The sequence below is a fragment of the Serratia sp. FDAARGOS_506 genome (assembly GCF_003812745.1).
Classification (GTDB): domain Bacteria; phylum Pseudomonadota; class Gammaproteobacteria; order Enterobacterales; family Enterobacteriaceae; genus Serratia.
The window spans coordinates 1,946,073-2,003,743 of sequence record NZ_CP033831.1 but is presented as its reverse complement, the minus strand read 5'-3'; the positions used below and the strand labels follow the sequence as shown (position 1 = coordinate 2,003,743).

Here is a 57,671-nt window from a genome sequence, read left to right as displayed (position 1 = left end):
TTTGTACTGGACTATTGGAGGCAAGATCAGCTAAAGAAACTTTATTTTGCGTGTTGGCGTACTCTGAAATTCGCGGAACGACATCAGCCAAACGCATTTCATCAACTACCGATAACTTCACCTGAACATAAACATGGTCAAGCTTATTACCTAAACCATCACGAGCATAGAGAAGTGATGCGGTGGTTTGCCCACCATTCACGATCTGGAAGTTCTTGATATGGTATATAGCCAATGCACCATTAGAAAGCCTTCGTGTTAGCACAGAAGATGCCGTTGCAGTAACGCCATTATTGTAGGCAAAGAACATACTTGGATCCTCTGCAATTGTGCGCAGAATACCTTTGTTGACACCAGTCTTTGCCTGAAGGTAAGTTCTGACGTTCTGCTCAAGTAAACGATTTCCAAATGCTGCAAAAACTGCTGCCAACACCGAACCAGGGATCGCAAAGAGGTAGCTCTGATAGCTATCTGCACCAACCGAGGCTGATAAACACTCGATAGCACCATCGAAATTTTCATCAAAATCAATCTCAACAGGTTCCCCGCCAGTTGAAGAAATCCTTGAATAGCGTTCTAAGTCAAGAACATTGATATGCATGGTAATGCCATCAAGATCTTTCGTTTCAAAGATGCTTTTGCGGATACGCAAATGACCGTTAGTAAAAATGATGACGCGAAGTCGCTTAATTCTCGTGCTGTATTGCTGAATAAGTAAAGCAAGTTGATAAGCTGGACTAGCCTCTTCTAGGCTATCAAGAAATTTCCGACTTGTTGCAGCCTTGAAGAATCGCTCAACACCATCGACTACACGCTCGATATCCCGGCTGTTGATTGCTGGTAGTTCTTCTACTTGGCGGTAGTCACAAACAGCCAAGTAGAGATCACCAGACTCACTGGCTTCACTTTCTAGTATATCTAGTGCGTAACCATCAACACGGTATCCCCCCAATCCCTCCCTAAGAACCGGGCAATACTCCATATCTGGTGTATCTCCATTCTCTGCAGCAAGCGACGAGTAGATTCGAAAAAACTCCGTAATCAGAAGCTCGTGGTTCGCAATGCTGCCAACGCGAACCTCTTCATGTAGATACAAGTATTCATCTTGAAGTTCAACCATTTATCAGGGCCTCTAATTCCGATGACGCTATCAGAAAATCTTTTATCGTTTCACAGGAAATTTCATACCTAGCCTTGATAATTCCAAGCGGGACATTGCTTGGAATCAAGCGCGGGAACCCCTCTGAAACCCTATAAACACTTAATTCTTCAAGCTTGAATGCATCGTGAATATAATCAGCATCTGGATCGTAACCTGCAACGATCAATTTGCGCTGAAACTCCATAAACCCATGACTGTTGATTGCTAACATTGAGGACACAGCTAAGGACAAAGACGATAGACTCACACCATCATCGGAAGGGCTGAAACGGTTTACTGCGATGAAGAGATTGCGGTTATCCCAGTCCAATTGATCAAGCGAAGATATTTTCAGCGATTGCCGTTGGGTCGAAAGCTGCGCTTTAACTTCTATACGTACATTGTTCAAACCGATATCATTGGTATCGTCATCTGGCCCTCGCCACCCACGGACGGCCAGTGGGGCATCAACACCACAGACTTTAATAACCCAAACCAACATACTCAGTTCCCCCAGAAGACCCAGTCTCTCCTTGAAAGAAAGTTCACGAGTACGTCGACGACGCAGCAATTCCGCCCAGCGATTAAGTCTGTTCACAAAAATCTGAATAGCACTGCCCGCATTTTCCGCCACTGATGAAGCTTCTACAAGATCGCTGCAAATAATTGAGAATAGATCAGTTAAAGCACGCTCTATCAATCTTAAAGTAAGGCAATAAATACCGTTTTCATATTCAATTTGGACAGCCATATTCTCGAATATGGGGAGTTCGTTCACATCAAAGTCCACTGTAGAAGATTCCAACGTAAACTCTCGTTCTCCGGCTAATGAAAAACCTATAAAAAGATCAAGTTGGTGATCAGGGCAAACACGAAAACGTCCTGCACTGTGTCCACGCCCAGCTATTTCATCCCACTTCCCCGTAAATTCACTACTCATCGAATATATCCTCATCGGTTTGGGCTTCCTCCAGCTGCTGCTTCAAGAGCTGGCGCATTCTGACAGAAATAGCATATTCACGTTGTATCGGTTGAACGCTAGTTTCAGGAAAAGCCAAACTCAATGTCACTACAGGCAAGTTCTTCTCGAATTTTAGTGACTTATCCTTACCTCTCTCAAGATCAAATTCGAAATCAAACAAATGAATTACAAGCAAAGGGCGCTCTCTAGAAAGTAAACAGGCTTTCTCAGCACGAATTTTTGAGTCCCCCTCTTTAATTTTTTTTATTTTCCCCTCCAGACTTTCCCCTCTTTCACCATACTTGAGATCAGTGGGGGCTTTATCTGCTACTATATTTTTCTCTGTAACTTTTACAACATCAGGGTCATCTGACTTTGGAATCCCGCTGTGGCGCTCACGACAAAAAACACTCTCAGCCCCCTCAATACCGAGGTCCAATGGGAATTTTAACGAGCTTTTTTTTCTAAAAGGAATCGCTATATCCCAACTAGCTAGCTCACCTGCAGCACGATCTGAGATATAGTCCAAAGCCAAGCTTCTTTCTTCGTTACCTAAAGCAAACTCCAGTTGCGGTAATTTAAATTTTTGAAGAAACTCTTTCACGACGGTAACGTTGATACGAGACCAGACAAACGCAGATTCATCACTCACTCTCTTATTAGGAATTTCTGAGTTAAGGATTTTGACTAAAGAAGTGACAGCATCGAGATGTTTGCGGTTAATTTCGGAGCTATTAAACAATTCGTATGCTTGAAGATGGCGAACGGACAGATCCAAGGCAATCAGAAGTGGTTTTGCAGCCCTCATTTTGTTCGCCGCAGTGATAGCAATACCTGTTGAACTCTGACGAACTTTGAGGCCAAACTGATCTGGTGTAAGCCCCATTTTTTCCATTCGCACAAGGTCACCTCGCAGCTCTTCAACTGAGCCACTGACCTCACGAAAATCTCCAAGCATATCCGTCGTTGCATGGATACGACAGAGTTTTTCGTATCCAGGGCGATAACCAAACCATCGTCCCATTTGGAGTAAAGTATCGGCGGCCCCGACATTACGAAGTACATATGAGACAGCAAGCCCTTCCAAGGTGAGACCACGTGAAAGTGCCAACCCACCGACAGTGATTACATGAAGGCCAAATTCAGGTGCCTTGTCATAGTCCAATCCGCCACCACGCATATTAACTAGACGAACCTCAATAGATGAAACTGCCTGTTTTAGAACCTCTCTAACGTCATCCCAATTAAATTCTGAATACATCTCGTATTCATCACACCAAACCTTGTACATACGACTCAGAATCTCGGAACGTTCCCAAGTTGGGTTCACAGCCCATACATCTATAGCAGCTTTCATTTCTTGAACAAGGCGATAAATTTCATTGTGTACCTGTTGTTGAATTGCATTAAACCTGCTGACATTCACAAGCATTGACGAATGTCGCCCTCCTTCACCGGCTAGCGTTCGAAGGCATCTGAAAAGTGCATATTCGAAAACCGCATCTTTGAGGCTTTGAGGCAATGCTGTAACTATGTATCCTGACTTATGCTTAAGTGGCAGAAGATCCTTGTAGTCATCAGGGATAGGTCTTACACAAATCTTATAGAACTTACCATTTTCAGAAAACAATTTATCAGCACCAATATAGTTTTCTGGTGGTTCCAGTGACTTGATAAAATGCTCAGGAAAAAGATCATTCTTGAGCATTTCGTCATTTGTGTCAGGGTCAATAAAAATATTAGCAAATGGCGTTGCAGTGTATCCAACATATGATGAACGTCGGGAACAATCTAATAACTCACGGATACGAGCATTGATTGTTGATGTAGCATTAGGGTTTTTTTCGGTATTTATCGATGCATTATCAGCTTCATCATCAATTAACAACATCGGCCCTTCAAGTTGTCCACCTTGACGTAACCCTCTAAGCCAAATAGCAAGCTGCTCAAGTACTTTATTGTGTTTTTTCGTCACAAACAATATAGGATCAGCAAAGTTTTCTTCTGTAGCGCCTATTCCTGTCGCCTTCCCAACATTAAAATCTGAAACTTGCGTTGTTCCACAATATGGATGTCGAATGTCAGAGTTTTCGTCTTCGATCCCCTTAAAAACATGCGATACAGGGTAAATAACCGATGCCACTGTATCACCAAGTGAAGATTTACCCACAAAGCTCTGATCTAGCCTTACCTGAGTTTGATATCTAAGTGAATTAGTAAGCCCTGCCAACACAATAATGACTCGGTAACCGGCGTCTGCAGCCTTGGCAATGAGTGCTGAATAATTTGTAGTCTTACCTGACTGCACATGCCCCATAACAAGGCCACGACGGCACCATGACTTATTCTCCTGAGGATCACCTAGGTAGCCAACAATTTCGTCTGTTACCTTATCAACGGTTTTAACAACCTGAACTGGGAGTATAGAGTGATCCAACCAGTATTTTTGCAATCGACGCCAGAAATAGGAGTTTATCTCTCCTTGACGTTTTCTGTACCACTCTTCGAAGTCGGTTTTTAGTACATGACCTTTATCTTGGCTCGTTCCATACACCGTCTCAAGATGCCGAATAAGTCGGTCAGCCAATCCTTTTTCGAGAATCTTTGAAATACCTGATTTTTCTTTAACATGATTTTCAAGGAATCCTTTAGGAACAGGAAACCGTCCTTTTATAGATTTATCGATCTCCGTACGAAGAAAACTAAGAGCAGCTTCAAAATCCACTTTTCATACCCCACTTTTCGGCTGTATTTTTTCGAACATAACTCTCCGTGTATGTCCATTGACTGGAAAAAGGTTCTACATCTCTTATAAAATCTAAAAATGTATCAACTTCAAAGGATCCATCATTGCTTTGAAGGAAATTTATAACACATTGGTCGACAATAGATTCAAACGCTTCAGTTGATGTCGAACATTGACTGACACCAGAACCGTTAGCATCAGCAATAAATCTGTCTGTTGGAAAATAAGACTCCAGTAACCGAAGCACGGCATCAGCATTATTTGTGACACACTCCATATCTAATAGGCTCGCTACGATAGGATGCTCTCGATTTACTCTATAATAGATCTGACCATGCTTTATATGGCGGAGCCATACAGAATGGATTTTCGGGACATCTAGAGAAATTCCTTTTTTACGATGTACCGAGAATGAACGCAGATTGAAACGTTTGACAACGTCTTGAAGACGGCGTTTAAGAGCAACCGGGAGTTGTGCATCCGATTTATCTACAGTGATTCTCCATTCAGCATCAGCACTATTTGGAATATCGACTCTGATCCTAGTCAACTGAGAAAGTTCACCATGCGGAATCAACCGGAACCAGGTCCCATAAATGATTAATCGCTTGTTTCGATATACATAAAACCCTTGATTACGGACCATCCCTTCAGAACCACCAAGTACTTTCTGTTCCTCAACAGTTAATTTTGAAAAATGCGGCAGAATATAGGGCTGAATACTAATTACAGCTCCATTCGCTGTCTTAATAAGTTCAGCATCTAAGGTCTGTGTAGCATTATGAGATATCATGAATGGATCGATTGGACGTAACTGGCGACTATTAACCGCGATTGTCAAACGCCTATCTGCTTCCCCAGCAAGATATCGGTGAAATATCAATGAAAGCTGTTGATTTGAGTGTGCAATAGCAAATGTAAGGGTATCATCGAAAGAGGAGTTGATTTCACTATCAAGTACACGATCGCAACGAGTCCATATTACTTCAGTTCCCGATTGAGATTTGCAGGGAGCAGACAGAAGACTTTCTGCTTCTGCACCCTCCATGACTTCCATTCCCCAATCATCAATATCATCGATATCCCATCTCGCAGCACTAATAACCCCATCACGCCAAGAAACAACAGTGAGTATTCGAGCTTGCGAAAGAGACGCTGATTTTAACCCCCAACCAAATCTTCCAAGATCGTCCGGTTCCCTGTCATCTTCTGGATTGGTGCTTGCGGGACGCATAGCCACTCTTAGAGCATCCAGAGTCATCCCCAGCCCATTATCCCGAATCCTAACAACCACTTCTCTACCGGTTTTCTCTAGTTCAAAATTGATATCTACCCGAGTAGCCTTAGCCTTGATACTGTTATCAATCAGATCAGCAAGAGCTGCTGCAAGATCATAGTTGCCAAAACTCCGAGCAGTTACCATCAGGTCTCTTGCTTGGGGGGGATTTGAAACCCTCATTTTCCTCTCCTAAGCCCACTCTATACAAAAATATCCATAAAATTCGCGAATTAATAATTTCACACGTGGATTATTTTCTTGCCATTAATAATGAGAAATATTTAAGTATCTATTACTTTATAAATGCGTTGACAACAGTAACTAATTACGCATATTACAAAGAAAAACTCTCTATCTAGCCTCCACCAAAGATGATGAGCTATAATAATTTCTATACCAAAAAGCAAATAGAAGCACTCCATCATATGAGCGCATTCTGTACACATTTGACTTAAGCAACCACCGAGGTACAAATAGGATAAGTTTTTATATAAAATTATCAATTAAAAACCACACTAGCAAGAACCTATACATGTTTTTGCTACTGGCTACAACAGAGGTTACCGCCATGAATAGTCATTTACAATAAAATTTGGGAGATTAACAGCGAATCACATACCTATGAAACATCCCCATATAAGGCAATTCTACACATACAAATTTCATTTTTTATGCGATCTTAGTCACATCCCTAACCACAGCCCCCTGTAAATTTATCCAGCCCATTCCATGTAGGCGGTAGCCAGAATATATTTTCCGTGCTGCGGAAAGATCCTCAGTCAGGATTGGAACCCCGACTCCTTCAATACGAATAAGGCATGTGTTTTTCGGCGCCTACGTGCACACTCAGTTCGGTGGCTCAGGCAGGACAACCGCGAGGCTGATCGGTAATTGCGTAAGTACACTTGTTTTAGTTCTGCGCATTTTTGATATTTCCGGGGGGAGATAACAGGATACTTATAACGGGAATGAAGAATACGTCAATCTGATGGGCAGGTAGTGGCGGCGGGCAGATCCCAGGCACAAAAAAACCACCTTTCGGTGGCTTCTTGTTCGCGCGGTACTTAATGGTGCCGAAGGCCGGACTCGAACCGGCACGTATCTCTACGGTTGATTTTGAATCAACTGCGTCTACCGATTTCGCCACTTCGGCACTGAAGTAGTATGCGGAAAACGGGTGAATTATACCTTCCCGCGACCAGCACGCAACACTTATCCGTTGTTCAATGAGTTAAGTGTCGAAAAAACCGCCGCAACGTGCGTTTGCCCGCCCCGCCTTCTCTCTGCGCGCCCTTCACAACCCCGTTGATGATGAGCAGGCTGTTGCAACGAGCATCTGGGGATGAGGTACACCACACTCACACGATACCGTCCGATTCCATATTCCAGCATCGTTGCACAGAGCAATGATGACTCCTGTGCCGAACGTCACTCCCTCCCACTAGCCAGAACCGCTCGCCCAGCTAGCGAAACAGGTTCAGGAACCCGTCAAACTGAAGGACGCACCAGCCTCCCCCATCACCGCTGTCTAACCCAGCGCCTATCAAAACCAAAATAATCCCCAGCCGCAATGACAACGCTGCAAATAATTACACATTCATGTGTCAGCCAATAAAGAATGAGGTTGCGCAACATTTCGAGAACACTATTTTTTCATTGCTGAATGTCAGGTGAAAATTAAAAAATAGAAATCTAGGCTATCAAACGGTAGAGGTTATTCACGTTGGATGGGCTTTATCTGAAATCACCAGATAATAACGTGTATACATAACAAAATGGCTAGTTAATGCCTAAAAACCAGCTGAGATCGCTTGCCTCTGCGGAGTTAATAGCTTTAAGATGGTGCAAGAAAATTTTCCCTGGTGTTGGCCAATATTGGCAACCTGGCCCTACGCGGTCAGGTTTTTTTTTGTATTTTTATCAAAAAATTACCGGGGAAGTGTATCGCCTTAAGGGGCGAGAAACTAGTTAGACTAAAGTACAGTCCCTTACTAGACCTTTATCAGTTCAACCTGGTGATTATTTCAAATTGCAGAGTTCGGAGCCGCCGATACGCTATTGCGGCCTTCACGTTAATCGCCACGGCGCCAAATCAATACCGGTTAACGCTCGCTATTTCCCGAATCGAAAGACGCTGCTCGCCAGCCGATATTTTCTCCCTTTAGACGTATCCCGCTGATGAGTTCTGCGCAGCCGTTGCCTCAGTATTCCACGGGCTAACTAGCCCGTCACTCCACCGGCTTAATCAGCCGCAGCTCCATCCCCAGGCGCACGGCATGTCGGGCATTCGTGACCCCCAGCTTTTTGACAATGTTGGACATATGAAACTTGATGGTGCCGGTCTTTATGCCCAGGATCATCGCCGTTTCCTGGTAGGTTTTGCCCACGCTGGCCCAATAGAGGATTTCGTTTTCCCTGTCGGTAAAGCGGGCGTTTCTCTCCAGGGCTGCGGCGTTTTTTGCTGTCAGTGGGGACAGCGCCAGATAGGACTCATGGATTGAGGCCAGCAATACCGAAATATCGCCTTTACGATCGGTGAGCGCCTGGATGGTTTCCGCTCTTTGCTCAAGGTTGAAGGCAAAGGAAAGCGTGACGAGATTGTCGTTGTAATCGTGCAGCACGAAGGTATAGCCGTGCGTTACGCCAAACTCGCGGGCCTGTTCGAACAGTTCGGGAAAGTGCAGCCCCGCGTCGGCCATGATTTGCTCGTCCCAGGCGAAGGGGGTCAGGCGGTTGCGGGCGGTAAGCACCACCGGATCAATGTACTGCAACCCCTGCTCTTGATACTTTTTTACCCATTCACTCGGGTAGTTGGTGACGCCAAAGATGCAGGCAATGTCTTTTTTGGATAACACCACATACGCCCACAGGAGATCGCCTAACTCTCCTAATGCCGCTTCCAGGCGCTTGCCGATGATATTGCTGAGATTATATTCGTCTTCCATTGGCTACCTGCTCCCTCCCCTGCATTGCCGCTGAAGTGACTATAACACGACAAAAACCGCGGGCGGGGGGATGCCGCACCCACAAAAAAGGCGCGGCCCCGCGGCCACGCCTTTCTTCACTACCTTTCGCCCTGCTACTTGCGTTTGAGCAGCATATACACGCTGATCAGCAGGAACAGCATGCTCGGCAGCAGCGCGCCCAGCACCGGCGGCATGCTGTACACCAGGCTCAGCGGGCCGAAGATCTGATCCAGCACGTAGAACAGGAAGCCGAAGCTGATGCCGGTCACCACGCGGATGCCCATCGGCACGCTGCGCAGCGGGCCAAAGATGAACGACAGCGCCATCAGCATCATCACCGCCACCGACAGCGGCGAGAAGATTTTGCTCCACATGTTGAGCTGGTAACGGCTGGCCTCCTGGCCGCTTTGCTTCAGGTACTTCACGTAGTTATGCAGCCCGCTGATGGAGAGCGAATCCGGGTCCAGCGCCACCACGCCCAGCTTGTCCGGGGTCAGGTTGGTTTTCCATTCGCCGGTCAGCGTCTGGGTGCCGGTCACCTGTTTCGGGTTGGTCAGATCCGAGGTATCCACCTGCGAAAGCTGCCACAGGCCGTTCTCGAAGCTGGCGGTAGCGGCATAGCGCACCGTTTCGAGACGGCGCTGATCGTTGAAGTGGTAAATGTTCACGCCGGAGAGCTCTTTATCGCCGGAGACGCGCTCGATGTAGATGAAGTCGTTGCCGTCCTTCGCCCACAGCCCGCTCTTGGTAGAGAGCAGTGAGCCGCCGTACATCTGCTGGGCGCGGTAGTTACGCGCCATCTGCTCACCCTGCGGCGCCACCCACTCACCGATCGCCATGGTCAACAGCACCAGCGGAATGGCGGTTTTCATCACCGAGCCGGCGATCTGCAGGCGGGTGAAGCCGGAAGCCTGCATCACCACCAGTTCGCTGCGCGTCGCCAGCTGGCCCAGGCCGAGCAGCGCGCCGAGCAGCGCCGCCATCGGGAAGAAGATCTCGATGTCTTTCGGCACGCTCAGCAGGGTATACATGCCGGCGCTCAGCGCGGTGTAGTCGCCCTGGCCCACCTTGCGCAGCTGATCGACGAACTTGATGATGCCGGACAGCGACACCAGCATGAACAGCGTCATGATGATGGTGTTGAAAATCGTTTTACCGATATACCGGTCTAATACGCCAAACATCAGGCCGCTCCTCTCAGGCGTGCGCGCAGCTTGCGCATCGGCACGGTATCCCACAGGTTCAGCGCCAGCGCAATCGCGAAGTAAACGCCGTTAACCAGCCACAGCCACAGCATCGGATCCAGCTTGCCCTTGCCGGCGTTGGAGCGCAGCGAGGTCTGCAGCAGGAAGAAGATCAGATACAGCAGGATGGCCGGCAGCATGCTCAACACGCGGCCCTGGCGCGGGTTCACCACGCTGAGCGGCACCACCAGCAGCGCCATCAGCGCCACCGACACCACCAGCGTCAGGCGCCAGTGCAGCTCGGCGCGCGCATCCGGATCGTCGGATTTCCACAGCGTCTGCATCGACATCTGCTCGGATTCGGTGTTGTCCGCCGCCACGGTGCGGTGGCCAATCACCGCCTTGTAGTCGGTGAAGTCGGTAATGCGGAAGTCGCGCAGCAGCGCGGTGCCTTCAAAGCGGGTGCCCTTGTCGAGCGTCACCACCTGCGAGCCGTCTTTCTGCTGCACGATGTTGCCGTGCTCGGCCACCACCACCGACGGGCGCTGGTTGCCGTTCGGCCGCAGCTGCGCCAGGAACACGTCGTTGAAGGTGCTGCCCTTCACGTTGCCGATAAACAGCACCGCGTTGCCGTCCTGCGAGGGTTTGAACTGCCCTTCCGCCAGCCCGGCGATGCTCGGGTTGGCCTTGGCTTCGTTCACTACCACGTCCTGATAGCGCGAAGCCCAGGGGCCGGCCCAAAACACGTTCACCGCCGCGACCGCAGAGGTGAGCAGCGCCAGGATCATGGCGGCGATAATCAGGGTGCGTTTACCCAGGCCGCAGGCGTGCATGACGGTGATTTCGCTCTCGGTATACAACCGCCCAAGCGTCATCAGCAAGCCGAGAAACAGGCTCAAAGGCAGGATGAGCTGCGCCATTTTCGGCACGCCCAACGCGAGCAGGGAGAGTACTAAGTTTGTCGGGATATTGCCGTCCACCGCGTCGCCCAACACCCTGACCAGGTTCTGACAAAAGAAGATCAGAAGCAGGATGAACAGGATGGCGATTTGGCTCTTGAGCGTTTCCCGTACCAGATATCTTATGATGATCACGCTTATTACGCCTGTGAAAACTTGTCTTTTTGCAGGAAAATCGATAATTTCATCGCTAATCCGCCATTTATTCTCATCATATGGCAACCTTCACAGCTAAAATAGTATTACAACATCAAGCCGTTTGGGTGTCCTATAGGAACTTGCTTATAGTCGCCAAAACAGAGCAATTTACGCCGTTCAGGTTAACATAATCCGTTAACTCAAATGGCGGGAGATCGTTACGGAGTCGATTATTCTAGCCGTAGCGTCCGCCTTTGTCTTTAAGATTCAGGAGAGTGCATGGAGTTCAGTGTAAAAAGCGGTAGCCCGGAAAAACAGCGCAGTGCCTGTATTGTAGTCGGCGTTTTCGAACCGCGCCGCCTGTCCCCTATCGCAGAACAACTCGACAAAATCAGTGATGGTTATATCAGCGCATTGCTGCGCCGTGGCGAACTGGAAGGCAAGGTCGGGCAGACGCTGCTACTGCACCATGTGCCCAACATTCTCTCCGAGCGCATCCTGCTGATCGGCTGCGGCAAAGAGCGCGAGCTCGATGAGCGCCAATACAAGCAGGTGATCCAGAAAACCATCAATACCCTCAACGACACCGGCTCGATGGAGGCGGTCTGCTTCCTGACCGAGCTGCACGTGAAAGGCCGCAATACCTACTGGAAAGTGCGTCAGGCGGTGGAAACTGCCAAAGAGACGCTCTACACCTTCGATCAGCTGAAAAGCAACAAGGTGGAACCGCGTCGCCCGCTGCGCAAAATGGTGTTCAACGTGCCGACCCGCCGTGAGCTCACCAGCGGCGAGCGCGCCATTCAGCACGGTCTGGCGGTGGCTTCCGGCATCAAGGCGGCCAAAGATCTCGGCAACATGCCGCCGAACATCTGTAACGCCGGCTACCTGGCCTCGCAGGCCCGTCAGCTAGCGGACGCCTTCAGCACCAATATCACCACCCGCGTCATCGGCGAACAGCAGATGAAAGAGCTGGGCATGAACGCCTATCTGGCGGTCGGCGCCGGTTCGCAGAACGAATCATTGATGTCGGTGATGGAATATAAGGGCAACCCAAATCCGGACGCTAAGCCGATCGTGCTGGTAGGCAAAGGGCTGACCTTCGACTCCGGCGGCATCTCGATCAAACCGGCCGACGGCATGGACGAGATGAAATACGACATGTGCGGCGCGGCCACCGTGTACGGCGTGATGCGCGTGGTGGCGGAACTGAACCTGCCGCTGAACGTGATCGGCGTGCTGGCCGGCTGTGAAAACATGCCGGGCGGCCGGGCGTACCGTCCGGGCGACGTGCTGACCACCATGTCCGGCCAGACCGTCGAGGTGCTGAACACCGACGCCGAAGGCCGCCTGGTGCTGTGCGACACCCTGACCTACGTCGAGCGCTTCGAGCCGGAGCTGGTGATCGACATCGCCACCCTGACCGGCGCCTGCGTGATCGCCTTGGGCCACCACATCACCGGCCTGATGTCGAACCACAACCCGCTGGCGCACGAGCTGCTGGGTGCTTCCGAGCAGGCCGGCGACCGCGCCTGGCGCCTGCCGATGGCCGACGAGTACTACGAGCAGCTGGACTCCAACTTCGCCGATATGGCGAACATCGGTGGCCGCCCTGGCGGCGCCATCACCGCTGCCTGCTTCCTGTCGCGCTTCACCCGCAAGTACACCTGGGCGCACCTGGACATCGCCGGCACCGCCTGGCGCTCCGGTAAAGCCAAGGGCGCGACCGGCCGCCCAGTGGCGCTGCTGTCACAGTTCTTGCTCAACCGTGCAGGCCTGAACGGCGACGATTAAATCTGAGCGGTAATTCAGGTATAATCCCAAGGGGCACAGCATGCTGTGCCCCTACATTTTTTATCGGCAGCGGTGGATCCTTAATGAAACAGGCGACGTTTTATTTGCTCGACAACGCGGAACCGTCAGGCGCGCTCAGCGCCCATGAGGCCGTGGCCTGCGCCGTTGCCGCCAGCGGCTTCCGTGCCGGCAAACGGGTGCTGATCGCCTGCGAGAGCCAGGAGCAGGCCCAGCGGCTGGACGAAGCGCTGTGGCAGCGCGAGCCGCATGAATTTGTGCCGCACAATCTGGCCGGCGAAGGGCCGCACTACGGCGCGCCGGTGGAACTGTGCTGGCCCGGCAAGCGCGGCAATGCCCCGCGCGATCTGCTGATCGCCCTGCTGCCGCAGTTTGCCGATTTTGCTACCGCTTTCCATGAAGTGGTAGACTTCGTTCCTTACGAAGACACTCTGAAACAGTTGGCGCGCGACCGTTACAAGGCCTATCGCAGCGTCGGCTTCCATTTGACCACGGCTACGCCGCCAACTCACTGAATACGATAAAGAATGGAAAAGACAAACAGTCAGCTCGACACCGCATACGACCCAAAACAGATCGAACAGAAGCTGTACGATCACTGGGAGAATCAGGGTTACTTCAAGCCGAACGGCGACACCAGCCAGGAAAGCTTCTGCATCATGATCCCGCCGCCGAACGTCACCGGCAGCCTGCACATGGGCCACGCGTTCCAGCAGACCATCATGGATACCATGATTCGCTATCAGCGCATGCAGGGTAAAAACACTCTGTGGCAGGCGGGCACCGACCACGCCGGCATCGCCACCCAGATGGTGGTGGAGCGCAAGATCGCCGCGGAAGAAGGCAAAACCCGCCACGACTACGGCCGTGACGCGTTCATCGACAAAATCTGGCAGTGGAAGGCGGAGTCCGGCGGCACCATCACCCGCCAGATGCGCCGTCTGGGCAACTCCGTGGACTGGGAGCGCGAGCGCTTCACCATGGATGAAGGCCTGTCGAACGCGGTGCGCGAAGTGTTTGTCCGTCTGCACAAAGAAGACCTGATCTACCGCGGCAAGCGCCTGGTGAACTGGGATCCGAAACTACGCACCGCCATCTCCGATCTGGAAGTGGAAAACCGCGAATCCAAAGGCTCCATGTGGCACCTGCGCTACCCGCTGGCCGACGGCGCGAAAACCGCCGAGGGCAAAGACTACCTGGTGGTCGCCACCACCCGTCCGGAAACCGTGCTGGGCGATACCGGCGTGGCGGTCAACCCGGAAGATCCGCGCTATAAAGACCTGATCGGCAAAGAAATCATTCTGCCGCTGGTCGGCCGCCGCATCCGCATCGTCGGCGACGAACACGCCGATATGGAAAAAGGCACCGGTTGCGTGAAGATCACCCCGGCGCACGATTTCAACGACTACGAAGTCGGCAAACGCCACGGCCTGCCGATGATCAACATTCTGACCTTCGACGGCGACATCCGCCAGGAAGCGGAAGTGTTCAACACCCTGGGCGAAGTCTGCTCCGACTACTGCAACGAGATCCCGGCCGAGTTCCGTGGCCTGGAGCGCTTCGCGGCGCGTAAAGCGGTGGTTGCCGCCTTCGAAAATCTGGGCCTGCTGGACGAGATCAAACCGCACGACCTGACGGTGCCTTACGGCGACCGCGGCGGCGTGGTGATTGAGCCAATGCTGACCGACCAATGGTACGTGCGCACCGCGCCGCTGGCCAAAGTGGCGGTGGAAGCGGTCGAACAGGGCCAAATCGAGTTCGTGCCAAAGCAGTACGAAAACATGTACTTCAGCTGGATGCGCGACATTCAGGACTGGTGCATCTCGCGTCAGCTGTGGTGGGGCCACCGTATCCCGGCCTGGTACGACGTGAACGGCAAAGTCTACGTGGGCCGCAGCGAAGAAGAAGTACGCAGCGAGAACAACCTGGGCGCCGACGTGGTGCTGACGCAGGACGAAGACGTGCTGGACACCTGGTTCTCGTCCGGCCTGTGGACCTTCTCTACCCTGGGCTGGCCGGAGCAGACCGAAGCGCTGAAAACCTTCCACCCGACCAGCGTGATGGTCAGCGGCTTCGACATCATCTTCTTCTGGATCGCGCGCATGATCATGCTGACCATGCACTTCATCAAGGATGAAAATGGCAAGCCGCAGGTGCCGTTCAAGACCGTCTACATGACCGGTCTTATCCGCGACGACGAAGGCCAGAAGATGTCCAAGTCGAAAGGCAACGTGATCGATCCGCTGGACATGGTCGACGGCATCTCGCTGGAAGATCTGCTGGAAAAACGCACCGGCAACATGATGCAGCCGCAGCTGGCGGAGAAAATCCGCAAGCGCACCGAGAAGCAGTTCCCGAACGGCATCGAGCCGCACGGCACCGACGCCCTGCGCTTCACCCTGGCGGCGCTGGCCTCGACCGGCCGCGACATCAACTGGGACATGAAGCGCCTGGAAGGCTACCGCAACTTCTGTAACAAGCTGTGGAACGCCAGCCGCTTCGTGCTAATGAACACCGAAGCGCACGACTGCGGCTTCAACGGCGGCGAGAAAGTGCTGTCGCTGGCGGATCGCTGGATCCTGGCCGAATTCAACCGCACGGTGAAAGCCTACCGCGAAGCGCTGGACACCTACCGCTTCGATCTGGCGGCCAACATCCTGTACGAATTCACCTGGAACCAGTTCTGCGACTGGTATCTGGAGCTGACCAAGCCTGTCGTGAGCAACGGCAGCGAAGCGGAACAGCGCGGCACCCGCCACACGCTGATCACCGTGCTGGAAGCGCTGCTGCGCCTGGCGCACCCGATCATTCCATTCATCACCGAAACCATCTGGCAGCGCGTGAAGCCGCTGACCGGCACGACCGCAGACACCATCATGCTGCAGCCGTTCCCGGCCTACGACGCCGCGCTGGAAGACGAGCAGGCGCTGAACGATCTGGAGTGGATCAAGCAAACCATCATCGCCGTGCGCAACATCCGCGCTGAGATGAACATCGCGCCAAGCAAAGCGCTCGACGTGCTGCTGCGCAACTGCAGCGCCGACGCCCAGCGCCGCGTGCAGGAGAACCAAAGCTTTATCGCCCGTCTGGCGCGCCTGGAATCCATCGCGCTGCTGCCGGCCGGTGATAAAGGCCCGGTTTCCGTCACCAAGCTGGTGGACGGCGCCGAGCTGCTGATCCCGATGGCCGGTTTCATCGACAAGGACGCCGAGATCGCGCGTCTGGCGAAAGAGATGGGTAAACTGGATGCGGAAATCGCCTCGATCGAAGGCAAGCTGGCGAACGAAGGCTTCGTGGCGCGCGCGCCGGAAGCGGTAGTCGCCAAAGAGCGCGATCGTCTGGCGGCCTGCAAAGAAGGCAAAGTGAAGCTGCAGGAACAGCAGGCGACCATCGCCGCGCTGTAATCCACCGGCTCACGCCAACGCCTGAAAAACAGCGGGGTCTTCCCCGCTGTTTTTTTATCGCCGTTGCATCCGGGCCGGGTTAGATGTTATTACAAGATATTACTGCTGCAGGGACGCCGCCGGGAAATAATCCCCGGCGCGTTTCGTGCTGCGATAAAAACGAAAACGAACGTGGTCTCTTTCAATGGCGAGTATAAACATGACAACAGCAACCCCGGCGCGCCTGCTGGTGCGCCCCATCACGGCGGAAGACAATGCCGCCATTGCTCACGTCATTCGCGAAGTCTCCGCCGAGCACGGCCTGACGGCGGATAAAGGCTATACCGTCTCCGATCCCAATCTGGACGCCCTGTATCAGCTCTACAGCCTGCCGCGCAGCGCTTACTGGGTGATCGAGGTGGACGGCCAGGTCGCCGGCGGCGGCGGCATCGCGCCGCTGCAGGGTGGCGCAGACGATATTTGCGAATTGCAGAAGATGTATTTCCTGCCGGTGTTGCGCGGCAAGGGATTGGCAAAACGCCTGGCGCTGCAGGCGCTGGATTTCGCCCGCCAACACGGCTTCCGCTGTTGTTACCTCGAGACCACCGCCAGCCTGACGCAGGCCGTCGCGCTGTACGAACATTTGGGCTTCGAACACATCGACCACGCGATGGGCGCCACCGGTCACGTCGACTGCGAAGTCACCATGCTGAAAACGCTGTAATCCCCCCCCGCCTCCCCATCAGGGCGCAGCTTGCTGCGCCTTTTTATTAATATCGCAATCAATCAGTAAAACTCGCTATAACTCCTTTTTTCAAGCAGATAAACTGACGTAAAAAACCACGATGTAAATTTAATGTGAAGTTCGTTAATAAATTAACGATCATAAATTGACCGCCTTTTCCCCCGCGTTACTCTGCCAGTATCCCAATCGCGCACGGAGAGCTGTCATGTCGGAAAATACCTTTGATTACATCATCGTCGGCGCCGGTTCCGCCGGCTGCGTGCTGGCGGCGCAGCTGATCCGCCGCACCCAGGCACGGGTGCTGCTGCTGGAAGCCGGCGGCGACGACAATAATCTGTTCATCAAGATGCCGGCCGGGGTGGCCAAGATCATCGCCAAAAAGAGCTGGCCCTACGAGACGGAACCGGAACCGCACGCCAACAACCGCCGCATGCAGATCGCACAGGGCAAGGTGCTGGGCGGCAGCAGTTCGGTCAACGGCATGATCTACCTGCGCGGCCAGCCGCAGGACTACGACGACTGGGCCGACCGCTACGGCTGCACCGGCTGGAGCTACCGCGAGGTGCTGCCCTATTTCAAACGCGCCGAGGCCAACGAAAGCCTGTCCGACGACTACCACGGCGCCGACGGGCTGCTGCCGGTCAGCGAAAACCGCTACCGCCACCCGCTCAGCATGGCGTTTATCCGCGCCGGCCAGGAGCTGAACCTGCCCTATCGCAACGACTTCAACGGCGACAGCCAGCACGGCGTCGGTTTCTACCAAACCACCACCCACAACGGCGAACGCGCCAGCACCGCCCGTACCTACCTGAAGGCGGTGCGCGACGAACAGCGGCTGGTGGTGAAACTGAATGCCCTGGCGCATCGGCTGACCTTCGAGGGCAACGTCGCCACTGGCGTGGTCTACAGCCAGAACGGCGGCGCGGAAGTCACCGCGCGCGCCACCAAAGAGGTGATTGTCAGCGCCGGCGCGGTCGGTTCGCCGAAGCTGCTGATGCTCTCCGGCATCGGCCCGCGCGACCACCTGCAGCAGCTGGGCATCGAGGTGCGGGCGGATCTGCCGGTGGGCAAAAACTTCCACGACCACCTGCACATGTCGATCAACGTCAGCACCCGCGAGCCGATCAGCCTGTTCGGTGCCGATCGCGGCCTGCAGGCGCTGAGCCACGGCGCGCAGTGGCTGGCGTTTCGCAGCGGCGTGCTCTCGTCCAACGTGCTGGAAGGCGCCGCCTTCACCGACAGCCAAGGCGACGGCCGGCCGGACGTGCAGATCCACTTCCTGCCGCTGCTGGACAGCTGGGACGACGTGCCCGGCGAGCCGCTGCCGAACATTCACGGCTTCACGCTCAAGGTCGGCTACCTGCAGCCGAAGGCGCGCGGCGAAGTGCTGCTGCGCAGCAGCAACCCGCGCGATCCGGTCAAGCTGCACGCCAACTACCTCGGCCACCCGGACGATCTGGCCGGCAGCGTGCGCGCGGTGAAGTTCGGCCTGGGCTTCCTGCAAACCGCGGCGCTGAAGCCGCTGATCAAAGATCTGCTGATGCCGCAGCCGGAGTGGACGCGCGACGAGGCGCAGCTGGAAGAGTTCGTGCGCAACTTCTGCAAGACGGTGTATCACCCGGTGGGCAGCTGCCGTATGGGGCCGTCGCCGCAGGACGCGGTGACCGATCCGCAGCTGCGGGTGCACGGTTTTGAACAGCTGCGGGTGATCGACTGCTCGGTGATGCCGCAGCTTACCAGCGGCAACACCAATGCGCCGACCATCATGCTGGCGGAAAAGGCAGTGGATCTGCTGCTGGGCGCGCCGCAGTAAGGGCGCGCCTCAACCTCAGGCGGCGGTGGGCACGCCGCTGTGAAAGCGCAGTTCGCTGTCCGGCGACAGGATCAGCTCAGCCTCGAGCCGGCCAAAATGCGCCACCCGTTCGCTGATGTCGCCGCCGGCGATCTGCTCGGCCAGCGTCAGGTAGTCCTGATAGTGCCGCGCTTCGGATCGCAGCAGCGAGACGTAAAAGCGGTTCAGCTCGTCGTCCAGGTGCGGCGCCAGTTTGGCGAAGCGTTCGCAGGATCGCGCTTCGATGTAGGCGCCGCAGATCAGTTTGTCGATCAGCGTCGCCGGATCGTGGGTGCGGATCTCTCGGATCATGCCCTTGGCGTAGCGGCTGGCGGTGATCTTGCGATACGGGATCCCGCGCGCCTGCATGATCTCCAGCACCTGCGAGAAGTGATGCAACTCTTCCTTGATCAACAGCACCATGCGATCCGCCAGATCCTGGCCGTAGGCCGAGCCGTTTTTCGGCAGGATCTTGCGGGTGAACTGGCCCTGGCGGAACAGCGTATCCGGCGCGCCCTGCGCTTCGTGCAGAAACGCCTCGTAGGGCCGCAGCAGCGCCAACAGCGCGTCGCCGCTCTCTTTGTCCGCCACATAGCGGCGGATTAGCCACATGCCGGTCTGCGCGGCCTTCAGCTCGCACACCAGGTGGTCAGTCAGCAACAGCTGCAGGTTTTCCGGACGGCGCGCGGCGTCGATCCAGGCATCGGGAGTTTCACAGTGCAGGAAGCTTAAAATCGGGGCTAACAGGGATTGGTATGTCATGGCGTCATTGCCCTATGTATTTCAAGTTGCAGCTAGGCGGCCAGCTCACTCATCCCCAGGAGCTTACTCAGGTAAGTGACTGGGGTGAGAGAGTGCAGCCAACAACGCTGCAGCTTGAAAGACGACGGGGATATCAGGGGCCGGCGAGAGCCGGCCCATGTGAATAAGCGGGGTTAATCAGTGGCGTTTGCCGTCGTCGTCTTCGTCGATGTAGTCGCCGTCTTCGTCATCCTCACCGTCTTCACCGTTCGGATCTTCGAAGTAAGTGCCCCAGCCGTCGTAATTGACGCCGCAGCGTTCCGCCAGCGCCACCAGCTGCTCGACCTGAGCGTCGATCAGCTCGGCGTTCAGGCCGACTTCGCTGATCACGTCGCAGCACATCACCATCGAACCGTCTTCCACTTCCAGCTCTTCGGCGTCGGTCACTTCGTAGCCCAGCTTGAAGGCTTCAACGGCGGCCTGCTCCAGAACCTCAAATTTCTCGGCGGACAGATGGTGCTCGATGGTGTAGAGCGCGTCCGGATCGCTGCCGTCTTCCAGCAGTTCTTCGATGATCAGGCGGGTCTCTTCACGTTGTTCTTCCAGCAATTCACGGTTTGCCATGCCTATATCCTCAAGTCAAATGGCCTTCATTCCTTCTATTTTCACACACCGCCGACATTGCTTCCACGATAAACGTGAAAGATTTCCTCGCCGGGGTTGAAATTGAATATTCATACATATAAAGTGAATTTTAATTCAATTACACAATCAGGGAATCGGACTATGAGCACCGGCAATGCGTTCTACCAACGTCACTTTCTGAGGTTAATGGATTTCACCCCCGACGAGCTGCAGGCGCTGCTGCGGCTGTCGGCCGATCTGAAGCAGGCCAAGAAGCAGGGGCAGGAACAGCGCCGGCTGCAGGGCAAAAACATTGCGCTCATCTTCGAAAAAGACTCGACCCGCACGCGATGCTCTTTCGAAGTTGCCGCATTCGATCAGGGCGCGCAGGTGACCTATCTCGGCCCGAGCGGCAGCCAGATCGGCCATAAAGAGTCGATGAAAGACACCGCCAGGGTGCTGGGCCGCCTGTACGACGGTATTCAGTATCGCGGCTACGGCCAGGCGCTGGTGGAAACCCTGGCGGAACACGCCGGCGTGCCGGTATGGAACGGCCTGACCGACGAGTTCCACCCCACCCAACTGCTGGCGGATCTGCTCACCGTGCAGGAGCACCTGCCGGGCAAGGCACTGAACGAAGTGAAACTGGCGTACGTCGGCGACGCGCGCAACAACATGGGCAACACGCTGCTGGAAGCCGCCGCGCTGGCGGGCATGGATCTGCGGCTGGTGGCGCCGAAGGCCTGCTGGCCGCAGCCGGAGCTGGTGGCCGAGTGCCAGGCGCTGGCGCAGCAAACCGGCGCGAAACTCACCCTGACCGAAGACATCGCCGAAGGGGTACAAGACGCCGACTTCCTCTACACCGACGTCTGGGTGTCGATGGGTGAACCGAAAGAGACCTGGCACGAGCGTATCGCGCTGCTGCGGCCGTATCAGGTCAACATGGCGATGCTGAAGCTGACCGGCAACCCGAACGTGAAGTTCCTGCACTGCCTGCCGGCGTTCCACGACGATCAAACCACGCTCGGCAAGCAGATGGCGCAGCAGTACGATCTGCACGGCGGCATGGAAGTGACCGACGAAGTGTTCGAATCGGCGCACAGCGTGGTGTTCGATCAGGCGGAAAACCGACTGCACACCATCAAGGCGGTGCTGGTCGCCACGCTGAGCGAAACCCTCTGATTGTCCTCCTCTCCGCCCTGGCGACCCCGGCCAGGGCGGCTAATATATTCCTGGAATATCAAATAGCGGATTGACCTTTGCCCGCCGCCGGCAAAGGTTCTACCGTGACAGGCCGACGGCACCCGCGCCGTAAAAACCAACGATAACAAACCGTTCTCAGCGCCGCCTTGCGGCGCCTTCAGGGGATATACATCGATGAAAGCCAAACTCTTGCCGCTGTTCCTGCTCGCCGCCCTGCCCGCCGCCGCGTTAGCCGCCACGCCGCCGAATACGCTGGTGGTGGTGCAATCGCTGGATGACATCGTCAGCCTCGATCCGGCGGAAGCCAACGAACTCTCCAGCATCCAGACGGTGCCCAGCCTGTATCAACGATTGGTGCAGGCTGATCGCGACGATCCGGCCAAGGTGGCGCCGGTGCTGGCGGAAAGCTGGCAGGGCGATGCGGCGGCCAAAACGCTGACGGTGAAACTGCGGCCGCAGGCAGCGTTCGCCTCCGGCAACCCGCTGAACGCCGACGACGTGATCTTCTCCTACAGCCGCGCGGTCAAAATGAACAAATCGCCGGCGTTCATCCTCAACGTGCTCGGCTGGCAGCCGGACAACATCGACGCGCAGCTGAAGAAGATCGACGAACATACCGTGCAGCTGCGCTGGACGGCGGACGTCAGCCCGGCAGTGGCGCTGAATATCCTCTCGACGCCGATCGCCTCGATCATCGACAGCAAGGCGGCGCTGGCCAACGTCAAAGACGGCGACTTCGGCAACGCCTGGCTGAAAATGCACTCCGCCGGCAGCGGCCCGTTCAAGATGCGCGTCTATCAGCCGCATCAGGCGATCGTGCTGGACGCCAACCCCACCACGCCGGGCGATAAGCCACAGCTGAAAAACATCATCATTAAAAACGTGCCGGATCCGGCCACCCGCCGCCTGCTAATCCAACAGGGCGACGCCGATATCGCCCGCGAACTGGGCGCCGATCAGACCGACACGCTGAAAAACCAGCCGGGCGTCAAGGTGCTGGAGATCCCGTCCGCCGAGCAAAACTACCTGGTATTCAACACCGGCAACGGCGCCAATCCGCTGCTGAACAACCCGGCCTTCTGGGAAGCGGCGCGCTACCTGGTGGATTATCAGGGCATCACCAAGGATCTGCTGAAGGGCCAATACTTCGTGCACCAGAGCTTCCTGCCGGTCGGGCTGCCGGGCGCGCTGGAGACCAATCCGTTCAGCTACGATCCGGTCAAGGCGAAAGCCATCCTGGCCAAGGCGGGCATCACCCATGCCGCCTTTACGCTGGACGTAGAGAACAAACCGCCGTTCATCACCATCGCGCAGGCGCTGCAGGGCAGCTTCGCCGCCGCCGGCGTGAAGGTCGAGCTGCTGCCGGCCGCGGGCAGCCAGGTTTACTCCCGCGTGCGCGCCAGACAGCATCAGGCGGCGATCCGCCTGTGGATCCCGGATTACTTCGACGCCCACTCCAACGCCAGCGCCTTCGCCTACAACGACGGCAAGAGCAGCACGGTGGCCGGGCTGAACGGCTGGCAGATCCCGCAGTTGAACCAGCAGACGCTGGCGGCGCTGGCCGAAGCCGATCCGGCCAAGCGGCGCGCGCTGTACACCGCCATGCAGCAGGAGCTGCAGCGTAGTTCGCCGTATGTGTTTATCGATCAGGCCAAAACCGAAGTGGTGCTGCGCGACAACGTCAAGGGCTACCAGCAGGGGCTGAACGCCGACATGGTCTACTACGATCGCGTCAGCAAATAGCCGGCGGGCGGCCATCGCCGGCCAATCGATTGCGGGGCGGCCAAAAACGGCGTTTTAACGCTTGCAGTGGCGAAAAGCGCGAGTATAATGCGCCACAATTTGCCAGGAGAAAGCATGAAAAACGACGTTTGTTTTGTTAGCCGCAATCGACAAAACCGACTGCCTATCGGCGGCCAGCTGCCGTTGTTTCTCCTGTTGCTAAACCGATCGTTTCAAGCCCCTCATTGAGGGGCTTTTTTTTGCCTTAAAAAGTCCCGCGCCACGGGCACGCGTCGAGGAGGAGTGAAAAATGGCCAACCCGCTGTATCACAAACACATCATCTCTATTAACGATCTCAGCCGCGAGGATCTGGAGCTGGTGCTGCGCACCGCCGCCGGTCTGAAAGCCAACCCGCAGCCGGAACTGTTGAAACACAAGGTGATCGCCAGCTGCTTCTTCGAAGCCTCGACCCGTACCCGCCTGTCGTTCGAAACCTCGATGCACCGCCTTGGCGCCTCGGTGGTCGGTTTCGCCGACGGCAGCAACACCTCGCTCGGCAAAAAAGGCGAAACCCTGGCCGACACCATCTCGGTGATCAGCACCTACGTAGACGCCATCGTGATGCGTCATCCGCAGGAAGGTGCGGCGCGCATGGCCTCAGAGTTCTCTGGCAACGTGCCGGTGCTCAACGCCGGCGACGGCGCCAACCAGCACCCGACCCAGACCCTGCTGGATCTGTTCACCATCCAGGAAACCCAGGGGCGCCTGAGCAACCTCAGCATCGCCATGGTCGGCGACCTGAAGTACGGCCGCACCGTGCACTCGCTCACCCAGGCGCTGGCCAAGTTCGAAGGCAACCGCTTCTACTTCATCGCCCCGGACGCGCTGGCGATGCCGGCTTACATCCTGAAAATGCTAGAAGAGAAAGGCATCGAGTACAGCCTGCACAGCAGCATTGAAGAAGTGGTGCCGGAGCTGGATATTCTCTACATGACCCGGGTGCAGAAAGAGCGTCTCGATCCTTCCGAATACGCCAATGTGAAGGCGCAGTTCGTGCTGCGCGCCGCGGATCTGGCCGGCGCGCGCGCCAACCTCAAGGTGCTGCACCCGCTGCCGCGCATCGACGAGATCGCCACCGACGTGGATAAAACACCGTACGCTTACTACTTCCAGCAGGCGGGCAACGGCATCTTCGCCCGCCAGGCGCTGCTGGCGCTGGTGCTCAACGCAGATTTGGCTCTTTAAGGGGGAACCGCCATGACTCACGACAACAAACTGCAGGTCGAAGCGATCAAATGCGGCACGGTGATCGACCACATTCCGGCGCAGATCGGTTTCAAACTGTTGACGCTGTTCAAGCTGACCGCCACCGATCAGCGCATCACCATCGGCCTGAACCTGCCTTCCAATGAGCTGGGCCGCAAGGATCTTATCAAGATCGAGAACACCTTCCTGACCGAGCAGCAGGCCAACCAGCTGGCGATGTACGCGCCGAAGGCCACGGTGAACCGTATCGACAATTATGAAGTGGTGCGCAAGCTGACCCTTAGCCTGCCGGATCACATCGACGGCGTACTGACCTGCCCGAACGGCAACTGCATCAGCCGCAGCGAGCCGGTGGCGTCGAGCTTCAGCGTGAAGCCGCGTGACGGCGAAGTGCACCTGAAGTGCCGCTACTGCGAAAAAGAGTTCGAGCATCAGGTGGTGCTGCAGGCGGACTAAACCCGGCATCGGCGCGGGAGATGGCGCTGTTATTCTCCCGGTGACGCCCTATAATGGGTCCTCTGAAAATTACTCTACCCACGTTGCTACCCACCGGATTTCAAGCTGCGGCCGATCGCGCGGCGGCGTGAAAGACAACGGGTCTATCAGGAGAAAACATGTCACGTAACATCAGCACTGAACTCGCCCCGGCAGCCATTGGTCCTTACGTGCAGGGCGTTGATCTGGGCAGCATGATCATCACTTCCGGCCAGATCCCGGTCGATCCGAAAACCGGCGCCGTCGCCGACGACGTGGCCGCTCAGGCGCGCCAGTCGCTGGAAAACGTCAAAGCGATCGTCGAAGCCGCCGGTCTGATCGTTGCCGACATCGTGAAAACCACCGTGTTCGTGAAAGACCTGAACGACTTCGCCACCGTCAACGCCGCGTACGAAGCCTTCTTCACCGAGCACAGCGCGCCGTTCCCGGCCCGCTCCTGCGTGGAAGTGGCGCGTCTGCCGAAAGACGTGAAGATCGAAATCGAAGCCATCGCCGTGCGTCGTTAATCGACACGCAAGCGAATCACGGCCAGTGCAGACTGGCCGTTTTTATTTGTCCCCTCACTCCGTTTTAAGCCCGCGCAGCAGCGCCTCCAGCGGGTACACCGCCGCAATCACCACTTCGTCACGCGTCTGCGCCGCCGCATCCAGCCGGCGCTGCGCTTGCTCGGCCTCGGCCCGGCTCAGCGGTTTGCCCTGCTGATGGCGATCCAGCAGCGTTAAACCCAGCGTGGCCAAAGCCTCGACGTCCTGCGCCACCGGCGCCAGATCGCGCAGCGTGCGGTTGCCCGCGATCGCCGTCTGCAGTGCCGCGCCGTTCGCCTGCCAGCGCTGCAGCCGTTCGCGCAGCGCCTGCGCCGCCGCCTTATCGCGCTTATCCTTCAACAAGGCCGTGACCTGGGAATTCATTTCGCGCACCGCGCCGCTCTCCGGCGGCAGCGCATCGGCAAAGCGGTTCAGCGGTTCGAACTGGTGATAGTTGCCGGCCTGGAACTTCAGGTGCTGGCGGGTGTAATACTGCGCCGGTTCCACCGCCTCGGCCAGGATCTGCAGCGGCAGGATCTGCACGCTGTTGCTCAGCCGGGTGAATTCGTGCGCCGTTTCCGCGTGCTGCTGCAGGCCGACCGACACCACCGACCAGGCGTCGATCGCCGCCAGCCGCCGGGACATGTTGTTCTCATCGGTGACGTCCTGCGCCGACCACAGCCGCTCCGCCACCGCGAAGGCGCGCGGCCACAGCTTGAGATCGAGAAGCGGCGCGCGCACGTTTTCCGCCCACAGCGCCGCTTCGCCGCCGAGAATGTTGGCCTGCCCTTTCTCGTCCGGCACCACCGGCATCTTGCCCGCCGGCACCGCCGCCAGTTTCTCGCCCTGGGTGGGGTAACGCACGTTGCCGACCAGCGTATAGCCGCTGAGCTTGTCCTGCTGCAGCGTGAACACCGGCCGCGTGTCGCCCATCCAGGTATCGACGCGGAACGTCACCTGCTGCGGCGTGCGCCAGACGATGTCGTGTACCGCGCGGCGCGATTTGCCGTTGAAATCGATAAAGCCGCGCCAGCCCTGCTTGCCCTCGATCAGCGTGAAGCTGCCCTCCACCGCGCTGCCCTTCAGGCGCGGCATGCTGAAACGCCAGCTTTGCGCCTGCTCGCCGGGTTGCACCGCCGTCTCGACCCCCAGCGGCTGCGGCAGAATTTCATTGCGGTAGTGATAGGCGGTGCTTTGCGGCTGATCGAGGTAGAAACCGGTGGAGAGGATGCCCTGATAGCCGTCCTGCGCGCTGGCACCCAGCGAGTCTTGCCCCTGCCAGGATTGAATGACGATCGAGCGCGGCAGCGACGGATGATAGATCTCGTCCCAGCCGACCATCTGCCGCTGGTGCTTCTCGAGGATCTTTTCCAGCTTCTGGTTGAAGTAGGCCTGCAGCGCATGGGTATCCGCCAGCCCGTTCTGCTGCATAAACGCCTGAATCGACGGCGACGCCCGCCACTGGCTGGCGTCCACTTCGTCGCCGCCGATATGCAAATAAGGATCGGGGAAGATCGCCGCCAGCTCGCCGACGATCGTATCGACAAACTGATACACCTCGTCACGGGTCGGATCGAGCGTCGGCTTGTGCACACCCCACTCGCGCTCCATGCGATACGGCCCCGGCGCGCTCATCAGTTCGGGATAGGCCACCGCGATGCTGGAGGCGTGTCCCGGCATGTCGATCTCCGGCACCACGCGAATGCCGCGCGCCGTGGCGTAAGCCACCACCTGCCGCATCTGCTCGCGGGTGTAGAACTGGCCGTCGCTGGCCTGCTGTTGCAGTTTTGGGTAATGCTCGGAGGCAAAGCGCCAGCCCTGATCGTCGCTCAGGTGCCAGTGGAACACGTTAAGCTTGGCCGCCGCCATGCCGTCGAGCTGGCGGAGAATGTCCGGCAGCGGCAGGAAATGGCGCGCCGAATCCAACAAGACGCCGCGCCACGGGAAGCGTGGCACATCGCGGATATCCACCAGCGGCAGGAAGGTGTTTTGCCCATCGGTCTGCAGCAGCTGCAGCAGGGTCTCCATGCCGCGCAGCGCGCCGAAGCGGGTGTTGGCAGTCAGCGTGGCGCCCTGCGGCGTGACCGCCAGCCGGTAACTTTCGTCGCTGCCCGGCAGCGGCTGCGCCGCCACCCGGTCCTTGATCACCACCTTGATCGCCGCGCCGCCCTTCGCTTCACCCGCCGGTGCCAGCGTCCAGCCGGTCTGCAGTTCGATGCGCTGGCGCCAGCGCGGCAGCGCGTCGCCCAAGTCGTCACCCTGCAGCGTCAGAGACAAGCGGTGATCCAGCACCAGCTTGCCCGCCGGTTGCGTCACCTCCACCTGCTGCGGCCAGGGCATCAGCGGCAGATCGCCGGCCGGCTGCGCCAGCGCGCCATAAGAAAACCATAGCGATGAAGCCAGTAGCGTATAACGGAAAGGTCTGTGCATCGGAAATTCCTCAGAGGAAAAACATCAATAAAAACAGCCAACGCTGTAGATAAAGACGCAGCACAGAACAGATGTCCAACCCTTGCGGTGAAAAAGCGGACGGGATCACAGTTGCCCCCTCCCGGCCGGAGGGGGCGAGCGGGTTATTGCCAGCCGTAGCGGCGCACGAACCAGCCTTTCACGCACTGGGTCAGCACCATGTAACCGGCGAGGATCAGCACCAGCCACGGGAAGTAGTCGAGCGGCAGCGCCTGTAGCTGCAGGAAGCCGGCCAGCGGCGAGAACACCAGGCCGATGCCGGTGGCGATCACCGCCAGCGTCATGATGCACAGTGGCCAGGACGGGCGGCTCTGGATAAACGGAATTTTGCGCGTGCGGATCATGTGCACGATCAGCGTTTGCGACAGCAGCCCTTCCACGAACCAGCCGGACTGGAACAGCGTCTGCATTTCCGGCGTATTGGCCTTGAATACCCACCACATCAGGCTGAAGGTCAGCACGTCGAAGATCGAGCTGATCGGCCCAAAGAACACCATAAACCGCCCCAGATCGCCGGAGTTCCAGCGCTGCGGTTGGGTAATCTGATCGTCGTCGACGTTATCGAACGGGATGGCGATCTGCGAGATATCGTACATCAGGTTCTGAATCAACAGGTGCAGCGGCAGCATCGGCAGGAATGGCAGGAAGGCGCTGGCGATCAGCACGCTGAACACGTTACCGAAGTTGGAGCTGGCGGTCATCTTGATGTATTTCAGCATGTTGGCGAAGGTGCGGCGCCCTTCGATCACCCCCTGCTCCAGCACCATCAGGCTTTTTTCCAGCAGGATGATGTCCGCCGCTTCCTTGGCGATGTCCACCGCCGAATCGACGGAGATGCCGATATCGGCCGCGCGCAGCGCCGGCGCGTCGTTGATGCCGTCGCCCATAAAGCCCACCACGTGCCCCTGGCGGCGCAGCAGTTTGACGATGCGCTCCTTGTGCAGCGGCGTCAGCTTGGCGAACACCGTGGTGCGCGCCGCCGCCTGCGCCAGCTGCTCGTCGTCCATCTGCTCGATCTCGCTGCCGCGCAGCAGGTGCTCGGCCGCCAGCCCGACGTCCCGGCACACTTTGGCAGCCACCAGCTCGTTGTCGCCGGTGAGGATCTTCACCGTGACGCCGTTCTGTTTCAGCGCCGCCAGCGCCGGTGCGGTGCTCTCCTTCGGCGGATCGAGGAAGGCGACGTAGCCTTCGAGGATCAGATCCGACTCGTCCGCCACGCCGTATTCGTGGGTTTGCGCCGGCAAGACCTTGTTGGCCACCGCCACCACCCGCAGCCCCTGCTGGTTGAGATCGTCGGTGATGCGGCGAATGCGCGCCAGCAGCGCCTCGCTGAGCGGGATCACCTCGTCTTCGTGGCGCACGTGGCTGCAAATCGCCAGCATCTCTTCCAGCGCGCCCTTGCACACCAGCTCGTGATACTCGTTGTCCTTGGCCACCACCACCGACATGCGGCGGCGCACAAAGTCGAACGGGATCTCATCCACCTTGCGGTAGTGCTGCAGCGCCTCCGGCTGCTGATTTTGCTCCGCGCAGCTCAGCACCGCCACGTCGAGCAGGTTTTTCAGCCCGGTCTGGTAGAAGCTGTTCAGCCAGGCGTAGCGCAGCACCCGCTCGCTGCTGGCGCCGAACACGTCGGTGTGGCGCTCCAGCACGATCTTGTCCTGGGTCAGGGTGCCGGTCTTGTCGGTGCACAGAATATCCATGGCGCCGAAGTTCTGGATGGCGTCCAGGCGTTTGACGATCACCTTCTGGCGCGACAGTTTCACCGCCCCTTTGGCCAGCGTCGAGGTGACGATCATCGGCAGCATTTCCGGCGTCAGCCCGACCGCCACCGACAGCGCAAACAGCGCCGCCTCCCACCAGTCGCCCTTGGTGTAGCCGTTGATCAGCAGCACGATCGGCGTCATCACCAGCATAAAGCGGATCAGCAACCAGCTGACCTTGCTGATACCGCTTTGGAAGGCGTTCGGCTGCTCATCCTGGCTGGTGACGCGCTGCGCCAGCTGGCCGAAATAGGTGCCGCCGCCGGTGCCGATCACCATCGCCAGCGCGGTGCCGCTGACCACGTTGGTGCCCATGAAGCACAGGTTCTGGCAGTCGAGCGGATCGGCCGCCAATGCCTGCGGCGCCGCGGATTTTTCTACCGGCAGCGATTCGCCGGTCAGCGCCGCCTGGCTGATGAACAGATCCTTGGCCGACAGCACGCGCAGATCCGCCGGGATCATGTCACCGGCCGCCAGCTTGATGATATCGCCCGGCACCAGCTGCGCGATCGGCAGCTCCACGTGCTCGCTCTTGCCGGTGAGCGCATCGCTGCGGATCACCGTGGCGGTGTTGCTCACCATGGCCTTCAGCGCATCGGCCGCCCGGTTGGAGCGCGCCTCCTGGATGAAGTTCAGCAGCGTGGAGATCAGCACCATCAGCGCGATCACCAAGGCGCCGGTCAGATCCTCGGTGGCGTAAGAGATCATGCCGAGCGCGGTCAGCAGCAGGTTGAACGGGTTGCGGTAACAGTGCCAGAGGTGTTGCCACCAGGCCTCTTTCTGCTGATCGTCGATGACGTTCTCGCCGCAGCGCTGGCGCACCTGTTCCGCCTCATGAGCAGTGATGCCTTCCGGGTGGCTGTGGAAACGCTCAAACAGCTGCATCGTCTCTGCGGCGGCGCATTCCAGCCGCTGCTGTGCCAGGCCGGCCGGCATATCGCGCACGGCGCCGCCGACGCTGTCCAGCAGGCTGTCGCGGTGCACCAAACGGCGCGGAAGGCCGCGGGCGAACAGACCCAGCAGCTGACGGGGGAGTTTTTTCAGTTTCATGGTTCGCACCTCGTCGCCCGGTGCCTCACGGCAGCGGGTAAACGGGGATCGTCATCGGCCGGGCGGATGGCGGGCACGCCAAACAGCCTCTGCCAACGCAGATCCTTATTCTTTTTTTCAGCAGCAGGAGCGAACGACGAAGCGCGCGCCACCGGTTACCGTGATGTACTTCACCGGTAAAACAGCAGCGCCAGGCGGAGAGGTTTTACCGGTGAACCGAGTGAGTGTCTAAAGCAGTCGGGTCGGGGTCCATATGGGGTATAACCTCCGGTAAAGGGAAAAACAGAGCGGCAGGAGCGGCCGTTCATCGCAATGTCACAATCCCGTTTTGCATCAAGATCCGCGTCGGAAAATGAGCTATGCTGACGGGCATTCATTATTGGCCGTCAATTTACGCCTTACAACCTAAACGACAAGTAAACCATGCAAAACCGGCTGACCATCAAGGACATCGCACGCCTGAGCGGCGTAGGCAAATCCACCGTCTCACGCGTGCTGAACAATGAAGGCAGCGTGAGCCCGCAAACCCGCGAACGGGTGGAAGCGGTGATCCGTCAGCAGGGGTTTACCCCCTCCAAGTCGGCGCGCGCCATGCGCGGCCAGAGCGACAAGGTGGTGGGCATCATCGTTTCCCGTCTCGATTCGCCGTCGGAAAACCAGGCGGTGCGCACCATGCTGCCGCTGCTGTATCAGCAAGGCTTCGACCCGATCGTGATGGAGAGCCAGTTCGAAACCCGCCTGGTACAGGAGCACCTGCACGTGCTGCGCCAGCGCAACGTCGACGGGGTGATACTGTTCGGCTTCACCGGCCTGACCGCGGCGATGCTCAAACCGTGGCAGGAAAAAATGGTGGTAATGGTGCGCGAATACGACGGCTTCTCGTCCGTCTGCTACGACGACGCCGGCGCGGTGAACCTGCTGATGGATCGCCTGTACCGGCAGGGGCACCGGCATATCGGCTATCTGGGGGTGCAGCTCAGCGACGCCACCACCGGCCAGCGCCGCTATCAGGCCTACCTCGACGCCTGTGAACGCCTCAAGCTCACGCCGCGCGCCACGCTGGGCGAGCTGAGCTACCAGAGCGGTTTCCAGCACGCCGCCGAGGTGATCGACTCGCACACCAGCGCGCTGATCTGCGCCTCCGACAGCATCGCCCTGGGGGCGATCAAATACCTGCAGCAGCAGCCGGCGCGCGCCATTCAGGTGTGCGCCATCGGCAACACCCCGCTGCTCAGCTTCCTGTTCCCCGATACCCTGTCGGTCGAGTTCGGCTACGGCAGCGCCGGCCTGCTGGCGGCACAGCAGCTGCTGGCGCAGCTCAGCGGAGAACAGGGGATCCGCCGCCTGGTGGTGCCCAGCAAACTTTCCTGACGATCTGCTTGGAATTTGACCATTTTTTGTCATTTTGTGATCCTCGCCCCAAACCGGGAACGTTCCCATTTCATTCAAAAAGCCGAGTGGCTAAGCTTTGATCATTACTCAGTCAACACCTCTGCAGGTATCCCATAATGAGCAAAGTAAAACAGCAGGATATTGATCGCCTGATTGTTTTGGTCGGCGGCCGCGAGAACATCGCCACCGTCAGCCATTGCATTACCCGGCTGCGTTTCGTCCTCAATGACCCCAGCAAGGCCAGCCCCAAAGAAATCGAAGAGCTGCCGATGGTCAAAGGTTGCTTCACCAACGCCGGGCAGTTCCAGGTGGTGATCGGCACCGACGTCGGCGACTACTATCAGGCGCTGATCGCCAGCACCGGCGTCAACGAAGCCGACAAGGAACAGGCCAAGGTCGCCGCGCGCCAGAACATGACCTGGACCGAGCGCACCATCTCCCACTTCGCCGAGATCTTCTTCCCGCTGCTGCCGGCGCTGATCAGCGGCGGTCTGATCCTCGGCTTCCGCAACGTGATCGGCGACATCCCGATGTCCGGCGGCCAAACGCTGGCGCAGATGCACCCGGCGTGGAAAACCGTTTACGACTTCCTGTGGCTTCTCGGTGAAGCGATCTTCATGTTCCTGCCGGTGGCCATCTGCTGGTCGACGGTGAAAAAGATGGGCGGCACGCCGGTGCTCGGCATCGTGCTGGGCGTCACCCTGGTGTCGCCGCAGCTGATGAACTCCTACCTGCTCGGCCAGCAAACGCCGGAAGTGTGGAACTTCGGCTGGTTCGTGATCCAGAAAGTCGGCTATCAGGCGCAGGTGATCCCGTCGATCCTGGCAGGCATGGCGCTGGGCTGGATCGAAACCCGTCTGAAAAAGATCGTTCCCGACTATCTCTATCTGGTGGTGGTGCCGGTGGTTTCGCTGCTGCTGGCGGTGTTCCTGGCGCACGCGCTGATCGGGCCGTTCGGCCGCATGATCGGCGATGGGGTTGCCTGGGCGGTGAAAGCGGTGATGACCGGCAGCTTCGCCCCGGTGGGCGCCGCGCTGTTCGGCTTCCTGTATGCGCCGCTGGTGATCACCGGCGTGCACCAGACCACGCTAGCCATCGACATGCAGATGATCCAGAGCATGGGTGGCACCCCGGTATGGCCGCTGATTGCGCTGTCCAACATCGCGCAGGCCTCGGCGGTGCTCGGCATCATCATCATCAGCCGCAAGGCCAACGAGCGTGAAATTTCGGTGCCGGCGGCGATCTCCGCCTACCTCGGCGTGACCGAACCGGCGATGTACGGCATCAACCTCAAATACCGCTTCCCGATGCTGTGCGCGATGATCGGCTCCGCGATCGCAGGCCTGATCTGCGGCCTGGACGGCGTGATGGCCAACGGCATCGGCGTCGGCGGCCTGCCGGGCATCCTGTCTATCAAGCCGCAGTTCTGGCTGATTTACTCGCTGGCGATTCTGGTGGCGATCGTCATCCCGCTGGTGCTGACCATCATGGTCTACAAACGCAAGGCCGCCCGCGGCGAGCTGCCGGTTTAATTGACGCAAAATACGCAACATGAATGTAGGGGCTGGAAATACCCTATAGCTTTCGAGCTGCAGCTAGGCGGCAAGGGTGCAAATCCCCAGGAGCTTACTCAAGTAAGTGACTGGGGTGCAGCGCCGGCAGCCAACAACGCTGCAGTTTGAAAGATGAAGGGTACGGGCCCGTTGTCACGATTCAAAGGTATACAGCTATGAGCAACCCAACCCCCTGGTGGCAGAACGGCGTCATCTACCAAATTTATCCGAAGAGTTTTCAGGACAGCACCGGCAACGGCTACGGCGATTTGGCCGGCGTGACCCGGCGGCTGGACTATCTGCAGGAGCTGGGCGTCGACGCCATCTGGCTGACGCCGGTCTACGTATCGCCGCAGGTGGACAACGGCTATGACGTGGCGGACTACTGCGCCATCGATCCGGCTTACGGCACGATGGCGGACTTCGAGCAGCTGGTCGCCGCTGCCCACCGGCGCGGCATCCGCATCGTGATGGACATGGTGTTCAACCACACCTCGACCGAGCACCCGTGGTTCAAGGCCGCGCAGGATCGCCACAGCCCGTATCGCCAGTTCTACGTCTGGCGCGACGGCGACGGTGAAACGCCGCCGAACAACTGGCGTTCCAAATTCGGCGGCAACGCCTGGCAGTGGCACGCCGACAGCGGCCAGTACTATCTGCACCTGTTCGCCGTCGAGCAGGCGGATCTCAACTGGGAACACCCGCCGGTGCGCGAAGAGCTGAAGAAAGTGTGTCAGTTCTGGGCGGATAAAGGTGTCGACGGCCTGCGCCTCGACGTGATCAACCTGGTGTCCAAACAGCAGAACTTCCCGTCCGACAGCCAGGGCGATGGCCGCCGCTTCTACACCGACGGCCCGCGCATTCACGAGTTCCTGCAGGAGATGAGCCGCGACGTGTTTCAGCCCCGCGGCCTGATGACGGTGGGCGAGATGTCTTCCACCACGCTTGAGCATTGCCGGCAGTACGCGGCGCAAAGCGGTGAAGAACTGTCGATGACCTTCAACTTCCACCACCTGAAGGTAGACTACGCCGGCGGTGAAAAATGGACGCGGGCGGCGCCGGATTACGTGGAGTTAAAGCAGATCTTCCGCCACTGGCAGCAAGGGATGCATAACCGCGCCTGGAACGCACTGTTCTGGTGTAACCACGATCAGCCGCGCATCGTGTCGCGCTTCGGCGATGAAGGCGCACTGCGGGTGCCGGCCGCCAAAATGCTGGCGATGGTGCTGCACGGCATGCAGGGCACGCCTTATATCTATCAGGGTGAAGAGATCGGTATGACCAACCCCGGCTTCCGCGCCATCGAGCAGTACCGCGACGTGGAAAGCCTGAACATGTACGCCGAACTGAGCGCCCAGGGCCGCAGCGACGCCGAACTGCTGGCGATCCTGGCCGACAAATCGCGCGACAACGGCCGCACGCCGATGCAGTGGAGCGCCGCGCCGCACGCCGGTTTCACCACCGGCACGCCGTGGATCGGCTGCGCCGAGAACTACCCGCAGATCAACGCCGACGCGGCGCTGGCCGATCTCGACTCGGTGTTTTACGCCTACCGCCAGCTGATCATCCTGCGCAAGCAGTATCCGCTGCTGACCCACGGCGACTATCAGGATCTGGCGCCGGATCACCCGGCGCTGTGGTGCTATCAGCGCAGCTGGAACGGCCAGCGCCTGCTGGTGGTAGCCAACCTGAGCCGCGAACCGCTGGCCTGGGCGGCGGAGGGCGTGGAAGCCTCCGCCCAATGGCGCCCGCTGATGAGCAACTACAGCGACTCGGCGGATCAGCCGCAGGCGCTGACGCTGCGGCCGTTCGAAGCGGTGTGGTGGCTGCTCGAAGACTGACCCCACAGGGCGCGGCGAGCGCTGCGCCCTACAATGTCCCCATCAGCGCCACCACCCCGGCGGCCGCTTGCGCCAACTGCTCATCGCTCATGTCGCTCACGCCCTGCACCAGATGCGGCGGCAGATAATCCATGCCGGTCAGGTTAGCCAGCGCGTGGAACGGCAGCAGCAGATCCTGCACCGGATAGCGGTTGTAGCCTGCCGGCGTGTAGGCCTGCGCGTTTCCGCCGGTGCTCACCACCAATTGCAGCGGCTTGCCGTGCAGTTTGGTGCCCTCGCTGCCGTAGGCGAAACCATAGGTTAATACCGCGTCCTGCCATTCACGCAGGATCGCCGGCGAGCTGTACCAGAAAAACGGGAACATCATCACCACCGCATCGTGGCTTTCCAGCAGTGCCTGTTCGCGCGCCACGTCGATGCGGTAATCCGGGTAAGCGCGGATCAGTTCGTGCACGGTCACGTTAGGCAGCGGGCGCACGGCCTCGATCAGCGCCTGGTTGATGCGTGACTCGTCGGGGGTGCGGTGGGCGGTTAACACTAAAATGCGTGACATAAAGGATTCCTTGAACGTAAAGAAGATGAGGCATTTTTCCATTTCTGCCGCTTCGGGTGTAGGCTGTTCAAGGTCACTTCAATTTCAACCGAAAGTATCAACCACTATGTCGCTGCCCTTTGACGTGCACCGCCTGCTGCCGGCCTTCCTCGCCGCCGCGCAGGCGCAAAATTTCTCCGCCGCGGCCCGCCAGCTGGGCGTCACGCCGGCGGCGGTCAGCAAAAATATCCGCGCGCTGGAAGAGAAGCTGGCGCTGCGGCTGTTTCAGCGCAACACCCATAACGTGCTGCTGACCGACGAAGGCAAAGCGCTGCTGGCGCAGGTGGCGCCGCTGTGGCAGGCGTTGGCGGCGACGCTGGAAAGCGCCGGCGGCGAGCGGCAGGCGCCGGCCGGGGTGGTGCGCGTCAGCATGATCCCCGGCTTCGGCCGCCAGATGCTGATGCCGTTGATCCCGCAATTTCTGGCGCGCTACCCGCAGATCGATCTCGATCTGTCGCTGGACGCCCGGGTGGTGAATCTGGTGGGCGAAGGCTTCGACGTCGGCATCGGCAGCCGGGTCGATCCCGACAGCCGGCTGGTGGCGCGCCCGCTCTACCCGATGCACATGGCGCTGGCGGCGTCGCCCGACTATCTGGCGCGGCGCGGTGAACCGCAAACGCCGCACGATCTGCTGCGGCACGACTGCCTGCTGCACCGCAACCCCGGCAACGGCCGCCACGTCAAATGGCAGCTGCGCCATCAGGGCGAAACGCTGGCGCTGGATCTGAACGGCCGATTGGTGGTGAGCCGCCCGGAAATGTTGCTGGATGCGGCGCTGGCCGGGTTGGGCATCGTCAACCTGGCGCGCTGGTACCTCGAAAAGCACTTCGAACAGGGCACGCTGCGGCCGGTGCTGGCGGAATGCTGGCCGCGCCCGGTGCAGCTGTGGCTCTATTACGCCTCGGCGGATCTGCCGCCGCGGGTGCGCGTCTGGGTCGATTTTCTGCTGGCGCATTTTCGCGATCGGCCGACGGGCGATTGACGACTGTTCAGCTAGCGCACGCTCTTCCGTTTTCCTTGTTCTACATCAAAAGAATCTCGCCAATATCTATATATAGTGCATTAAGAATTGCGAACACCTATATATAGTAGTTATCCACAAAATCATCCACACGCCGCCACAGCCCTTGCGCGCTGCGGCTTTGCCCTGTGGATAAGCGAAATTTGACGGTTGCTCGCCACGCCAGGCGGGTATGAACGCTCCCTCGGGGAACAAGGAGTACAACGTGAAACCAGTAGTGATTAAGCGGGACGGTTGCCAGGTACCTTTTGACGAAGCGCGCATCGCGCAGGCCATCGAGCGCGCCGCGCTGGCGGTGGGCGTGGTCGACGCCGACTACTGCGCCACCGTCGCCCGCGTGGTCGCTCAGCGCATGGAGCAGCAGCCGCGCGTCGATATCCACGAAATCCAGCAGGCGGTGGAAAACCAGCTGATGGCCGGCGAGTACAAACAGCTGGCGCGCGCCTATATCGAATACCGCCACGATCGCGACGTGGCGCGCGAGCTGCGCGGCCGCCTGAACCAGGAAATTCGCGGCCTGGTCGAGCAGAGCAACCGCGCGCTGCTGAACGAGAACGCCAACAAGGACAGCAAGGTGATCCCCACCCAGCGCGACCTGCTGGCGGGCATCGTCGCCAAACACTACGCCAAGCAGCACATCCTGCCGCGCGACGTGGTGCTGGCCCATGAACGCGGCGAAATTCACTACCACGATCTCGACTACTCGCCGTTCTTCCCGATGTTCAACTGCATGCTGATCGATCTGAAAGGCATGCTGACCAACGGCTTCAAGATGGGCAACGCCGAAATCGAGCCGCCGAAGTCGATCTCCACCGCCACCGCCGTGACCGCGCAGATCATCGCCCAGGTCGCCAGCCATATCTATGGCGGCACCACCATCAACCGCATCGATGAAATCCTGGCGCCGTTCGTCGACGAGAGTTTCCGCAAACACCTGCAGGTGGCGGAAGAGTGGCAGATCCCGGACGCCAAAGGCTATGCCATGGCGCGCACCGAGAAAGAGTGTTACGACGCCTTCCAGTCGCTGGAGTACGAGGTCAACACCCTGCACACCGCCAACGGCCAGACGCCGTTCGTCACCTTCGGCTTCGGCCTCGGCACCAGCTGGGAATCGCGCCTGATCCAGCGCTCGATCCTGAAAAACCGCATCGCCGGGCTGGGCAAAAACCGCAAGACCGCCGTGTTCCCCAAACTGGTGTTCGCCATCCGCGACGGCCTCAACCACCAGTACGGCGATCCGAACTATGACATCAAACAGCTGGCGCTGGAGTGCGCCAGCAAGCGCATGTACCCGGACATCCTCAACTACGATCAGGTAGTAAAGGTCACCGGCTCGTTCAAAACGCCGATGGGCTGCCGCAGCTTCCTCGGCACCTACGAGCAGGACGGCGAGCTGGTGCACGACGGCCGCAATAACATCGGCGTCATCAGCCTCAACCTGCCGCGCATCGCGCTGGAGGCGATGGGCGACGAGTCGCGCTTCTGGGCGCTGCTGGATCAGCGCCTGCAGCTGGCGAAAAAGGCCCTGATGACGCGCATCGCCCGGCTGGAAGGCATCAAGGCGCGGGTGGCGCCAATCTTGTACATGGAAGGCGCCTGCGGCGTGCGGCTCAAGGCCGACGACAACATCGCCGACATCTTCAAGAACGGTCGCGCCTCGATTTCGCTGGGCTACATCGGCCTGCACGAGACCATCAACGCGCTGTTCGGCGGCGAAAATCACGTGTATGACGACGAGGCGCTGCGCGCCAAAGCGGTGGCGATCGTCGCGCGGCTGCGCGCCGCCGTCGACGCCTGGAAGGACGAGACCGGCTACGGCTTCAGCCTCTACAGCACGCCGAGCGAAAACCTGTGCGATCGCTTCTGCCGGCTGGACACCGCCGATTTCGGCGTGGTGCCGGGCGTCACCGATAAGGGCTATTACACCAACAGCTTCCACCTCGACGTGGAGAAGAAAGTTAACCCATATGACAAGCTGGACTTCGAGGCGCCCTACCCGCCGTTGGCCAGCGGCGGCTTCATCTGCTACGGCGAATACCCGAACCTGCAGCATAACCTGAAGGCGCTGGAAGACGTGTGGGACTACAGCTACAGCCGGGTGCCTTACTACGGCACCAACACGCCGATCGACGAGTGCTACGAATGCGGCTTCACCGGTGAATTCTCCTGCACCAGCAAAGGCTTCACCTGCCCGAAATGCGGCAACCACGACTCGGCCAAGGTCTCGGTCACCCGCCGGGTGTGCGGCTATCTCGGTAGCCCCGATGCCCGGCCGTTCAACGCCGGCAAGCAGGAAGAGGTGAAACGCCGGGTGAAACACCTCGGCAATGGGCAGCTCGGCTGAGAAACGCCGCGCAGCCTATGCAGAAGCCTGTTTATCAGGCGTGGTTGTCGCAGCCAGTTTGCCTTCGCCAGCGCGCACAAACCGGAGCGTACACGCAGTACGTGAGGATTGGGAGCACTGCCCGGAGGCAAAATGGCCAGTAAAATAGCCTGATGGGCGGGCCTCACATGAATTATCACCAGTATTATCCGATCGACGTCGTCAACGGCCCCGGCACCCGCTGCACGCTGTTTGTCGCCGGCTGCGTGCACCAGTGCCCCGGTTGCTACAACAAGAGCACCTGGCGGCTCAACTCCGGCCAGCCGTTTACCCCGGAGTTGGAAGAGCGCATCATCACCGATCTGAACGATACGCGCGTGCCGCGCCAGGGGCTGTCGCTCTCCGGCGGCGATCCGCTGCACCCGGCCAACGTCCCGAGCATCTTAAAGCTGGTGAAACGGGTGCGCACCGAATGCCCCGGCAAGGATATCTGGCTGTGGACCGGCTACCGGCTTGCGGAGCTGGACGAGCAGCAAATGCAGGTGGTGGACAGGATCAACGTGCTGATCGACGGCAAGTTCGTGCAGGATTTGAAAGACCCGGCGCTGATTTGGCGCGGCAGCAGCAACCAGGTGGTGCATAGGTTGCGATGAGCTAGCAGTACGTATCTCGACATGTGTTAGCTCTAGCTTGACTTCGCGCAGCTAGGGCACAGAGCCAATCTGATGGGCGGATCTGTGCCAAAAGCAGACGTTATTAACACTGTGGTGCGTTAATAATGTAGGGTAGAACAGCTCCCAGAGCTTTATAAAAAAATAAAAGAGTTGTTATTTCTATTCAACCTCAACTTTTTCGACAACAAAGCCATCTTTGCGGAAAAAATCCAAAACTCGTTCAATGTTACCTATACCCCATTGATTGGATATGACTATTATTTCACCTGATTCGAGCTCAATAAGATCATCATCATTCATATGGTATCTATTCTTTCTCTCATCACTAATACATTCAGCTAAAGCTATCGTACGATTTTTTATGACTCCAAATAATTTTTCCCTCAGTTCATCGAAGTTAGCAGGATTATTCTTCTCTATCCAATCAGTAAAGATCTCCAAAGCAAGATTCCTTTTATTTAGGACAAGTCCTTTGTATCTATAACTTGAGTAATCCTTTTCTGATTTTTTAGAGTTGGCAATCTGCTCTATACGCTTCTCTCTAAATCTAACTTGGTATTCGTTCAGCTCTGGGACCGGTATTATCTGCTCAGCATTAATTAGAACCTCACCTTTAAAACTATAAGGTGTGATTTTCACGCAGCTAATATCAACACCTTTATCTCTTAACCAAATCGCCGTAGTAGTAAGTTCCTTACTAAACCCAGCCGATGCCAATATAACTCTTATATCTTTACCAAAGTCGACAAGCTCCGTATCTTGAATCTCAACAAAGTCTAGTATTTTTTCTTTAGCATCAATATCAACATTATTCTTAGAAAGGTAGTCCTGATAATACTCACATGCTTTAGAAAAACTCATAGTAGATATCATCGCCGCATACCTTAATGCTTGGAGTTCCATATGAGCACCAAACTCATCACGTTTTAATTCTATTACTACAAGGTTTGCCTGTTTATCAATGGCTAATATATCAATCCTTCTCCGACTATCTTCCCAGTCAGAAAATTCTTCGGCGATGACAAGACAATCGGGTGCCAATATGGTGATGTTATTTTTAATTGCCGTTTGCAAATCATAACGCTCTTGCAATCCCTCAATAGAAAACGAGGTTCTCTCTAAAGGTGTCAATATTTTGTTGGAAATGTTATATAATGCCACAAAAACTCCTTTTTAAACCTAACTGAATATCACTAAATAAACCGTCAAATATCACTCTTCTTATTAAGAAGATACCTCTAGTGTGACTTGTGCGCCAATGAGAAATTCACGTATTCTCCCTGCTCAGAGCCGCCTGGCAGTTCTATATGTAGACACTGCCAGCCCAGAACGAATCCCCCTCAACCCCCTCCTCGATAACGCACCCGGATTTTCGCTTTAAATATAGCCATCCATTTTTCTGCCTCCAAATGGCTTAGATAAAACGCTATGCCGGTGCATAAACGCTCAAAGGTGCCATCTCCTCCCTTGAGACAGCATCGGGCCACTCATCAGCAACGGTAAGTTACACCAACCCCATCCCCACCACGCCGGTCAGTGCGCCGCACAGCGCCACCAGCGCCGCCGTCAGGCACAGCGCCCGGGTGGAGAAGGCCTTGTTGAGCATCAGCAGCGAAGGCAGGCTGACCGCCGGCAGGGTCATCAGCAGCGCCAGCGCCGGGCCTGCGCCCATGCCCGCCAGCATCATGGTCTGCACGATCGGGATTTCCGCCGCGGTGGGGATAACGAACAGGCAGCCGACGATCGCCAGAGCAACGATCCACAGCAGGCTATTGTCGACGGCGCCGTCGGCGTGCGGGAACAGCCAGACCCGCGCCGCGCCCAGCGCCAGCACCGCCAGCACGTAGATCGGAATGGTTGACCAAAACAGCGCCCACAGCGCTTTGCCCCAGCGAGCAAGGAACGGCCGTTCGTCGCTCTGCGCCGTCATCACCGGCGGCTGCGGCGCGGCAGGCTGCGGATCGTTGGCGGTCACGCGCTGCACCAGCCAGGCGATGCCCAGCACCATCACCACGCCCGCCACCAGACGGATGGCGGCGAACGGCCAACCGAGCACAAATCCCATGAACACCAGCGTCGCCGGGTTCAATACCGGGTTGGCGAGCCAAAAGGCCAGCGCGGCGCCGCTGGACACCGACTGGCGGCGCATGCCGGCGGCAACCGGTGCGGCACAGCAGGTGCACATCATGCCCGGCAGCGCGATCAGCGCGCCCAGCACGGTGCCGGAAAAACGCCGGTGGCCGAGCGTGCGCGCCAGCCAGTCGCGCGGGATCAGCACCTGCACCAGCGAACCTAACAGCACCCCGAGCAGCGCCGCCTTCCACACTGCGGTGAAGTAGACCAGCGCGTACTGCCAGGCCGCCAGCCAAGGGCTCGCGGCGCCGTCGGCCAGGATCGATTTGCCGATCGAGTGGCTGTCCGCCGCCACGAAGGCCTTGCCGTAGTACGGCTGCCATTTGACGTAGTAGAGGCCGACGGCCACCACCAGCAGAAACAGGATCGGTTTCCACAGCGGCCAGGCGCGTGGGGCATGTTCAGGGGCGTTCAGAGGTTGCGGCATGGTAGCGGCCAGAGTCAGTCAACAGAGGCGCCAGCATAGCGCGCCGCCGCCGCCCGTGCACGCCCGGGCTGTCCTAAATAGTTCATCTGTTCGCCACCGAGGCGTAACGCGATTGTCATCTGCGCCCGTCACCATGATGCCAACGTGAAAACCACAGGGTAGACGCACGATGAAACGCACCGCTTCCGCCTTCATCGCACAGCCATCGGTATGACGAGGTTTTTATTATGATGGAGTTATCTAGACATCCGACCACTTACCCCACCCGCTATCAGCAGATCGCCGCGCAGCTGGAACAGGAGCTGCGCACGCAGTACCGCTGCGGCGACTACCTGCCTTCGGAACAGCAGCTGGCCGAGCGTTATCAGGTCAATCGCCACACCCTGCGCCGCGCGGTGGATCAACTGGTGGAGCGCGGCTGGCTGCAGCGCCGCCACGGCGTCGGCATTCTGGTGCTGATGCGGCCTTACGACTACCCGCTGCACGCCAATACCCGCTTCAGTCAGAACCTGTTCGAGCAGGGCAGCCACCCCACCAGTGAGCGCTTACTCGCTGTCTTGCGCCCGTGCAATGGGCATGTCGCCAGCGCACTTTCGCGTGAAGAAGGCGAAATGGTGATCCACCTGCGCACCCTGCGCCGGGTCAACGGCGTGCCGATGAGCGTGATCGACCACTATCTGCCCGATCTGGACTGGTGGCCGGCGCTGCAGCAGTTCCACAGCGGTTCGCTGCACCAGTTTATCGAACAGCACCTCCAGCAGCCGCTGACCCGCCGCCAGACGCGCATCAGCGCGCGCCGCGCGCAGGCCAAAGAGAGCCGGCTGCTGGAGATCGCCACCCACGCGCCGCTGCTGTGCGTGCGCACCCTTAACGTCCGCAGCGGCGGCGAAGACGTGGCGGAATACTCCGTCAGCCTGGCCCGCGCCGACATGATTGAACTGACGATGGAGCACTGAATGCAAGCCTTAGAGTCGAGACAACGCTGGATGTCGGTGCTGGCGCACAGCCGGCCCGAGCAGCTGCGCAGCCACTGGCAGGCGCTGAACCTCAGCCCGGGCTACCGCAGCATCCGCGCGCCGGAGATCGGCCTGGCCCAGCTGCAGGGGCGCATGGGCGCCACCGGCCGCCGCTTCGTGCTGGGGGACATGACGGTCACCCGCGCGGTGGTGCAGCTGGACAACGGCGGCTACGGCTACAGCTATATCGCCGGGCGCGACAAGGCGCACGCCGAGCTGTGCGCGCTGGCCGATGCGCTGCTGCAACAGCCGGAACACGGCGAGCGCCTGCAACAACAGCTGATCGCGCCGCTGGCCGCGCTGCAGCACGAGCAGCGCCAGCTGCGCGCCCGGGCGATCGCCGCCAGCCGGGTGGATTTCTTTACGCTGGTGCGAGGGGATTAAGCCATGAGTTTATTGACCGGTTTTGAGCAACCGATAGACCAATCGCAGCACGCTTTCCGTTTGATTCTTAAAGCGTTGAGCGAACCGGGCCATCGGGTGACGCTGCCGAACGGCCCGGCCTGGGCGCCGCTGAACGCCGCCAGCACCGCCGTGCTGCTGACGCTGGCCGATCAGGAAACGCCGCTGCAGCTGTGCGCTGCGCTCAAAAGTGAGCAAGTGCTAACAAACATTCGTTTTCACAGCGGTGCGCCGCTGGCCGCCACGGCGCAGGGGGTCTGTTTTGCCCTGTTCGATGAGCAGCTGCAAGCCGCCGATCTGCAGGCGTTGCCGCACGGCACGGAAATCTCGCCGGAGTTCGGCGCCACGGTCATCGTGCAGCTCGCCGAGCTGGAGAACGGCGCCGCGCTGCGCCTGACCGGCCCCGGCATCGAGAGCCAACGCCTGATTGCGCCGCGCCTGCCGCCGGCGCTGCTGGATTATCTGGTCAACCGCCCGCAGCGCTTCCCGCTGGGGCTGGATATTTTGCTGACCTGCGGCGATCGCCTGCTGGCGATCCCGCGGACCACCCGCGTGGAGGTGTGCTGATGTACGTAGCGGTAAAAGGGGGCGAAAAAGCCATTGAGGCCGCCCATCAGCTGCAGGAACAGCTGCGGCGCGGCGACGACGCGCTGCCGGCGATCGGCGCGGAACAAATCGAACAGCAGCTGGGGCTGGCGGTGGATCGGGTGATGACCGAAGGCGGCATCTACGATCGCGAGCTGGCGGCTCTGGCGATCAAACAAGCCAGCGGCGATCTGGTGGAGGCGATCTTCCTGCTGCGCGCCTATCGCACCACCCTGCCGCGCCTGGCGGTCAGCGAGCCGCTGGCCAGCGAAAACATGCGGCTGGAGCGACGCATTTCGGCGGTTTACAAGGACTTGCCCGGCGGGCAGGTGCTGGGGCCGACCTACGACTACACCCACCGGCTGCTGGACTTCGCGCTGCTGGCGGAAGGCGAGGCGCCGCGTGCGCCGCAGGCCGACGAACCGCTGCCGGACAACTGCAGCCACGTGTTCGATCTGTTGTGTCGCCAACAGCTGGCGCGGGAGGAACAGGACGACGGCAGTACGCCGGACGACATTACCCGCAACCCGCCGGTTTACCCCTGCTCACGCTCGGCGCGCCTGCAGCAGCTGGTGCGCGGCGACGAAGGTTTTCTGCTGGCGCTCGGCTACGCCACCCAGCGCGGCTACGGCCGCAACCACCCGTTCGCCGGCGAGATCCGCACCGGCCACGTTTCGGTGGAGATCGTGCCTGAAGAGCTCGGTTTCGCCATCGATATCGGCGAAATTCTGCTAACCGAGTGCGAAATGGTCAACGGCTTCGTCGATCCAAAGGACCACCCACCGCACTTCACCCGCGGTTACGGGCTGGTGTTCGGCCGCGCCGAACGCAAGGCGATGGCGATGGCGCTGGTAGATCGCGCATTGCAAAGCCCCGACTACGGCGAAGGCGTCGCCGGCCCGGCGCAGGACGAAGAGTTCGTGCTAGCCCACGCCGACAACGTCGAGGCCGCCGGCTTCGTCTCCCATCTCAAGCTGCCGCACTACGTCGACTTCCAGGCCGAACTGGAGCTGCTCAAGCGGCTGCGACAGGAATACAGCGAGCATCAGGAGGCCCGCGATGAGTGAAGTATTGACCGGCTATAACCTCGGCTATCTGGACGAACAGACCAAGCGCATGATCCGCCGCGCCATCCTGAAGGCGGTAGCGATCCCCGGCTATCAGGTACCGTTCGGCGGCCGCGAGATGCCGATGCCCTACGGCTGGGGCACCGGCGGCATTCAGCTCACCGCCAGCGTTATCGGCCGCGCCGACGTGCTGAAGGTGATCGACCAGGGCGCCGACGACACCACCAACGCGGTGTCGATCCGCCGCTTCTTCCAGCGCGTCGCCGGGGTGGAAACCACCGAACGCACGCCGGAGGCCACGCTGATCCAAACCCGTCACCGCATTCCGGAAACCGCGCTGCGCGAAGACCAGATCCTGATCTATCAGGTGCCGATCCCGGAGCCGCTGCGCTTTATCGAACCGCGCGAAACCGAGACCCGCAAGATGCACGCGCTGGAGGAGTACGGCGTGATGCAGGTGAAGCTGTATGAAGACATCGCGCGCTACGGCCATATCGCCACCACCTACGCCTACCCGGTGAAGGTCAACGATCGCTACGTGATGGATCCGTCGCCGATCCCGAAATTCGACAACCCGAAAATGCACATGATGCCGGCGCTGCAGCTGTTCGGCGCCGGGCGCGAGAAACGCATCTACGCCCTGCCGCCGTTCACCAAGGTGGAGAGCCTGGACTTCGACGACCATCCGTTCAGCGTGCAACAGTGGGACGAACCCTGCGCGCTGTGCGGCTCGCGCCACAGCTACCTGGACGAGGTGGTGCTCGACGATCGGGGCAACCGCATGTTCGTCTGTTCGGACACCGACTACTGCCGGCAGCAGCTGGCGCAATCTTCGCAAGAGGCGCAGCACTGATGACTTCCACCCCTTTGAGCACCACTCCGCTGCTGTCGGTGAACCGGCTCACCCACCTGTACGCCCCCGGCAAGGGCTTCAGCGACGTGTCGTTCGACATCTATCCCGGCGAAGTGCTGGGCATCGTCGGCGAATCCGGCTCCGGCAAAACCACGCTGCTGAAGTCGATCTCGGCGCGGCTGGCGCCGCAGCGCGGGCAGATCCTTTACCGCCCGCAGGCGGGCCAGGAACAGGATCTGTACGCCATGGCGGAGAGCGATCGCCGCCGCCTGCTGCGCACCGACTGGGGCGTGGTGCACCAGCACCCGCTCGACGGGCTGCGACCGCAGGTCTCCGCCGGCGGCAACATCGGCGAGCGGCTGATGGCCATCGGCCAGCGCCACTATGGCGACATTCGCCGCCAGGCCGGCCAGTGGCTGGAAGACGTCGAAATCCCGCTGTCGCGCCTCGACGATCTGCCGACCACCTTCTCCGGCGGCATGCAGCAGCGGCTGCAGATCGCCCGCAATCTGGTCACCCACCCCAAGCTGGTGTTTATGGATGAGCCGACCGGCGGGCTGGACGTATCGGTGCAGGCGCGCCTGCTCGATCTGCTGCGCAACCTGGTGGTGGAAATGCAGCTGGCGGCAGTGATCGTCACCCACGATCTCGGCGTGGCGCGGCTGCTGGCCCACCGCCTGCTGGTGATGAAACAGGGCGAAGTGGTGGAGAGCGGCCTGACCGACCGGGTGCTGGACGATCCGCACCATCCCTACACCCAGCTGCTGGTTTCTTCGGTGCTGTCGTAACCCAAGGCGATAACAGATGACTATGCAAATCCGAGTTGAACATCTCAGTAAAACCTTTGTGCTGCACCAGCAGTACGGCACCCGCCTGCCGGTGCTGCACGACGCCAACCTGACGGTCCACGGCGGCGAATGCGTGGTGCTGCACGGCCACTCCGGCAGCGGCAAATCCACCCTGCTGCGCTCGCTGTACGCCAACTACCTGCCGGACAGCGGCCATATCTGGATCAACCACCAGGGCGACTGGCTGGACATGGTCAGCGCCGACGCGCGCCAAATTCTGGCGGTGCGCCGCCATACGCTGGGCTGGGTCAGCCAGTTCCTGCGGGTGATCCCGCGCATCAGCGCGCTGGAGGTGGTGATGCAGCCGCTGCTGGAACAGGGCGTCGAACGCGCTGAGTGCCGTGAACGCGCCGAAGCGCTGCTCGCTGCGCTCAACGTACCGCAGCGCCTGTGGCCGCTGGCGCCGTCCACCTTCTCCGGCGGCGAGCAGCAGCGGGTGAACATCGCGCGCGGCTTTATCGTCGATTACCCCATTCTGTTGCTGGACGAACCGACCGCCTCGCTCGACAGCCGCAACAGCGCGGCGGTGGTGCAGCTTATCGAACGCGCCAAGGCGCGCGGCGCGGCGATCGTCGGCATTTTTCACGATGAAGGTGTCCGCCAACAGGTCGCCGACCGGCTTTATGATATGCAGGCGCCGCAGGCGCTGGAGGCCCTCTGATGATCGTCAATAACGTTAAGCTGGTGCTGGATGACCAGGTGGTGCAAGGCTCGCTGGAGATGCAGGACGGCGTGATCCGCAGCTTCGCCGACGGCCCGAGCCGGCTGCCGCAGGCGCTGGACGGCGACGGCGGCTGGCTGCTGCCGGGGCTGATCGAGCTGCATACCGACAACCTGGACAAGTTCTTCACTCCGCGCCCGAACGTCGACTGGCCGGCCCATTCGGCGATGAGCAGCCACGACGCGCTGATGGTGGCCAACGGCATCACCACGGTATTGGATGCGGTGGCGATCGGCGACGTGCGCGACGGCGGCCACCGGCTGGAAAACCTGCAGAAGATGATCGACGCGGTGATCCACAGCCAGCGCGCCGGGGTGAACCGCGCCGAGCACCGGCTGCACCTGCGCTGCGAGCTGCCGCACGAGAGCACCCTGCCGCTGTTCGAACAGCTGATGGACAAGCCGGGCGTGTCGCTGGTGTCGCTGATGGACCACTCGCCGGGCCAGCGCCAGTTCGCCTCGCGCGAAAAATACCGCGAATACTATCAGGGCAAATACCACCTCAACGACCAGCAGATGAGTGAGTACGAGGAGGAGCAGGTCGCCCTGTCCGCCCGCTGGGCCGCGCCGAACCGCGAGGCGATCGCCGCCCACTGCCGCGCGCGCCGCATCTCGCTGGCCAGCCATGACGACGCCACCGCCGCGCACGTGGCCGAATCCTGCGCGCTGGGCAGCGCCATCGCCGAGTTCCCCACCACCGAGGCAGCCGCCCGCGCCTCGCACCAGCAGGGCCTGCAGGTGCTGATGGGCGCGCCGAACATCGTGCGCGGCGGTTCCCACTCCGGCAACGTGGCGGCGCACCACCTGGCGGCGCTGGGGGTGCTGGATATCCTCTCTTCCGATTATTACCCGGCCAGCCTGCTGGACGCGGCGTTTCGCCTCGCGGCGGACGAGCGCAACGCCTACGACCTGCCCCAGGCAGTGCGCATGATCACCCGCAACCCGGCGCGGGCGCTGGATCTGCAGGATCGCGGTACCCTCGCTGAAGGATTGCGGGCGGATCTGGTGCTGGCGCGGCCGCACGGCGAGCACGTTTATGTGCAGAACGTATGGCGCCAGGGCAGGCAGGTGTTCTGATGGCGCGGCTCATCTACCTGATGGGGCCTTCCGGCGCAGGCAAGGACAGCCTGCTGACCGCGCTGCGGGCCGACACCGACCGCGCGCCGATGGTGGCGCACCGTTACATCACCCGGCCGGCGGACGCCGGCTGCGAGAATCATATCGCGCTGAGCGAACCCGAATTTCTGCGCCGCCGCGCCAAGGGGCTGTTCGCGCTCGACTGGCAGGCCCACCAGCAGCGCTACGCGTTCGGGATCGAGGTGGATCTTTGGCTGCTGCAGGGGATCGACGTGGCGGTCAACGGTTCGCGCGCCCACCTGCCGCAGGCGCAGCAGCGCTATGGTGCGCAGCTGCTGCCGGTATGCCTGCAGGTCAACGCCGCGATCCTGCGCCGGCGCCTGCAGGATCGCGGGCGAGAAAGCGCCGAACAGATCGAGCTGCGGCTGGCGCGGGCGGCGGAATATCAGCAGAGTCTGCCCGCCGGCTGCCGAGTGCTGCACAACGATGGCCCACTCGACGACACCCTGGCGGCGCTGCTGGCGCTGCTGCCTACCGCCACTCGACAAGCTCAGGACGCGACGCCATGACCGACTTTGCCCAGCCGAAAATCGGCGACAACGTGACCCTTAACCGCACCCGGCTCGGCCAATATGTGCATCTGGCCGACGATGCGATCCTGGAAGAGGTGGAGATGGGGGACTACTCCTACACCGCCGGGCACAACCAGATCTTTTACGCCACTATCGGCAAGTTCGTCTCCATCGCCTCCTATGCGCGCATCAATCCCGGCAACCACCCGACCTACCAGCGCATCGCACAGCACCACTTTACCTACCGCGCCTCTGAATACGGTCTGGGAGAAGACGACGCGGCGTTCTTCGACTGGCGGCGCGAGCACCACGTCACCGTCGGCCACGACGTGTGGATCGGCCATAACGCCATCCTGATGCCGGGCGTCAGCGTCGGCAACGGCGCGGTGATCGGCAGCGCGGCGGTGGTCACCAAGGACGTGGAGCCCTACAGCATCGTCGCCGGCGTGGCGGCTAAAAAGATCGGCATGCGCTTTGACGACGCGCTGATAGAACGCATCGAACGCAGCCAGTGGTGGCACTGGGATCACGCCACGCTGCAGGCGCGGCTGGCGGATTTTCGCGACATCAACCGCTTTGCCCAGAAGTACCTTTAACGGAGGGGAGCGATGCAACTGACCTTTCTCGGCACCGGCGGCGCACAGCAGGTGCCGGTGTTCGGCTGCGACTGCCTGATCTGCCAACGGGCGCGGCGCGAGCCGGCATTTCGGCGGCGAGCGTGCAGCGCCATGCTTAACTATCAGGGGGAAACGACCTTATTGGATGCGGGATTGCCAGCTTTGGAGCGGCGGTTTTCGGCGGGGCAAATTCAACGTTTTTTACTGACACATTACCACATGGATCACGTTCAGGGGTTATTTCCTTTGCGTTGGGGGTGCGGAAATTCCATTCCGGTGTATGGCCCGCCGGATGAACAGGGCTGCGACGACCTGTTCAAACACCCCGGCATTCTGGCGTTTCAGCCGCCGCTGGCGCCCTTTGCCACCGTCAAGCTGGGCGGCATGCGCATCACCCCGCTGCCGCTGCAACACTCCAAACTGACCCACGGCTATCTGATCCAGGCGGCGGGCGCTTCGCTGGCCTACCTGACCGACACCGTCGGCCTGCCGCCGGCCACCGCCGACTATCTGCAAAACGTGGCGCTGGATCTGCTGGTGCTCGATTGCAGCCTGCCGCCGCAGCCGCAGGCGCCGCGCAACCACAATGACCTGACCCGCGCGCAGGAGACGCAGCGGTTGCTGCAGCCCAAACGCACGCTGCTGACGCACATCAGCCATCATCTCGATCTGTGGCTGCTGGACAACGAACTGCCCGCCGGGCTAGAGCTGGCGTTCGATCACCTCAGCGTCAGCCTCGGTAGCAGTGCAGCCGATCCGACTCCAGCACCCTGACCCCTTCGCCCGGCGTGAACGCCTGCTGCAGCAGCGTTTGCGCCACGTCTTTGGCGGAGACGGCGCGCCATTTGCCGGGCAGCAGCCTGAACAGCGGCAGCGTGAGGCGCTCCATCAGGCGCGGCGCGGGGCGATCCCCCACCAGCATGGAAGGCCGCACCAGCGTCAGGCGCGGCCAGTGCTGTTCGCGCAGCGCCTGCTCCATCTCGCCTTTGGTGCGGTTATACAGGAAGGTGGAATCCGCGTTGGCGCCCAACGCGCTCACCACCAGACAGTGCTGCGCCCCCAAGCGGCGGCCGGTCAGCGCGCTCTCCACCACCAGTTGATAATCGACGTAGCGGAAGGCATCGGCGCTGCCCGCCGCCCGGCGGGTGGTGCCCAGGCAGCAAAACACCAGATCGACCGGCTGCTGCAGGCTACTCAGCAGTTCGAACAGCGCATCGCCGACCGGGTTGGTCAGCTTGCCGTGCGGCGGCAGCGGCGTGCGCGTCGGCGCCACAATGGCCGTTATCTGCGGATCGCTTTGCAACCGCTGTAGCAACTCGCGCCCCACCAGCCCGGTTGCGCCGACTAACAGTGCTCGCGCCATGCAATCTCCCGTTGTAATCAATACGTCGACTTAAAGTATAGACCGCGCCCAATGCAGCTTCTTGCCGAAGCCGAGGGTGTTGTCGGTCATCTTCACCTCGTGCAGATCCAGCCGCCAAACCGAGGCCTTCATCGCCCTGGCGATCGGGAAGCGCTTGCAGTAACGCGCGCGCGCCGCCTCGGCTTCTTCGCCGCTCAGCAGCACCGCCTCGGCGCGGTACTGCACGCCGCGGATCAGCGCGATGCTTTTCGGCTTCGGCGCGATGGTGCCAACCACCCGGCCGTTGTTCAGCATCAGCCCGCCGTGGCGGGTGTGCGGTTCGGTCATCAGCCACAGCGCCATCGTCGTAGCATCGAACACGTAAAAACAGTTGGCGCACCACATGTCGAGGCCGTCGCCGGCGCACAGCGTCAAGACGTGTTGTTTGCCGATGAAATCCGCAATCTGCTGCCGTTGTTCTGGGGTATTCAAGGTTACTCGCCTCCCTGTTCACTCACTTCATCTTACCCTGCGTTGTTGAGGCGAGTCACAAATAACGATAATCATCAAAAACCCAAAGTGAATATAAATACACAATAAATGCATCTTTATTAATTTAAGCCCGAAGCGGGCTTATAACATAAAAAATACAAGACGGATTTATTTGATCGTTATGCAACCGGTTAATCGCGCGATTTTATTTTTCCTATCCTGACGGGATGCAAAATTAGCGCATCGCCCCGGCACCGATTAGCAATTCGTTTACATGCCCGTTGGCCCACCTTAACGCTGTTTATGCAACTCATTGCATAACAGGTGAATAGTTATTTATAAATACCGGCATTTATGTGACTTTCATCACGATTTTTAGCCCACCTTGCGTTAAAATAGCGCCATCTTTTCACTCAGCAAGGTGGATTAGAAAATGGAAAACAATAACCGAAAAATGGCGCATATCAGGCGCACAACCCATATTATGATGATGGCTCATCGCAGCTGCTTTAGCTTCGCATTCTTCAACTACAGATAACCCTCCCCCCTCGCTCTTACGCCGTTGATAAGAGTGTCATTGCGTTTTTATTTATTCTCCGCACGCCGGTGATAATATCGCTTTCTCGCTAACCGGGAAGGACACGCAATTCATTTTTAATTTCGGCCAAGCGCATCCAAGCTAAATAAAACAGCGAACACAGTTAATGCCTTCGGCATCGCTGGGTTCTCGCACACCTTTATTTTCGTGAAGGCGTTAACGGCAAATGGAATTATTTGCCGACGGACTGCCTTTGCCTGAAGAATGAGAAAAATGAAAAAATTAAAAATTGCCGCCAACACCCAAACCCTCGGCTGCTTTGAAACTGAACGCGACATCGTCGATGTGCATCACAGCGATTTTAATGACGTCGCCGCCATCGTGCTGTCGGTAGACGACGTCACGCAAGGCATGGTGGCGCGCATCGAAGAGCACGGCCTGAACATTCCGCTGTTCGTCGCCGTCTGCTGCGAAGAAGAGCTGGATAACGCCATATTGCCGGCGCTGCACGGCGTGTTTGAGCTGTGCGGCAAGAATACCCAGTTCTACGGCAAACAGCTGGAGGCCGCCGCCGCCAAATATGAGAGCGAACTGCTGCCACCGTTCTTCAACACGCTGACGCAGTACGTGGAAATGGGCAACGCCACCTTCGCCTGCCCCGGCCACCAGGGCGGCGAGTTCTTCCGCAAACACCCGGCGGGCCGCCAGTTCTTCGACTTCTACGGCGAAACGCTTTTCCGCTCCGACATGTGCAACGCCGACGTCAAACTGGGCGACCTGTTGATCCACGAAGGCGCGCCTTGCGCCGCGCAGCAGCACGCTGCCAAGGTGTTCAACGCCGACAAGACCTACTTCGTGCTCAACGGCACCTCGGCCTCGAACAAGGTGGCGACCAACGCCCTGCTGACGCGCGGCGATCTGGTGTTGTTCGACCGCAACAACCATAAATCCAACCACCACGGCGCGTTGATCCAGGCCGGTGCCACGCCGGTTTACCTGGAAACCGCCCGCAACCCGTTCGGCTTTATCGGCGGCATCGACGCGCACTGCTTCGACGAACGCTACCTGCGCCAACAGATCCGCGAAGTGGCGCCGGAACGCGCCAACGAAGCCCGCCCGTTCCGCCTGGCGATCATCCAGCTCGGCACCTACGACGGCACCATCTACAACGCCCGCCAGGTGGTCGACAAAATTGGCCACCTGTGCGACTACATCCTGTTCGACTCCGCCTGGGTGGGCTATGAGCAGTTCATTCCGATGATGAAAGACTGCTCGCCGCTGCTGCTGGAACTGAACGAAAACGATCCCGGCATCATCGTCACCCAGTCGGTGCACAAACAGCAGGCCGGCTTCTCGCAAACCTCGCAGATCCACAAAAAAGACAAGCACATCAAGGGCCAGAGCCGCTACTGCAACCACAAGCGCTTCAACAACGCCTTTATGCTACACGCCTCCACCAGCCCGTTCTATCCGCTGTTCGCCGCGCTGGACGTCAATGCCAAGATGCACGAAGGCAAAAGCGGCCAGCGCCTGTGGCAGGAGTGCGTGCGCGTGGGGATCGAAGCGCGCAAAATGCTGCTGGACACCTGCACGATGATCAAACCGTTCGTGCCGGATCAGATCGACGGAAAGCCGTGGCAGGCCTATGACACCGCGACGATGGCCAACGATCTGCGCTTCTTCAACTTCGTGCCCGGCGAAAAATGGCACGCCTTTGAGGGTTATGCCGAATCGCAGTACTTCGTCGATCCGTGCAAACTGCTGCTTACCACGCCGGGCATCGATACCGCCACCGGCAGCTACAGCGAGTTCGGTATCCCGGCGACCATTCTGGCCAACTACCTGCGTGAAAACGGCATCGTGCCGGAAAAATGCGATCTCAACTCGATCCTGTTCCTGCTGACGCCGGCGGAAGACATCGCCAAGATGCAGCATCTGGTGGCCCTGATCGCCCGCTTCGAGAAGCACATCGAGCAGAACTCCCTGCTCAGCGAGGTGCTGCCTGCGGTCTATAAAAACCACCAGCAGCGCTACAAAAACTACACCATCCGCCAGCTGTGCCAGGAAATGCACGACCTTTACGTCAGCTACGACGTTAAAGAGCTGCAAAAAGAGATGTTCCGCAAAAGTTATTTCCCGCGCGTGGTGATGAATCCGCAGGACGCCAATACCGAGTTCGTGCGCGGCAATGTGGAATTGGTCTCGCTGGCTAAAGCCGAGGGCCGCATCGCCGCCGAAGGCGCCCTGCCTTACCCGCCTGGCGTGCTGTGCGTGGTGCCCGGTGAAATTTGGGGCGGCGCCGCGCAGCGTTATTTCCTGGCACTGGAAGAAGGCATCAACTTATTGCCTGGATTCGCTCCGGAATTGCAGGGCGTTTATATCCAACAGGATGAGGATGGCTGGAACCGCGCTTACGGCTACGTCATGAAAAATTAATCACCTTACGGGGCGGCGATTATTTTCGCCGCCCGGATCGCATCCTAAAAGAGAAAATGATCATGAGTAAGTCCAATAATAAAATGGGGGTCGTGCAATTAACGATCCTGACCGCCGTGAATATGATGGGTTCCGGCATAATTATGCTGCCAACCAAGCTGGCCGAAGTGGGCACGATTTCGATCGTTTCCTGGCTGGTGACCGCCGTCGGCTCGATGGCGCTGGCCTACGCGTTCGCCAAATGCGGCATGTTCAGCCGTAAATCCGGCGGCATGGGCGGCTACGCCGAATACGCCTTCGGCAAATCAGGCAACTTTATGGCGAACTACACCTACGGCGTTTCGCTGCTGATCGCCAACATCGCCATCGCCATTTCCGCCGTCGGCTACGGCACCGAGCTGTTTGGCGCTACGCTCAGTCCGCTCGGGATCTGTATCGCCACCATCGGCGTACTGTGGCTTGCGACCGTCGCCAACTTCGGCGGTGCGCGCATCACCGGCAAAATCAGCGGCATCACCGTCTGGGGCGTGATCATCCCGGTGGTGGGCATCTCGGTCATCGGCTGGTACTGGTTCAGCGGCAGCGCCTACGTCGCCGCCTGGAACCCGCATCAGGTGCCGACCTTCGAAGCCATCGGCGCCTCGATCTCGATGACCCTGTGGGCTTTCCTGGGGCTGGAATCCGCCTGCGCCAACACCGACGTGGTGGAAAACCCGGAGCGCAACGTGCCGATCGCCGTACTGGGCGGTACCCTCAGCGCGGCGGTGATCTATATCGTTTCGACCAACGTGATCGCCGGCATCGTGCCGAACATGGATCTGGCCAACTCCACCGCCCCATTCGGGCTGGCGTTCTCCCACATGTTCAACCCGACGGTCGGCAAGATCATCATGGCGCTGATGGTCATGTCCTGCGTCGGCTCGCTGCTCGGCTGGCAGTTCACCATCGCTCAGGTGTTCAAATCCTCCGCCGACAGCGGCTTCTTCCCGAAAATCTTCTCCAAGCTGAGCAAGGCCGACGCGCCGGTTAAAGGCATGCTGACCATCGTCGTCATCCAGAGCGGCCTGTCGCTGATGACTATCAGCCCGTCGCTGAACAAGCAGTTCAACGTGCTGGTGAACCTGGCGGTGGTGACCAACATCATCCCTTACATCCTGTCGATGGCGGCGCTGGTCATTATTCAGAAAGTGGCGAAGGTGCCGGACAACAAGGCGCGCATCGCCAATATCATCGCCGGCATCGGCGCGCTGTACAGCTTCTACGCGCTCTACAGCTCCGGTGAGGAAGCGATGATGTGGGGCGCCATCGCCACCTTCCTCGGCTGGACGCTGTACGGCATCGTCTCACCGCGCTTCGAGCTGGCGGGAAAAAAGGGGTAAAGCGGTAGGGCTCCGGCGGCCAGGGATGGGATTGTGATGGCGAACATGCCATCATACGCCGACCCTGGCCACCGAAACGGCGTACGATGACCGACACTTCCCCCACTCTCTGGCACCTCTACATGCTGCGTTTACCGAGCGGCATGCTGTATACCGGAATCACCACCGACGTGGCGCGCCGCCTGGCGCAGCATCAGGCCGGCAAAGGCGCCAAGGCGCTGCGCGGCAAAGGGGAATTGACGCTGGCGTTTCACTGCCAGGTGGGGGATCGCTCAACGGCGCTGAAGCTGGAATACCGCGTCAAACAGCTGAGCAAAATACAAAAAGAGCGGCTGGTGAGTCACCCGCCGCTGTCGTTGGAGTATCTATTACCCGTCGTCGTTAAAAGCGATTAAACGGCGCCGAAAAAGCCACTTCGCCGCTGACGCCATTCAGGGCGTCTTCCGCCAGCGGGTAGACCTGGAACGCGCTTTCCGTGTCCGGCCAGCGGCAGTGCAGGCCATAGGCGGCGGCCGGTTTAAAGCCGAAGCGGCCGTAGTAGGCCGGCTCGCCCAGCACCACCACCGCGGCGTAGCTGAATTCGTTCAGCGAATCCAAGCCTTCGTACACCAGCTTTTCAGCCAGCCCCTGGCGGCGCAGGCTTTCATCTACCGCCAGCGGCGCCAGCGCCACCCATTGGCGGTCTTCGCCAGCCACGTCTACCGGGCTGAACGCGGCGTAACCCACTACCCCGCCTTCGTCGTCAGTGGCGACCACACCCAGCGTCAGCAG

48 protein-coding genes and 1 tRNA gene (2 of these 49 cut by a window edge) are annotated in these 57,671 nt (G+C 59.0%); 31 read left to right on the top strand and 18 right to left on the bottom strand.

The window, feature by feature from the left end; genetic code table 11:
• The 8 genes from EGY12_RS09665 to lptF form a co-directional block, all read right to left on the bottom strand.
• Positions 1-1,120 carry the 5' portion of an AIPR family protein gene (locus EGY12_RS09665; protein WP_123893252.1) on the bottom strand. It extends 944 nt beyond the left edge of the window, so the window shows 1,120 of its 2,064 coding nt (coding positions 1-1,120); it begins with the start codon at positions 1,118-1,120; its stop codon lies beyond the left edge, outside the window.
• Positions 1,113-2,081 (bottom strand): PD-(D/E)XK motif protein, encoded by a 969-nt coding sequence (locus EGY12_RS09660; protein ID WP_172962913.1) that lies wholly within the window; start codon positions 2,079-2,081, stop codon positions 1,113-1,115. Before EGY12_RS09660 ends, EGY12_RS09665 begins: the two co-directional genes overlap by 8 nt.
• Positions 2,074-4,827, bottom strand: a complete 2,754-nt coding sequence (locus tag EGY12_RS09655; RefSeq protein ID WP_123893249.1) for a Z1 domain-containing protein — start codon at positions 4,825-4,827, stop codon at positions 2,074-2,076. The genes EGY12_RS09660 and EGY12_RS09655 overlap by 8 nt, the downstream gene beginning before the upstream one ends.
• A complete protein-coding gene (locus tag EGY12_RS09650; protein WP_172962912.1) occupies positions 4,817-6,271 on the bottom strand; it encodes an ATP-binding protein in 1,455 nt (484 codons plus the stop codon). The genes EGY12_RS09655 and EGY12_RS09650 overlap by 11 nt, the downstream gene beginning before the upstream one ends.
• Positions 6,272-7,195: 924 nt before the next feature.
• Positions 7,196-7,280: transfer RNA gene (locus EGY12_RS09645), tRNA-Leu, on the bottom strand.
• A 1,075-nt stretch (positions 7,281-8,355) separates the two neighbouring features.
• The gene (locus EGY12_RS09640) at positions 8,356-9,072 is read right to left on the bottom strand and encodes a LuxR family transcriptional regulator (RefSeq protein ID WP_123893247.1); all 717 of its coding nucleotides are present in this window, start codon (positions 9,070-9,072) and stop codon (positions 8,356-8,358) included.
• 134 nt (positions 9,073-9,206) lie between these two features.
• Positions 9,207-10,277, bottom strand: coding sequence for an LPS export ABC transporter permease LptG (gene lptG, locus EGY12_RS09635; RefSeq protein WP_123893246.1), 1,071 nt, complete (start codon positions 10,275-10,277; stop codon positions 9,207-9,209).
• On the bottom strand, positions 10,277-11,371 hold the full coding sequence (gene lptF, locus EGY12_RS09630) for an LPS export ABC transporter permease LptF (protein ID WP_123893245.1): 1,095 nt from the start codon (positions 11,369-11,371) through the stop codon (positions 10,277-10,279). The genes lptG and lptF overlap by 1 nt, the downstream gene beginning before the upstream one ends.
• A gap of 282 nt (positions 11,372-11,653) precedes the next feature.
• On the opposite strand from lptF, the gene pepA reads away from it, so the two are divergent.
• From pepA to EGY12_RS09605, 5 genes are all read left to right on the top strand, one after another.
• Complete coding sequence (gene pepA, locus EGY12_RS09625; protein WP_004933352.1) at positions 11,654-13,165, top strand: leucyl aminopeptidase; 1,512 nt, start codon at positions 11,654-11,656, stop codon at positions 13,163-13,165.
• 83 nt (positions 13,166-13,248) lie between these two features.
• A complete protein-coding gene (locus EGY12_RS09620) occupies positions 13,249-13,698 on the top strand; it encodes a DNA polymerase III subunit chi (RefSeq protein WP_042783579.1) in 450 nt (149 codons plus the stop codon).
• A gap of 12 nt (positions 13,699-13,710) precedes the next feature.
• Positions 13,711-16,587, top strand: coding sequence for a valine--tRNA ligase (locus EGY12_RS09615; RefSeq protein ID WP_123893244.1), 2,877 nt, complete (start codon positions 13,711-13,713; stop codon positions 16,585-16,587).
• 199 nt (positions 16,588-16,786) lie between these two features.
• Positions 16,787-17,290 (top strand): GNAT family N-acetyltransferase, encoded by a 504-nt coding sequence (locus tag EGY12_RS09610; RefSeq protein WP_016929277.1) that lies wholly within the window; start codon positions 16,787-16,789, stop codon positions 17,288-17,290.
• Positions 17,291-17,516: 226 nt separating this feature from the next.
• The gene (locus EGY12_RS09605) at positions 17,517-19,124 is read left to right on the top strand and encodes a GMC family oxidoreductase (RefSeq protein WP_123893243.1); all 1,608 of its coding nucleotides are present in this window, start codon (positions 17,517-17,519) and stop codon (positions 19,122-19,124) included.
• A 15-nt stretch (positions 19,125-19,139) separates the two neighbouring features.
• On the opposite strand, the gene miaE is transcribed toward EGY12_RS09605, so the two are convergent.
• Together miaE and rraB are read right to left on the bottom strand one after the other, a co-directional pair.
• Positions 19,140-19,904, bottom strand: coding sequence for a tRNA isopentenyl-2-thiomethyl-A-37 hydroxylase MiaE (gene miaE / locus EGY12_RS09600; RefSeq protein WP_123893242.1), 765 nt, complete (start codon positions 19,902-19,904; stop codon positions 19,140-19,142).
• A 177-nt stretch (positions 19,905-20,081) separates the two neighbouring features.
• Positions 20,082-20,507, bottom strand: a complete 426-nt coding sequence (gene rraB / locus EGY12_RS09595; RefSeq protein WP_025305115.1) for a ribonuclease E inhibitor RraB — start codon at positions 20,505-20,507, stop codon at positions 20,082-20,084.
• A gap of 162 nt (positions 20,508-20,669) precedes the next feature.
• Here rraB and argF point away from each other — a divergent pair, with 162 nt between their 5' ends.
• From argF to ridA, 5 genes are all read left to right on the top strand, one after another.
• Entirely contained in the window at positions 20,670-21,689 is a 1,020-nt protein-coding gene (gene argF / locus EGY12_RS09590; RefSeq protein ID WP_123893241.1) for an ornithine carbamoyltransferase, read from the top strand.
• A 195-nt stretch (positions 21,690-21,884) separates the two neighbouring features.
• The gene (locus tag EGY12_RS09585) at positions 21,885-23,453 is read left to right on the top strand and encodes an ABC transporter substrate-binding protein (protein ID WP_123893240.1); all 1,569 of its coding nucleotides are present in this window, start codon (positions 21,885-21,887) and stop codon (positions 23,451-23,453) included.
• A gap of 289 nt (positions 23,454-23,742) precedes the next feature.
• Positions 23,743-24,678 (top strand): aspartate carbamoyltransferase, encoded by a 936-nt coding sequence (gene pyrB / locus EGY12_RS09580; RefSeq protein ID WP_049271187.1) that lies wholly within the window; start codon positions 23,743-23,745, stop codon positions 24,676-24,678.
• A gap of 12 nt (positions 24,679-24,690) precedes the next feature.
• Complete coding sequence (gene pyrI / locus EGY12_RS09575; protein ID WP_019453298.1) at positions 24,691-25,155, top strand: aspartate carbamoyltransferase regulatory subunit; 465 nt, start codon at positions 24,691-24,693, stop codon at positions 25,153-25,155.
• A gap of 158 nt (positions 25,156-25,313) precedes the next feature.
• Entirely contained in the window at positions 25,314-25,700 is a 387-nt protein-coding gene (gene ridA, locus EGY12_RS09570; protein ID WP_004933379.1) for a 2-iminobutanoate/2-iminopropanoate deaminase, read from the top strand.
• Between the two features lie 54 nt (positions 25,701-25,754).
• On the opposite strand, the gene EGY12_RS09565 is transcribed toward ridA, so the two are convergent.
• Both EGY12_RS09565 and mgtA read right to left on the bottom strand, forming a co-directional pair.
• Positions 25,755-28,148: a beta-N-acetylhexosaminidase gene (locus tag EGY12_RS09565; protein WP_123893239.1), complete on the bottom strand. Its 2,394-nt coding sequence runs from the start codon at positions 28,146-28,148 to the stop codon at positions 25,755-25,757.
• 143 nt (positions 28,149-28,291) lie between these two features.
• Complete coding sequence (gene mgtA, locus EGY12_RS09560; RefSeq protein ID WP_123893238.1) at positions 28,292-31,000, bottom strand: magnesium-translocating P-type ATPase; 2,709 nt, start codon at positions 30,998-31,000, stop codon at positions 28,292-28,294.
• A 423-nt stretch (positions 31,001-31,423) separates the two neighbouring features.
• Here mgtA and treR point away from each other — a divergent pair, with 423 nt between their 5' ends.
• The 3 genes from treR (at position 31,424) to treC (ending at position 35,786) form a co-directional block, all read left to right on the top strand.
• A complete protein-coding gene (gene treR / locus EGY12_RS09555; protein WP_049198762.1) occupies positions 31,424-32,371 on the top strand; it encodes a trehalose operon repressor TreR in 948 nt (315 codons plus the stop codon).
• 137 nt (positions 32,372-32,508) lie between these two features.
• Positions 32,509-33,924, top strand: coding sequence for a PTS trehalose transporter subunit IIBC (gene treB, locus EGY12_RS09550; RefSeq protein WP_019453304.1), 1,416 nt, complete (start codon positions 32,509-32,511; stop codon positions 33,922-33,924).
• Positions 33,925-34,121: 197 nt separating this feature from the next.
• The gene (gene treC / locus EGY12_RS09545; protein ID WP_123893237.1) at positions 34,122-35,786 is read left to right on the top strand and encodes an alpha,alpha-phosphotrehalase; all 1,665 of its coding nucleotides are present in this window, start codon (positions 34,122-34,124) and stop codon (positions 35,784-35,786) included.
• 28 nt (positions 35,787-35,814) lie between these two features.
• Here the strand turns inward: treC and EGY12_RS09540 are convergent, their stop codons facing one another.
• Complete coding sequence (locus EGY12_RS09540) at positions 35,815-36,339, bottom strand: NAD(P)H-dependent oxidoreductase (RefSeq protein WP_060427301.1); 525 nt, start codon at positions 36,337-36,339, stop codon at positions 35,815-35,817.
• Between the two features lie 106 nt (positions 36,340-36,445).
• Here EGY12_RS09540 and EGY12_RS09535 point away from each other — a divergent pair, with 106 nt between their 5' ends.
• From EGY12_RS09535 to nrdG, 3 genes are all read left to right on the top strand, one after another.
• The gene (locus EGY12_RS09535) at positions 36,446-37,360 is read left to right on the top strand and encodes a LysR family transcriptional regulator (RefSeq protein ID WP_123893236.1); all 915 of its coding nucleotides are present in this window, start codon (positions 36,446-36,448) and stop codon (positions 37,358-37,360) included.
• Between the two features lie 244 nt (positions 37,361-37,604).
• The gene (gene nrdD, locus EGY12_RS09530; protein ID WP_004933403.1) at positions 37,605-39,743 is read left to right on the top strand and encodes an anaerobic ribonucleoside-triphosphate reductase; all 2,139 of its coding nucleotides are present in this window, start codon (positions 37,605-37,607) and stop codon (positions 39,741-39,743) included.
• A gap of 167 nt (positions 39,744-39,910) precedes the next feature.
• A complete protein-coding gene (gene nrdG / locus EGY12_RS09525; protein WP_123893235.1) occupies positions 39,911-40,375 on the top strand; it encodes an anaerobic ribonucleoside-triphosphate reductase-activating protein in 465 nt (154 codons plus the stop codon).
• A 180-nt stretch (positions 40,376-40,555) separates the two neighbouring features.
• On the opposite strand, the gene EGY12_RS09520 is transcribed toward nrdG, so the two are convergent.
• On the bottom strand, positions 40,556-41,557 hold the full coding sequence (locus EGY12_RS09520; RefSeq protein WP_123893234.1) for a hypothetical protein: 1,002 nt from the start codon (positions 41,555-41,557) through the stop codon (positions 40,556-40,558).
• Positions 41,558-41,900: 343 nt separating this feature from the next.
• A complete protein-coding gene (locus tag EGY12_RS09515; protein ID WP_123893233.1) occupies positions 41,901-42,956 on the bottom strand; it encodes a permease in 1,056 nt (351 codons plus the stop codon).
• Between the two features lie 227 nt (positions 42,957-43,183).
• Between EGY12_RS09515 and phnF the strand changes: the two genes are divergently transcribed.
• Genes phnF through phnP form a run of 11 tightly spaced genes read left to right on the top strand, consistent with a single transcriptional unit; the run spans position 43,184 to position 51,487 of the window.
• Positions 43,184-43,912, top strand: a complete 729-nt coding sequence (gene phnF, locus EGY12_RS09510; protein ID WP_015376439.1) for a phosphonate metabolism transcriptional regulator PhnF — start codon at positions 43,184-43,186, stop codon at positions 43,910-43,912.
• A complete protein-coding gene (gene phnG / locus EGY12_RS09505; protein ID WP_019453314.1) occupies positions 43,913-44,356 on the top strand; it encodes a phosphonate C-P lyase system protein PhnG in 444 nt (147 codons plus the stop codon). It abuts the gene before it with no gap.
• 3 nt (positions 44,357-44,359) lie between these two features.
• Complete coding sequence (gene phnH / locus EGY12_RS09500; RefSeq protein ID WP_123893232.1) at positions 44,360-44,941, top strand: phosphonate C-P lyase system protein PhnH; 582 nt, start codon at positions 44,360-44,362, stop codon at positions 44,939-44,941.
• Complete coding sequence (locus EGY12_RS09495) at positions 44,941-46,026, top strand: carbon-phosphorus lyase complex subunit PhnI (protein WP_123893231.1); 1,086 nt, start codon at positions 44,941-44,943, stop codon at positions 46,024-46,026. The genes phnH and EGY12_RS09495 overlap by 1 nt, the downstream gene beginning before the upstream one ends.
• On the top strand, positions 46,019-46,879 hold the full coding sequence (locus EGY12_RS09490; protein WP_004933420.1) for an alpha-D-ribose 1-methylphosphonate 5-phosphate C-P-lyase PhnJ: 861 nt from the start codon (positions 46,019-46,021) through the stop codon (positions 46,877-46,879). Before EGY12_RS09495 ends, EGY12_RS09490 begins: the two co-directional genes overlap by 8 nt.
• Positions 46,879-47,667: a phosphonate C-P lyase system protein PhnK gene (gene phnK / locus EGY12_RS09485; protein ID WP_038879071.1), complete on the top strand. Its 789-nt coding sequence runs from the start codon at positions 46,879-46,881 to the stop codon at positions 47,665-47,667. The genes EGY12_RS09490 and phnK overlap by 1 nt, the downstream gene beginning before the upstream one ends.
• A 16-nt stretch (positions 47,668-47,683) precedes the next feature.
• The gene (gene phnL, locus EGY12_RS09480) at positions 47,684-48,388 is read left to right on the top strand and encodes a phosphonate C-P lyase system protein PhnL (RefSeq protein WP_047729228.1); all 705 of its coding nucleotides are present in this window, start codon (positions 47,684-47,686) and stop codon (positions 48,386-48,388) included.
• On the top strand, positions 48,388-49,524 hold the full coding sequence (phnM, locus tag EGY12_RS09475) for an alpha-D-ribose 1-methylphosphonate 5-triphosphate diphosphatase (RefSeq protein ID WP_102985544.1): 1,137 nt from the start codon (positions 48,388-48,390) through the stop codon (positions 49,522-49,524). The genes phnL and phnM overlap by 1 nt, the downstream gene beginning before the upstream one ends.
• On the top strand, positions 49,524-50,093 hold the full coding sequence (phnN, locus tag EGY12_RS09470) for a ribose 1,5-bisphosphokinase (protein WP_123893230.1): 570 nt from the start codon (positions 49,524-49,526) through the stop codon (positions 50,091-50,093). Before phnM ends, phnN begins: the two co-directional genes overlap by 1 nt.
• Positions 50,090-50,692, top strand: a complete 603-nt coding sequence (locus EGY12_RS09465; RefSeq protein WP_123893229.1) for a DapH/DapD/GlmU-related protein — start codon at positions 50,090-50,092, stop codon at positions 50,690-50,692. Before phnN ends, EGY12_RS09465 begins: the two co-directional genes overlap by 4 nt.
• A 12-nt stretch (positions 50,693-50,704) precedes the next feature.
• Positions 50,705-51,487, top strand: a complete 783-nt coding sequence (gene phnP, locus EGY12_RS09460) for a phosphonate metabolism protein PhnP (protein ID WP_123893228.1) — start codon at positions 50,705-50,707, stop codon at positions 51,485-51,487.
• Here the strand turns inward: phnP and EGY12_RS09455 are convergent.
• Entirely contained in the window at positions 51,444-52,076 is a 633-nt protein-coding gene (locus tag EGY12_RS09455) for an NAD(P)H-binding protein (protein WP_049198715.1), read from the bottom strand. The genes phnP and EGY12_RS09455 overlap by 44 nt on opposite strands.
• Before the next feature lie 30 nt (positions 52,077-52,106).
• Complete coding sequence (locus EGY12_RS09450) at positions 52,107-52,547, bottom strand: YhbP family protein (RefSeq protein WP_123893227.1); 441 nt, start codon at positions 52,545-52,547, stop codon at positions 52,107-52,109.
• A gap of 433 nt (positions 52,548-52,980) precedes the next feature.
• Here EGY12_RS09450 and speFL point away from each other — a divergent pair, with 433 nt between their 5' ends.
• From speFL to EGY12_RS09430, 4 genes are all read left to right on the top strand, one after another.
• A complete protein-coding gene (speFL, locus tag EGY12_RS09445; RefSeq protein ID WP_004933443.1) occupies positions 52,981-53,085 on the top strand; it encodes a leader peptide SpeFL in 105 nt (34 codons plus the stop codon).
• Between the two features lie 273 nt (positions 53,086-53,358).
• Positions 53,359-55,521 carry an ornithine decarboxylase SpeF gene (gene speF, locus EGY12_RS09440; RefSeq protein WP_123893226.1) on the top strand — a complete coding sequence of 721 codons (2,163 nt, stop codon included), beginning with the start codon at positions 53,359-53,361 and terminating at the stop codon, positions 55,519-55,521.
• 62 nt (positions 55,522-55,583) lie between these two features.
• On the top strand, positions 55,584-56,900 hold the full coding sequence (gene potE / locus EGY12_RS09435) for a putrescine-ornithine antiporter (RefSeq protein ID WP_028127578.1): 1,317 nt from the start codon (positions 55,584-55,586) through the stop codon (positions 56,898-56,900).
• 86 nt (positions 56,901-56,986) lie between these two features.
• Complete coding sequence (locus EGY12_RS09430; RefSeq protein ID WP_148085316.1) at positions 56,987-57,295, top strand: GIY-YIG nuclease family protein; 309 nt, start codon at positions 56,987-56,989, stop codon at positions 57,293-57,295.
• Here EGY12_RS09430 and EGY12_RS09425 read toward each other — a convergent pair.
• Positions 57,282-57,671, bottom strand: partial view of a GNAT family N-acetyltransferase gene (locus tag EGY12_RS09425; protein WP_049201571.1) — the 3' portion only. 114 nt of this gene lie beyond the right edge of the window; only the last 390 of its 504 coding nucleotides appear in the window; the start codon falls outside the window, past its right edge; it ends in the stop codon at positions 57,282-57,284. The genes EGY12_RS09430 and EGY12_RS09425 overlap by 14 nt on opposite strands.

What these genes read in the sequence shown, in the direction of transcription:
- pyrB (WP_049271187.1), top strand. Translation starts at nt 23,743, where the DNA reads ATGGCCAACCCGCTGTATCACAAACACATCATCTCTATTAACGATCTC.
- phnL (WP_047729228.1), top strand. Translation starts at nt 47,684, where the DNA reads ATGACTATGCAAATCCGAGTTGAACATCTCAGTAAAACCTTTGTGCTG.
- phnM (WP_102985544.1), top strand. Translation starts at nt 48,388, where the DNA reads ATGATCGTCAATAACGTTAAGCTGGTGCTGGATGACCAGGTGGTGCAA.
- treC (WP_123893237.1), top strand. Translation starts at nt 34,122, where the DNA reads ATGAGCAACCCAACCCCCTGGTGGCAGAACGGCGTCATCTACCAAATT.
- EGY12_RS09465 (WP_123893229.1), top strand. Translation starts at nt 50,090, where the DNA reads ATGACCGACTTTGCCCAGCCGAAAATCGGCGACAACGTGACCCTTAAC.
- rraB (WP_025305115.1), bottom strand. Translation starts at nt 20,507, where the DNA reads ATGGCAAACCGTGAATTGCTGGAAGAACAACGTGAAGAGACCCGCCTG.
- EGY12_RS09640 (WP_123893247.1), bottom strand. Translation starts at nt 9,072, where the DNA reads ATGGAAGACGAATATAATCTCAGCAATATCATCGGCAAGCGCCTGGAA.
- EGY12_RS09615 (WP_123893244.1), top strand. Translation starts at nt 13,711, where the DNA reads ATGGAAAAGACAAACAGTCAGCTCGACACCGCATACGACCCAAAACAG.
- EGY12_RS09495 (WP_123893231.1), top strand. Translation starts at nt 44,941, where the DNA reads ATGTACGTAGCGGTAAAAGGGGGCGAAAAAGCCATTGAGGCCGCCCAT.
- miaE (WP_123893242.1), bottom strand. Translation starts at nt 19,904, where the DNA reads ATGACATACCAATCCCTGTTAGCCCCGATTTTAAGCTTCCTGCACTGT.
- mgtA (WP_123893238.1), bottom strand. Translation starts at nt 31,000, where the DNA reads ATGAAACTGAAAAAACTCCCCCGTCAGCTGCTGGGTCTGTTCGCCCGC.
- EGY12_RS09540 (WP_060427301.1), bottom strand. Translation starts at nt 36,339, where the DNA reads ATGTCACGCATTTTAGTGTTAACCGCCCACCGCACCCCCGACGAGTCA.
- pyrI (WP_019453298.1), top strand. Translation starts at nt 24,691, where the DNA reads ATGACTCACGACAACAAACTGCAGGTCGAAGCGATCAAATGCGGCACG.
- treR (WP_049198762.1), top strand. Translation starts at nt 31,424, where the DNA reads ATGCAAAACCGGCTGACCATCAAGGACATCGCACGCCTGAGCGGCGTA.
- phnF (WP_015376439.1), top strand. Translation starts at nt 43,184, where the DNA reads ATGATGGAGTTATCTAGACATCCGACCACTTACCCCACCCGCTATCAG.
- potE (WP_028127578.1), top strand. Translation starts at nt 55,584, where the DNA reads ATGAGTAAGTCCAATAATAAAATGGGGGTCGTGCAATTAACGATCCTG.
- EGY12_RS09650 (WP_172962912.1), bottom strand. Translation starts at nt 6,271, where the DNA reads ATGGTAACTGCTCGGAGTTTTGGCAACTATGATCTTGCAGCAGCTCTT.
- EGY12_RS09660 (WP_172962913.1), bottom strand. Translation starts at nt 2,081, where the DNA reads ATGAGTAGTGAATTTACGGGGAAGTGGGATGAAATAGCTGGGCGTGGA.
- EGY12_RS09535 (WP_123893236.1), top strand. Translation starts at nt 36,446, where the DNA reads ATGTCGCTGCCCTTTGACGTGCACCGCCTGCTGCCGGCCTTCCTCGCC.
- EGY12_RS09515 (WP_123893233.1), bottom strand. Translation starts at nt 42,956, where the DNA reads ATGCCGCAACCTCTGAACGCCCCTGAACATGCCCCACGCGCCTGGCCG.
- ridA (WP_004933379.1), top strand. Translation starts at nt 25,314, where the DNA reads ATGTCACGTAACATCAGCACTGAACTCGCCCCGGCAGCCATTGGTCCT.
- speFL (WP_004933443.1), top strand. Translation starts at nt 52,981, where the DNA reads ATGGAAAACAATAACCGAAAAATGGCGCATATCAGGCGCACAACCCAT.
- pepA (WP_004933352.1), top strand. Translation starts at nt 11,654, where the DNA reads ATGGAGTTCAGTGTAAAAAGCGGTAGCCCGGAAAAACAGCGCAGTGCC.
- argF (WP_123893241.1), top strand. Translation starts at nt 20,670, where the DNA reads ATGAGCACCGGCAATGCGTTCTACCAACGTCACTTTCTGAGGTTAATG.
- EGY12_RS09565 (WP_123893239.1), bottom strand. Translation starts at nt 28,148, where the DNA reads ATGCACAGACCTTTCCGTTATACGCTACTGGCTTCATCGCTATGGTTT.
- EGY12_RS09490 (WP_004933420.1), top strand. Translation starts at nt 46,019, where the DNA reads ATGAGTGAAGTATTGACCGGCTATAACCTCGGCTATCTGGACGAACAG.
- phnH (WP_123893232.1), top strand. Translation starts at nt 44,360, where the DNA reads ATGAGTTTATTGACCGGTTTTGAGCAACCGATAGACCAATCGCAGCAC.
- lptG (WP_123893246.1), bottom strand. Translation starts at nt 10,277, where the DNA reads ATGTTTGGCGTATTAGACCGGTATATCGGTAAAACGATTTTCAACACC.
- phnN (WP_123893230.1), top strand. Translation starts at nt 49,524, where the DNA reads ATGGCGCGGCTCATCTACCTGATGGGGCCTTCCGGCGCAGGCAAGGAC.
- EGY12_RS09605 (WP_123893243.1), top strand. Translation starts at nt 17,517, where the DNA reads ATGTCGGAAAATACCTTTGATTACATCATCGTCGGCGCCGGTTCCGCC.
- treB (WP_019453304.1), top strand. Translation starts at nt 32,509, where the DNA reads ATGAGCAAAGTAAAACAGCAGGATATTGATCGCCTGATTGTTTTGGTC.
- EGY12_RS09455 (WP_049198715.1), bottom strand. Translation starts at nt 52,076, where the DNA reads ATGGCGCGAGCACTGTTAGTCGGCGCAACCGGGCTGGTGGGGCGCGAG.
- nrdG (WP_123893235.1), top strand. Translation starts at nt 39,911, where the DNA reads ATGAATTATCACCAGTATTATCCGATCGACGTCGTCAACGGCCCCGGC.
- EGY12_RS09610 (WP_016929277.1), top strand. Translation starts at nt 16,787, where the DNA reads ATGACAACAGCAACCCCGGCGCGCCTGCTGGTGCGCCCCATCACGGCG.
- phnK (WP_038879071.1), top strand. Translation starts at nt 46,879, where the DNA reads ATGACTTCCACCCCTTTGAGCACCACTCCGCTGCTGTCGGTGAACCGG.
- EGY12_RS09620 (WP_042783579.1), top strand. Translation starts at nt 13,249, where the DNA reads ATGAAACAGGCGACGTTTTATTTGCTCGACAACGCGGAACCGTCAGGC.
- EGY12_RS09430 (WP_148085316.1), top strand. Translation starts at nt 56,987, where the DNA reads ATGACCGACACTTCCCCCACTCTCTGGCACCTCTACATGCTGCGTTTA.
- speF (WP_123893226.1), top strand. Translation starts at nt 53,359, where the DNA reads ATGAAAAAATTAAAAATTGCCGCCAACACCCAAACCCTCGGCTGCTTT.
- EGY12_RS09585 (WP_123893240.1), top strand. Translation starts at nt 21,885, where the DNA reads ATGAAAGCCAAACTCTTGCCGCTGTTCCTGCTCGCCGCCCTGCCCGCC.
- phnP (WP_123893228.1), top strand. Translation starts at nt 50,705, where the DNA reads ATGCAACTGACCTTTCTCGGCACCGGCGGCGCACAGCAGGTGCCGGTG.
- phnG (WP_019453314.1), top strand. Translation starts at nt 43,913, where the DNA reads ATGCAAGCCTTAGAGTCGAGACAACGCTGGATGTCGGTGCTGGCGCAC.